The following is a 55340-nucleotide window of genomic DNA, read 5'->3' as shown; positions in this document are numbered from 1 at the left end:
GACCACTTGGAGCAACACTCAAGAACAAGATAATGAACAGGTGGCGTGAATTCTATGTGGTCAGGGAGGGCTTCTATGAAATAGAGTCCCCCACCATAATGCCAGAGGAGGCCCTCAAGGCATCAGGACACGTTGACCACTTCAATGACCCCATGACCCAGTGCAAGGAGTGCATGGATGTCTACAGGGCCGACCACATAATTGAGGATGCAACAGGACGGGATGTTGAGGGCCTCGAGAACCAGGAACTTACAGAGATAATATCAGATGAGGGCATAAGGTGCCCGAGGTGTGGTGGACACCTGACCCATGTATGGAGCTACAACCTCATGTTCCAGACCCTGATAGGGGCTAAAGGCAAAAAAACAGGGTACCTCAGACCTGAAACTGCCCAGGGGATATTCATACCCTTCAAGAGGCTTCTGAGGTTCTTCAGAAACCGCCTGCCATTTGGTGTTGTTCAGCTCGGCAAATCATACCGCAATGAGATATCACCCAGGCAGGGTGTTATAAGGCTCCGTGAGTTCACACAGGCAGAGGCAGAGATATTCGTTAACCCTGAAGACAAGTCACACCCTGATTTTGATACTGTTAAAGGTGATAAACTCAGATTATATTCTGCAGAGGACCAGCTTGATGGTTCAGAACCCACTGAGATGACTGCAGCCGAAGCGGTTGCAGAGGGCGTCGTATCAAGTGAAATACTGACATACCACCTCTGCCTTGCAAAGAGGTTCCTCACAGATATAGGTATACCTGAGGATGCCCTGAGGTTCAGGCAGCACCTTCCATCTGAAATGGCCCACTATGCAATTGACTGCTGGGACGTTGAGGCGTTCACAGATTCCTATGGCTGGATAGAGATTATAGGGATAGCCGACAGGACAGACTATGACCTCAAATCCCACAGTCAGTACAGCGGCGAGGACCTCAGGGTTTTCATAGAGTACGAGAAGCCAAGGAAGATTAAAAGGCGCGCTGTTAAACCTGACATGGGTAGGCTCGGGCCAAGGTTCCGTAAGGACGCTGCAAGGATAGCCCAGTCCCTCAGTGAAATTGAAGCTGATGAAGTGGAAAAAGCGCTCAGAGATGAGGGTAAATTCATCCTCGACGGCGAATTCGAAATACTGCCAGATGATGTGACCTTTGAGGATGTGGAGGAGGTTGTAACGGGTGAAAAGGTCTATCCACACGTCATAGAGCCATCATTTGGTATCGACAGGATAATCTACACCCTTCTCTTACATTCCCTTGTGGATGAAGATGAAAGGACCTACTTCCGCCTTCCAGCGCATGTTGCACCTGTTGAGGTTAGCGTGTTCCCCCTTGTAAACAAGAAAGAAATGGTTGAGGTTGCCCTTGAAATTAAAAGAAAGCTCAGAAAATCAGGGTTCATAGCCGAATTTGACTCTTCAGGAACCATAGGGAGAAGGTATGCCCGTTCAGATGAAATAGGGGTTCCATTTGCGGTCACGGTGGACCACGAAACCCTTGAGGATGGAACAGTGACCCTAAGGAGCAGGGATGACTGCAGTCAGATAAGGTTGAAGATTGAGGAACTGGATTCGAAATTAAAGGAACTTACAGGACCCTGAAACTACTCCTCCAGGGGGAGCGGGGTCTCCCTTACACTGCCCAGAGACTCGCTGTCCAGCACCGATGATAGACTCCAGTGGTAATCAAATAGCCTGTTCCCCCACTGGAGGATCTCCTCCCCATGACCCATCAGAATTTCTGTCTTTGATGAATCAGACCCATCCCTTTTAAACAGGCTCATGGAGAAAAATGTGTCAGATATCATGTACGAGACCTCCTGGTTATCAGGGAGAACCCCAATTCTCAGTAAATCTGAATCCATGAGTTCATGGAGGTTCATTAAACCAGACTCCCCAAGAAAAACATGATATGTGTCAGGTGTCAGTATGAGCTCCACTGTTCCGCCAGCCTCAATGAACCTTGCTATCGATTCTGTGTGCCTGGGAAGGCAGGATGAAAGCATTGCCCTGAGGTGGGTGGCGTTATCCAGCATCTCAAGGTAGGTGGTGTATGGTCTCTGGAGGTCATCCGGTGTTGCCTCAACAATGTAGGCGTCCCTGAAGACGTTTATATCCATGAGAAACCGTGCAGGAATTGAGCCAATTGAATGTTTGTTCCAGAATTCCCTGTGAAGCCTTACAGCATCCATTGAGTTCATGAATTTTGATAGGGTGATTCCCATAAGCTTTCCCTTTGAAGTTAATCTGCATGTGTCTGATGACCTCTCCACCAGCCCCCTTTCCTCCAGCTCCATCAGCGCATGTGTTGTGGCAGAATTCGAGGTCATTATGATGTCCCTGATCTCAGAAACCCTTCTTTCTCCCTCCATAAGATTGAGTATTACTCCTGATCGCACCCTTGATCCCGCTATAAATCTGATCTCAGCAAGCAGATCATGAATATCATCCGGAACCCCTGGAAGTAGGTTAAAATCACTGCCAAGCTTCATCTTCAGACCTCCTATGGTGATAACATGATTCCTGTCAGGTTTCTGATGCCAAGCTTTTCAGATCGCTCCCTGTAATGGTCATAGAGCCGGAAACCCCATTCAATGGCTCTCCTGTCAGTACTCATGATATCCCTGTTCTGGTCATAAAATCCTCTGCTATCAAAAAGACCCAGTGAGAGGAACCTGTCAGTCACTGTGAACGCAACCTTCAATGGACCTGGAAATCGGAGAATCTTAAGGTTTCTGTTCTTAATTGCCGTCCTGAGGAGTCCAAAACTTGCATTCAAAACCATCTCCCGTATCACGCCGTCTGTGAGTACAAGTTCAACAGGAACCCCTCTCCCCAGGAGCCCCTCATAGATGTCAACCAGGTCCCTGTGAGATATGGGGGATACACCATAAACCTCCTCAGAATCAGCTATAAGTTCCCTGTAGGTGTTATGGGGCCTGTATATATCCTCAGGAGCTGACCTGATGAGTTCAGAATTTATGAGCCAGTCAATATCCTCAATGAGGTATTCAGGAATCCCGCTGATATCATGATTCAGCCACATTTCATCAAATCCATTTATAACCCTCACAGAGTTCATTAATTTCAGTGCTGAGAGAGTTTTGAGGGTTGCCTCTGATGTGAGGCTGTAACAGTCCCCCAACCTGCTTATGGACCCCTCCTCAAGAAGTAATCTTATATTACTGTAAAGTGCTGGAAGGCTCACCTTAACCTCCCCTTTAATCTCATCAAAGGTTTTTGGTGACCTGAGAAGCGAAACCATTATCCTGAACCTTATGCTGGATTTGAGGATGAACTGAAGATCCTCATAGAGATATTCATATACGTCAGTGAGCCTCTCTTGGTACATCAAACAGCCTCCTTACACTTTTATATTCATCAGATTTTAAATATTTTATTGAGCAAGCTACAGATTTAATGATTTAAAGGAGGATTTGAACTGATAGATAGCCATATACATGCGGATACGAGACCCTTTGAGGATTTTGAGCTAATGGCTGTGAGTGGTATGGATGGAGCCCTTACCTGTGCCCATGACCCTCTGGAGATGACATCATCAGATGTTGTCATGGCACATTTCAGGAGGCTGCTGACAGTGGACCCTGAGAGGGCGGCCCGCAACGGGTTAAAACTCTATATCGCCCTTGGAATACATCCCCGTGCAATACCCCATGACCCTGAAAGGGTGATTGAAAAACTCCCAGATCTCCTCAGAAATCCATATGTGGTTGCTGTTGGTGAAGTGGGCCTTGACTCTGGTTCAGAAATTGAAAAGGATGTCTTTAAAGTCCAGCTAAGGGTGGCTGATGAACTTGGTTACCCCGTGATTGTCCACACTCCACGAAGAGGGAAGGCCGATGTTACCCCCCAGATAATTGATGTGATAGATGGTACAATCGATGAGTCCCTCGTGGTGATTGAACATGTTAACATGGAGGTTCTCCCGGAGCTTGTGGAAACCGAGTGCATGCTGGGACTCACTGTGCAGCCTGAAAAGCTCACACCGGAGGAAGCCGTTGAAATTCTGAGGGAATATGGAACAGAAAGGTTTGTACTTAACAGTGACATGAGCTCAGCACCATCTGATCCCCTCTCAGTTCCAAGAACTGTTCAGAGAATGAAAATGGAAGGTTTCAGCCACAGTGACATAAAGCGGGTTTCTGATGAAAACATAAGGAATCTTCTTAGAATCAGCCGAGTCTAAAATGCACCCATCCTTGAAATCACCCTGCGTGCCACCCTGTGACCGTTCCTCAGGCACTCCGCTGGTTCTGAACCTCTGAGCCACATTGACATGAACCCCGCTGCAAAGGCGTCCCCTGCCCCGGTGGTATCCAGTGCATCTTCAGCATCAATTTCCATGGTCTCAGAGTGGTCCTCTGAAAAGAAGGATGCTCCCCTGGGTCCATGGGTTACAACAACGTTCCCCACCCCTGCCTCAAGAAGTCTTTCAATCCCTGATCTCCTGGAGCCGGTTAGCATCTCAAGCTCATCATCATTCAGGAATATTATGCTGGTTCTCTCAAGGACACCTGAAAGCCCTTCAATGCCATATGATGCCAGTAGTGTGCCGGGGCTGAAGGAGACGTCCCTGATACCTGAAACCGCACTGGCAACCTCAATGTAGCAGCCGCTGAGATGAACTGCATCTGCCGCCATGATATATTCTGATTCTGTCTCACCAATCCCAAGACTGGCGTTTGCACCCATGTAAGAATAAATGGATCTTCTACCAGCCCCATCCACTGATATGAAGGCCATGCCAGTTGTTTCATCCTGTTTTGATATGCAGGATGTATCAACGCCCCTCGATTCCAGAAGGGATGTGATCATATCCCCGTAAACATCCCTGCCCACCGATGATACAACCCCCACCTTAAATCCAAGTTGGGAGATCCACACGGCAAAGTTGAACACGGAACCGCCTGGAATAACACGTAAATCTTCTATGTTCATCTCAGAGTCCGGTTCAACGAATCTGGGAACCCGAAAAATAAAATCCATGTTACAGGTCCCGACACTGACGACTCTCATCAAAATAAATCACCAGGGGTGATCACCTTCGCCCCATCAAACCGCTTATGAGTTTGGCGATAACACCCTGCTTGTCTGGTTCTATTGGCTGATATTCCTCACCGATGAGGTCCGCTGCAAGTTTCATGAGGGAATTGCTTGCAGGTGATTTTGGATTCTTAATGACTATGGGTTCACCAAAGGCTGCTGCCCTGCTCACCTCAGGATCATCAGGTATCACCGCAATAACAGGAACCTCAAGTATTGTCTCAACCTCCTCAACACTCAGGAAGGTTTTATCGTACTGCTCACGGTTTATGACAACGCCTATTATGTTGATGCCAAGTTTACTTGCGACGATCTTTGTTTTGAGGGCGTCACTTATCGATGGCACCTCTGGTGTTGTGACAAGCAGAAGTTCATCTGCAGCCGCAAGTGCGGCAACAGCGTCCTTCTCAAGACCTGCAGGAGCATCTATAAGGAGTATATCAGTATCCTCTATGAGGTAAGCGAGGGCATCCTCAAGGCGGTCAAGTTTAACGTTTCTGAGCCCCTCAAGGGATATGCCAGCAGGTACCACCCTCACGCCATTGGGACCCTCATAAACCGCGTCCTCAATTGAAGCGTTACCTGCAAGAACATCATGAAGTGTGACGGATTTTCCCTCCATCCCCAGGATGAGTTCAAGGTTCGCCATTGCTATATCAGCGTCAAGCACAACAACCCTTTCACCGTAGGTTGAGAGGGCAACACCCAGGTTAGCAGTGATGGTTGTCTTCCCCACACCTCCCTTACCTGATGCGACTGTAATCACTCTTGTCATTCCAATACCTCCACATAGATAATAACAGTCAACCTAATATAAATATTGATGTCAGGTACAGCAAAGGCCAGATCACCGTACCTCAATACTCACCTCAAAGTTATCCACTATCTCAGGGAAATCCCTGAAGGTTTTTCTGAGTTCCATCTCAACAATATCCATTATATGAAACTTGAGGTTCTCCTCCTCCTTTGAGTCCCCTATAATCCTTGAGAAGATACCCTTACCCTCATGTTCAACCATTATCTTGATCCTTCCACTGAGGTCATATGTGTTATCAAGGAAAACGATCACCTCAGCACCCTTTATACGGGGTATTCCAAGTATGGACATCTTTATTTTATTCATAAGGGTCAGTTCAACCCTTTCAGGATCGATATCAGTGATTGCGCCACCCTTATATGTTTCAAGGACCTTTTCGACCTCCTCTTCACCTATATCCCTGAGGCCATATTTTTTCATGAGCTCGTCTCTGCTGAGGGGTTTGGAGTCAGACACATCCATGGATTCCGAAGCCTCATCCTCCATTCCCTCTTCCTTTCTGATGTCAGCACCAGCCGATTCATCAGTGGCCTGAATTTCAGGGGGCTCCTCAGTCTCTAAAGTTTCGGGTTCTTGAGTAACTTCTCTTGTAACCTCAACCTGAGGCTTTGATTGTGTTTCAGTTGATTTTAAATCTTCAGCTTCCAGATCACCTGTGAATTCAGTATCCTCCATTTCCGGGGAAGTATCAACAGCTATTTCAGACGTTTCGAGCCTCTCTTCATCTGCTATGGGCTGCCTGTAGCTTGCTTCCTTTGGATTGAAGTATGTTTCCTCTTCCTCTACCTGATGTTCAACTGACCTCTCATCTATCCGCTCTATTGCGTAGATTCTGTTTATATCCATGAGGTAATCAAGCTGTGATCTTTTAAGGTCAAAGAGTTCTATGAGGGTATCTGTTTTATCGGCCACTTCCATTATCCTTTCAAGAGCTTCCTCCTTCATGAATCTGTCGTATGATGCTGCAACGTGTACTCCATCCCTGAATAGAATGTAACCCTCATCGGATGCATGGGTAATCCTTATGAATCCATTGTATTCATCTGAAGCAAGTTTTTCAAGAAGTTCACTGAAATCTATCTCATCGCCATAGGAAATCTTGGATGGCTTGGTTATAGGAAGCTCCATATGTTCACTACCCCTTTCTGATGAGTTTAATCTCCCTTGGAGTTATTATCACCACATTCTTCTCCTTATTGCAGAGCAGTATCGCCTCTGCACCATGATTCTCCCTGAGATCCTTTATACGCTCCCCAACTGTCTTGAAATCCGATGGATTATCTCTCTGGATCTCTGTGAGATCAAGTATAACCGGATTCTTCTCATCAGTCACCTGGGAGAGGGCGTCGTCCACATCGCCAATGGATTTTGCCTTCAGGAGAATGATCTCATAGAAGGAATGCTCCGGCACTATTATTGTTTCTGTCTCCTCAGGTTCCTTAACTTCCTCATCAAGTCCCACACTTTTCTTCAGCATTTCGAGAATGTCCCTCAACTAAATCTCCCCTATATGCTCCATGATCACATCCATTAATCTTGAAGCCCCCCCATTCTTAACATCAACAACAGGAAGCCCAAAACGTGCTTCATACCTTTCCATTATTGATCTGTCATTCATGTTTCTTAAATTTAAGGAAATCCCTATAACCCTCGTTGGCTCGATTGCCTCTATGGCCCTTATCTCCTCCTTTATCCCCCTTGGTTTTCTGTAGGGATGGTTTGGCCTGTGACAGAGCACCGTAACGTCTGGCATCGCCCCTATAAGTATTGATGCCGATAAACCCCTTGGGTGGGGGTTTTTTCTTTCTGTGAGACTTGACTGACCCTCTATGAATATTATATCAGGGTCCTTTTCCTCCTCAAGGTACTTCACCGAACCCATAACCGCCGCAGCAACATCCATGACAGAGAGACTCCCTGCCCGGAAATTTATGTCAACCGGCTGTTCAAGACCCATCTCATCGGTTGAGATAACCCCCGCTTCCAGGCCCCTCTCCTTTGCCTCCTTCCCCAGAAGCCTTGTGGTTGTGCGCTTGCCGCACTCCTGTGAGGTGCCCCCAACAAATACCACTGGTGATCTGTGCCTGTATTTTATCTTTGGGAGTACCTCTGTGCAGCGTGGGGGTGCAACCCCAAATATTTTCCTTACGTTGTCAAGGCGAGGGCTTATCTCCTTGATTGTTACATTCATCTGTTCTGCAAATTTGATGAGGGAACTGTTATCTGCCAGTGGGAGTGATCTGAATGAGGTCACGACATTTTTACCCTCATTTATCGCCTGCACAGCATACTTGAGGGCGGTGCCCTCTGCACCTATTGGGAGCATTATTGCAACACTTCTTGCATCGGTCTCATGTATAAGCTTAAGGAGGCTTGATGACACCTTAAATCCGCAGAAGTCCGTTCCATGCTTTTTGGGGTCATCGTCAACAAATCCGACAGGTTCGACTCCCTCAAAATTTGCAAATTTTTCTCCTCCACCGCCACATCCAATGATTATAAACGGATTCAGCTCCCTCAGTTCCTCGACAGAAGATAATATGTGCAAATAATCACTCCTTTAATACTTGCTGGAATCAAATAGAAACTGTTAATTAGTTAGTCATACTCATTTAATTAATAAATGCTTAAAGCATATATATTTTGGGTAGAATACTCTGTTTATGGAGGCATAGTATGATAGCAAGAATACTTAAAGATTTAGGTAGGATCAATGGGGTAAATGGTTCCCTTGTTGTTGGTAAGGATGGTCTTGTAATCGAAAGTGAGGTTCCATCCGACATAGACGGGGAACTGGTCGCTGCAATGGCTTCAGCAGTTTTCGGTACTGCAGAAAGGTCCGCCGAGGAAATAAAGCATGAGCCCCTTGAACAGGTTATGATTGAGGGTACCAGGGGTAAAACCCTCATGATAGACGCCGGGGAGGGAATACTTGTACTGATAACCGATGTTGATATAAATCTCGGTCTTATTCGTATTGAGATGAGGAGAAGTGCTGAACGCGTTAAGGATCTCCTTACATAACCTCTATTTTAAATATGGGGCGTGAAAATTGAGAAAACCCTATGTGATACTTATAGGAAGTGCTTCAGGAATTGGAAAGTCCACCGTTGCATCGGAACTTGCAAGGGAGTTAAACATAAAGCACCTTATAGAAACAGATTTCATAAGGGAGATCGTAAGGGGTATAATCGGGCCAGATTATGCCCTAGCGCTCTATAAGTCCTCATTTGATGCCTACACAACACTGAGGGATAAAGAGCGCTTCCGTGACAACAACATTGAGTCACTGATATGTGCGGGTTTTGAGGAGCACGCCTCATTCGTTATTCCTGCAGTTGAGAAGGTTATTGAAAGGGCTGTTGCTGACTCGGATGATGTGGCCATAGAGGGCGTCCACCTTCTGCCCGGCCTCCTGGACATTGAGAAATTTGAGGAAAATGCATCAATTCATTTTTTTGTCCTGTCTGCCGAGGAGAATGTCCATAAGGAGCGCTTCGTTAAGAGAGCAATGGAGGTAAAGAGGGGTGGAAAACACCTTGAATACTTCCGTGAGAACCGTGTAATCCATGACTACCTTGTAAGAAAGGCAAGGGAACATGAAGTGCCGGTGATTAACAACGACGACATAAGGTGCACCATTAAAAGGATGCTGTCATTCATAAGGGAAAACTGCGCCGAGGTGACGCTTCAGCACCCTGTTGAACGCCTCGGTGAGGTCATAGACATCATCATTAAGAGACATGGCGGAAGAATCGTTGACGTGTCCTACCCAATACCTGGATTTTCACAGCCACTTAAACGTGATGTCAATGTATACGATCCAGTTGAGGCTGAAAGGTTTCTTAAGCGGTTAAATGAGAGCCCAAAAAGAAAAAGAGATCTTGAAAGACTTTACACGCTTTCAGATAACATCCACAGTCACAGGATATGCGCACCGGACCCTGAGAGTCTTCAGGCCATCCTGAATGAGCTTGAGGAAAGGGGACTCATCTACCGGGAAGAGAACTGAATATCACAGCGTAAATTTGATGATCCATTCACCTAATTCAAGTTCTGTAATCAGGAGTACAGGGGTGACAGATTGAACCAGCAGAATATGAAGATCGACTGCCCGGTCTGCAGTGGAAAGAAGTGTATGACCGCCATCAGTAGGGTTGAGGAGATTCCCTACTTCGGGGAGATAATGGAATCAGTACTCATCTGCAGCAGGTGTGGCTACAGAAGCACAGATATAATCTGCCTCGAGCAGAAGGAACCATCAAGGTACACAATCGAGGTGGGTGATAAAACACTCAACGCAAGGGTCGTTAAGTCCCAGTCAGCAACCATAAGGATACCTGAACTGGGACTCAAGGTTGAACCGGGCCCCAGGTCAACAGGTTACATCTCCAACATTGAGGGTGTTGTTGAGAGATTTGAAACCGCCGTCAAAACAGCCATCAACCTCTTTGAGGAGGATGAATCAAAAGAAAAGGCCTCAGAGATCCTTGAAATGCTACGTGAAGTTCGGGGGGGAAAAAGGAATGTCACAGTTATAATTGAGGACCCATTCGGGCAGAGTTTTGTTGGCCACCCACGTGCTGTGAGGGAAAAGCTCTCAGATGAGGAAATAAAATCCCTCAAAACTGGATTCCTGGTTTTTGAGTCAGATGAGATTGATGAGGATGATTAGTCCTCATCAACATCCCTTAGTTTGAGTGTGCGTTTGATATCCATACCCATTGCATCACAGTCGGCCTTTATTGCCTCAAGATGTGCCAGAAGGCGTTCCTTTTCCTGATTTATCCTTTCAATGTTCTTGTAGGGATATATGCACTCCTTGAGCATTTCATATTCCACTGTGGCATAGGGGTACTGGTTAAGCTGTTCGCATACCTTTTCGAGGATTTCTCCAAGGAACTTGTTCATCTCAACCTTGACCCTTTCACGTATCATCTTGTCACTGTCAAGGTGCTGTTTCATGAGCCTGACAACCTCTGCCTTGGCAAAGGGTAATTCCTCGGTTTCCTCTTCAGCTTCCATATCAGCATTGTTATTCTGAATCTCTTCATTCTCCATAGGTTTCTACCTCCATGTGACTATATCCGGCTCAAGGTATATAAATGTATTCCATATAATCAAAGAAACCCCGAATATAACAATAGAAAATGGGGGTCCTCATTAATTAAATTAAGTGTTCTGATTACCAGAATTAAAGGTCATTTCAGTTCCCTTATCTCAAGGCTGAGGTCAATTGGATGGGCTGATGTAGTTATAAACCCCATTGATATCACATCAACTCCTGTGGAAGCATACTTATCTATATTTTCAGGTTTTATACCCCCTGATGCCTCAACAATCACCCTGTCCCTCAGCCCGGCATTTTTGAGTTTTTCCAGTGCTTTTCTGACGTTCCGAGGGTTCATATTATCAAGGAGTATGATGTCAGCCCCTGCCTCCGCTGCCAGTACAGCGTCACCTGGCCTTTCAACCTCAACCTCAACCTTCTTTGTGAAGCTTACATGTTCCTTAACGCGCCTCACTGCGTCCCCCACACTTCCAGCGATTGCTATGTGGTTGTCCTTGATCATTGCACAGTCATCAAGCCTGAAGCGATGGGTGTCACCACCACCAATTTTAACTGCCTGCTTTTCAAACCACTGCAGTCCAGGAGTCGTCTTCCTGGTGGCAGCTATCCTCACATCAGGGTTAACTGACCTCACCCGCTCCAGCATGCTTCGTGTGAGGGTGGCTATGCCACTCATTCTCATCATGAGGTTAAGCATTGTCCTCTCTATTTTCAAGATATCTGAAGCTTCCCCCTCAAGGACTATGACCTTCTCAGCGGCTTTAACCGGATCACCATCCGCTTTCAGCCTTTCTATTTCGATTCCGAATTCCGCGGCTATGATCCCCGCCACATCCACACCTGCAATTATGCCATCCTCCCCGGCTATGACATCCGCCACTGCCACTGTACCCCTTTCAACAAGTGCCTCGGTTGTTATATCTTCAAATCCCACGTCTGCCCTGATCATTTCCCTGAGAATGTCAATCATGAAGATCCCCTAAATTAATATAAAGGGAAGAATTATAAATCTTATGTCCATGAAGCAGAATCCCAAGCAGATATCCTCCAAGAACCTGTGAAAGAGTGATATGATGGAAGTTACATTTCTGGGTACATCATCAGCTGTCCCCTCAAAGAACAGAAACCACACATCAATAGCACTTCGAATCCCCGGTGAGGTATTCCTGTTTGACTGTGGTGAGGGAACTCAGAGACAGATGGCCCTTGCAGGCATCAGCCCCATGAAGGTTACAAGGATGTTCATAACACATCTACACGGGGACCATATCCTTGGGATACCTGGGATGATACAGTCAATGGGCTTCAGAGGGCGCCAGGAGCCCCTTGAGATATATGGGCCCCCAGGAATCCATGAACTCCACGAATCCATCATGAAGATGGGCTACTTCACGCTCGACTTTGATATCCATGTGCATGAGGTAAGGGGAGGCACCGTCCTTGAGGAGGAAGACTACCGTATTACCTCGGCACCCGCCTCCCATTCGGTATTCAACCTCGCCTACTGTTTTGAGGAGAAGAAGAGGCCGAGGTTCCTCAGGGAGAAGGCCATTGAACTCGGACTCAAACCGGGACCAGCCTTCGGAAAGCTGCACAGGGGGATACCTGTGAGGGTTGGTGACAGGCTCATAAAACCAGAGGAGGTCCTTGGAAGCCCACGGCGGGGTGTGAAGATATGCTACTCGGGTGATACCCGTCCCTGTGAGTCGGTTATAGATCTTGCCCGTGAAGCGGACCTTCTGATACATGAGTCAACCTTTGAGGCTGGAAGTGAGGACAAGGCGGCTGAAAGTGGGCATTCCACTGCAAGGGAAGCTGCGGAGGTTGCTGCATCTGCCTGCGTCAGGAGGCTGATACTCACACATCTTAGCACCAGATACAAACGGACCGAGGTTATTCTGAAAGCCGCAAGGGATGTTTTCCCTGAAACAGATGTGGCAGATGACCTCATGACCATGGAGGTGAAGGCTGATGATTCCGGTTCCAGCACCTGAAACCATCCTCGTCATAATAGTCACTGTGATGGCCGCTGTTCTCCTTGTTAAATGGGCATCCTATTTCCTAAAGAGGTCCACCAGAAAATGGGACCTGGACCTTACACTCATACAGGTCCTCAATGACATAATAAAATACAGCATATACATCATAGCCCTTAGCATAGTTCTGAGGGAACTTGGAATAGACGTAACTGCAATAACAGTTAGTCTGGGTATAGCCGGTGTCTCGGTGGGTTTTGCATCGAGGGACATAATATCCAACTTCATATCCGGAATGTTCATACTTGCTGATAAGAGTTTCAGGGTGGGTGACACCATTGAGGTTGCCGGGCAGAAGGGTAAGGTTAAAAGGGTGGGTTTCAGGACAACAACAATAAAAACCCCTGACGCCAAAATAGTAACAGTGCCCAACTCAACATTCTCAAAAACAGCCTACGTCAACTACAGTGCCGGGGAAAGGAGACGGGTTGAACTCAGGGTCAACCTTAACTATGATGTTGATATTGAAAAATTTGAATCTGATGTTAAGGATGTTCTCATGGGGGTGCCAGGTATACTTCAGGACCCTGAGCCCGGGGTCATTGTCCTTGAATTTACAGATACCGGTATAAAGGCAAAGGTGACAGCCTGGATCCCCGATCCGCGAAAGGTGACAGAATACCGTTACGTGATTGCGTCTCATGTGAAAAAGGTCCTTGAAGATTCTAAACAGGATCAAATGCAGGGTTTTTAATGAGAAGAAACAGCATCTACGCCACCATCATATGCCTTTTCTTCGTATCAGTTAGCTCAGGCATTATTATAAAGACCTTTGAGGATTACCAGACCCTGGAAAGGTCAAGGATTCACCTTGAAAACTACAGGAATGCCCCCAGAGAACTTTTTGACCCTGTCCCCTCAGGTCCAAACACAGTTGCAGGCTCAAGCGGACCAGTCATTGGTAAGCTCATAATACCCGCGATAGGCGTCAGATGCTGGATAAGGGAGGACACCGTGAATGCCTATGAATCGGTCTACCACTACCCTGAAAGTGTCATGCCAGGGTCTGCAGGTGACTGTGGGATCCTGGGGCATAGAACCACCTATTCAGGACCATTCAAAAGGATAGGTGCCCTCAGGAGGGGGGATACTGTTATAATAGAGGACCATCTCTCCTCAATGCGCTACGTATATGTGGTTACATCCAATGGTGATGATATAAGATGGGACTATAAGGTCAATCCTGTGCGCTTCGCCCAGGGCGGGGAGGCCAGGCTCATGCTCATAACCTGTTATCCTCCAGGCAAAAAGAAGGCTGCCTGGATAACACACTGCAGACTTGTGCGTAGAGAGAACATCTGATGGGGGTTTTAGAATACTTGAAGAGATAGTTGGTGAAATCCTGGAAGGTGAAGGTGTTGAGGGGGTAATCGTAACTGACAGTTCAGGCAGCATCCTCTACCGCAGGGGAGCCTTCGGCAGAAACCTTGGATCCATGGCCAGTGTAATGGCAGATGCCTCAGGTAAACTCCTCAAAAGGGCGGGGCAGGGCGAATATCAGTCTGCTGTTATGGAGTTCCCTGGCGGAAAGATGGTCCTGCTCAACGATGACCTCCACCTTCTTGTGCTTGCAGATAAAAGGTCAAACCTTGGAAAGGTGATCCTCCTTGCAAGAAGGGTTATGAAGAGACTTTCAGGTCCTGAAATACTCCGTGAACTGGAATATATCAGGGACTCATCAGCTGAGGGGATTAAATCAACCATGGAGTCTGAGACGGGTTTATATCCTGAATCTGGAGGTTCTGAGACAAGTCCCACCACCCAACCTGGAGGTTCCAGCGTCAGTGGGATCCATGCAGGTGATGAGATCAATGTTAAGGTTGAAGAACAGAAAGATGAAGCCCCAGGGCAGGAGCAGGTAACTGTGCCTGAGACCAGCACCGATGTGGTGCGTGAACAGAGGGAAATACTCAAAAAACCTGACATTGAAAAACCAGAGCCGCCGGAAGAGAAAATAGAAAAACCAATAATGGAAGACAAAGTTAAAGTGTCAATGGAGTCAGCAGCCATTCCTGAGGTGAAGCCGCCACTATCCCTTCCAGAACTCAGATCCGTTGATGTCCCAGCTGACCCCGAAGCCCGGAAGGAGACAGCACTTCTTATATATGAGCACATCCTCCTTGCGATGTCAATCGGCGCCAGTAAAATAATGGGTGTGGCCCCTGCCGGGGGTATGCTCCGCAAATCCCTTCCACGCGAGGAATGTTCCATCACCCTTGATGGTGTTGGTGTCCTCAGCAATGCATCAGTTGACTTCAAAAAATTGAGGGAAAACATCTCAGCTGCAGGTTACAGCCTTGAGGAGATAAAGAGGGATATGGAAATAATAATCACATCAATAACAGAGAATTACGGGCGTGTTATGGGATATGGTGCATTCAGGGGCATGATAAGGCCGGAGTTTACAGCCATCTACAGGGCCTACAGGGATGCTATGGATGAACTTGGGATAACAGAGACCATCCATCAGGAGTTAAGGCAGATATGGGATTAACGGACCCCAGAGTTCCAGAATAAAGGATGATTCCACTCAGGGTGCCTGTTTTATGGAAATATTTATAAAACATTAACACCTATAGATAGATTGCCTTAATTCTTGATTCTATCATATAATTTTTCAGTAGGGACGCTTATGTTAAATCAGCTGCAAAGGGATATTCTGAAGTTGAAAAAGGAGAAAAACGCTATCATACTTGCCCATAACTATCAGAAAAAGGAGATACAGGAAATCGCAGATTTTAAAGGTGACTCACTTGAACTCTGCATTAAGGCAAGTGAAATACATGATAGGGACATGGTTGTCTTCTGTGGAGTGGACTTCATGGCTGAAACCGCCTACATCCTCAACCCTGATAAGAAGATCCTGATACCCGACAGGGGTGCGGAGTGTCCCATGGCACACATGCTCACTGCAGAGGACGTCAGGAAGGCCAGGGAAAGGTACCCTGACGCCGCAGTTGTCCTATATGTTAACACCCTTGCAGAGGCAAAGGCAGAGGCGGATATACTCTGCACATCTGCAAATGCCGTCAAGGTCGTTGAAAGTCTGGATGAGGACCTCATACTCTTTGGACCCGACAGAAACCTTGCATGGTATGTTCAGCAGAATACCGACAAGAGGATAATCCCCATCCCAGAAAACGGCTACTGCTACGTCCATAAGATGTTCACTGTCGCCGATGTGGCTGCAAAGAGGGAGGAGTACCCCGACGCTGAGCTCCTCGTCCACCCGGAATGTGACCCTGAAGTTCAGGAACTGGCGGATCACATCCTGAGCACCGGGGGAATGCTACGCAGGGTTCTGGAGTCAGACAGTAAGCGTTTCATAATCGGGACAGAGGTTGACATGACAACACGTATAGGCCTTGAATCAGATAAGGAAACAATCCCCCTCCTGGCAGAGGCCATATGTGAAAACATGAAACTGCACACACTTGAGAAGGTTAAAAATTCACTGGTCAATGAGGAATTCGTTGTAACGGTTCCTGATGATGTGGCTGAAAGGGCCAGGAGGGCTGTTGAGAGGATGATAGAGGTATCCCGTCAAGGGTAATCCTACTGATTCACTCCTTCAATGCCTAGTGCATTTCATTATTGTATCTCAATCAGACTGTAATCACACACGCCTATACCCAGTTCCTCTGCATATGTAAGCTGATGTGTTCCATCAACGTTACCCCATACTCCCCTGAATTTATCCTCACCACTCCCCAGATTTTTCTCAAGCATTGAATCCCTGATTCCCTCCTGCTGGTTCACAAGGTGGTAACTGGCAGCATCTACTGCAACAGGATCCTCTGATGCCAGAACCCCTATGTCAGGAACTATTTTCCTGTCACTCCAGGGTACACAGTCACAGTCAGGTGTTATATCCATGAGGAAGTTCAGGTAGAATATCCTGTCAATGGTAGAAGTTACCCCTAGGGCGTATTCCATCATCCGTTCAATGAACTCAGGTATGTCCCTCTCCCAGTCAAGGTCAAATACACCCTGGGGGCAGGTGTCAAGGCAGTTCATGCAGGCAATGCACCTATCGTATTCTATCATGACGCCATCATGGAGGGTCATGGCATCCAGAGGACATTCAGATATGCACTCCCCGCATTCAGTGCATTCACCCATCACCATGGGTTTTGCGCATTCGTGCTGTTCAATCTTTCCCTGGATGGTGGCGCATCCCATCGCAAGGTTTTTGAGGGCCCCTCCAAAGCCGCTCATCCCGTGACCCTTGAAGTGTGATATGACAACCATTGCTGACGCCTCGGCAATGTCCCCTGCTATTTTAACCTCACTGAAGTGCCTTCCCTTCACAGGCACCGTTACCTCATTGTTTCCATGAATTCCATCTGCAATTATAAGCGGTGCGCCGGCAACAGAATAGTCAAAACCATTGAGTATGGCTGTTTCAATGTGATCAACCGAATTATGCCTTGAACCATAGTAGAGGGTGTTGGTATCTGTGAGGAAAGGCGATGCCCCGCTCTCCCTTATCCTTTCAATTACGTGGCGCACCAGAACAGGGCTCACATATGAGTCGTTGCCCCGCTCACCAAAGTGCACCTTAACAGCCACTATGTCATCCCCAGAGAAGGGTTCGCCAAAGGCCGCATCAAATATCCTCTGTATCTTCATGCCTCTGTTCTCGTTCCTGGACCTTGCCCTGAAATCTGAAAAATAAACCTCCGCTGGCATCCAATCACCATTACTCTATTTATTTCAGAGGGTATATGGGCTTTTTCTAACGGTGAGAACCACTTATATATCCAGATGGACAGATATTACGTTGAGGTGAATTTTTATGGATACTGAAAGGATAATAGAACTCCTGAATATTGACTTCCGTCATGAGCTTGAGGCGACCATGATGTACACCTACAACGCATTTGTTATAGAGGACTGTGACCTAAGCAGACTCACAGAGGGCATCGCAGCAGATGAGATGAGACACATGTGGTGGCTTGCAGACCTCATAACAAAAAGAGGCGGCAGACCCTCCATGGAGATCGGCGAAGTGGATTACCTTGGTGAAGATATAATAGAGGCCATTGAAAGGCAGATTCAGAAGGAAACAGAGGGTATTGAGGAGTACGAGAGGCAGATAGAGATAATTGATGATGATGAGGTTACAGGGGTTTTAAGGCACATAGTGGATGAGGAAAAGAGGCACCGTAAGGAGTTCAGGGAGCGGCTGGAGCGTCTTCGATAGTCGGTATGCTTACTGCCCGCAGATCAAAAAATAAATTTCTTTAATCTTAAACATTTATCCAAAGCATTCAGGTCATGATCCATCTTCCCTACCCAAGGGATCTGTATCCATTCCCACAATGATTCTACCTTTTTATCCAGGCCAGCATTTTATTCCGTATTTCCTGGAAAGTTTCCCCTGAGATATTCCTTGGGGGTCTCGGCCTCATGTAACCAAAGAAAGGATCATCAAAGACCTCTCCATTTACTATTACCTCACTTCTGTAGCGGGGTATGAAGTGCCAGTGCAGTTGTGGTGGAGGGGTGTTTTCACGGTAGAAGGAGTTAAGAAGGACGCCCCAGTTGAACATGGCGGCCCCAAATGCATTTCTCACTGCATTTTCAAGTTCAGATATTATAAGAAGCATTTCATCCCATTCATCCTTTTTTAGGTTTCCGAGAAACTCCTCCCTCCTTTTGAGGGCTACTACACACGTTCCAAGGTTGCTCTGGTTTGGTGCAAGGAACACAGCCCACCTCTTTCTCTCATAGAGGTATTCACCAAACTCGTAGCCATCAAATTTCACCCCGAGGTCCCCCAGCGGTTATAAAAGAGAGAAGTTCCAGTGCCATGGACTCAGCCACATCCTCCACCGGTTCATCCTCCCATGGTTCGAGGATCCTGAATGATGCCTCAACGGTTATGTTCCTCCCATCTGCACGAAATGAGTAGTCTCTGAATCTTTTTTCAAGTTCATCCAGAATCTCTAATAGTTCACATCCTGGAATACGTAGTTCCAGGACCACCCTCCATTTATCACCGGATTTTTCGGTTTTTTTAACTTCCACAGAAGGTTCCGAATGCATCTCCCCCTATCTCCACCTGAACCAGCAGCTCAGGATTATCTGGATGACTTCAGTCCTCGAGGACACTGGAGAGGAATACGGTCATCTCAATTTCCTCCCTTGCAATGAAGTCGTCCATACGCACCTTTGCCTCCTCTGAGCCAAAGGGGAAATACTCCGGTGCATAGAAAACTGTTATCAGAAGGTCTCCGTTATCCTCCTCTGTGTCCTCTTCAAGTCTCTCCATGAGTTTCTTTCTGACATCATCATCGATGTCTGACACCCTGTAGAGTACATAGTTCATGCATTTATCCTCACTGAAGCCAAAATCCTCAACCTTCACCTGCAAATAAACACCTTCCTTATTATTCACTGTCACCTTTAATGAATGAAGCTATGAGTTCACCATATTTACCTATCTCATTCACTCCAAGATGTCCGCATTCAGAATCAAATAGAATCACCTCAGAACCAGGTATGAGTTCAGACATTGGGATCGTGTCAAGTTCCGGTGGGAAGTACTGGTCCTGGTTCACCCCGAATATGAGGGTCCTTGCCCTTATCCTGCCGAGCTTACCCTCAAGGTCATGGTTCATGGCGGCCCTGTTCCTCCACAGAACATCATATGGGTCCATGAGTTTTCCCTCTGACCCCATATCCACCATTGCCGACTCCAGTTCACTGTTTTCAAGGCCGTTGTAGTATTCCCTTGAGAGTCCATAGAGGTACATGAGCATGGATGAGAGTGACAGTGCCCTTCTGGGTTTTCTGCCCCCGGCAAAGTCAGGATCTGACTCAATGAGGTGGTTCATGTAACTGAAGAGTGCATAGTTAACTCCCCTTGTTCTCCAGGAGGTTACAAGGGGCATGAGGAACTCCATCTCATCAGGGTACTCTGCAGCCCACTGAAGCGCCTGAAATCCGCCCATTGACGTCCCTATGACGCCCCTGACCTTTGTTATGCCAAATCTCTCATTGAGAAACTGTCTCTGGAAGTTCACCATGTCAAGTATGGTGTAGGGGGGAAATTCATCTCCAAGTGATGTTGTGGATGGTGAAGCCGAACCCGGGGAGCCCAGGGAGCTCATTGATATTATAAAGAACCCTTCAAGGGCGCCTCCGGGTGCTGTGAGGTCATCAATCCTTTTAACTGAAGAAAAGTCCCCACTCCACCCATGTATATAGACGACAGCATTATCTATCTCACCCTCATCATTTCGGGAGGGTTCTCCGATTGTTTTGTATTCAACCTTCACGTTCCTGAGTTTTTCTCCTGATTCAAATCTGAATTCACCAAGATGAAAGTATGATGGTCGGCCTTCCTCCATTTTACTGCTCCTTAAATCTCAATCAAGAAATTATGTGATCTCTTCACCATCCCTGTAAAGTTTTATGCACATGACAGGGCAGTTGGATGCCGCCTTTTCGCTGCATGATGGGTCATCAAATTCCTTAACCTGAAGGTCAGATACTTCAACCCCCAACAGGGATGAAATACCATCATCCGCAAATTCAAAGAGTTCCGGGCAGCTTTCAATACAGTTTCCACATGATATGCACATGGTCCTATCGAGTTCAAGCCTGTACATGTTGTCACCCTGAGAATCAGAACTGTTTTATTGTATGGTGGAATTGATAAAAATAGTTAGTGATCAACTGGAGGGTTTCAGATTCCAAGAAAGAGTGACGCGCGTGAAATGCTGGATAAACTCATAATCATCTACAAGGGCATTCAGCAGAGGAGGTCATTTAAAAAATTCTTCGGCCATGACCTTAAAAAAAATGATTTCCTTGACGACCTGGCCAGTAAAAGGGGGATAGATGACCTCTTAAGGGATGCCATAATTGAACTTGCGGATGTCACAGGTGAGGACCATGATTACAGTGAAGATGAGTACAGGGACCTCTTTGATTACATTGTAAACCGTGAACCCGTTGAATCCATATGCATGAGGTATGGTATTCTGGGCCCCGAGGCGATAAAACTTGATGACGTTGCAGACATCCTCTCAAGGTTTGAATGACGTATGTTTGGAACTGCCTTAAAGAATCCCTGAACCCATCCACATCCTAAAAGAACTGCCTTAGAGAGTCCCTGAATCCCCGTACCACATCAACCGCTGATCTGATGAGGGGACTTTTCACGTTCTCATAATCCCTCAGATTTTCAAGCCGCTTTATCCTGAAGTATATGGGTGGGTGTGGGTCCCAGGCTGTCCACCCTGATATCCTCTGGGAGCCAGACTTCTCAAGTGCGAGTTTCTGGTAACCTATTTTTCTGAGGGCCCTCGCAAGGACCTCCGGTTTTCCTATAACCATTGCAGAGAGTAGGTCCGCCCTTGCCTCAAAGAACTTGGCCACGAAGAATATTATGCCCATCGCAATGATTATGTAGAGGAGGGGGGAGACCAGCACAACCGGCAGTAATACCGTGAGTCTCATTACGAACTCGGCAGACACTATGCTGAAGAGTATTATGGGGTCCCGCCCGACAAGGTGCCCCATTTCATGCCCTATAACCGCAAGCACCTCCTCGTCGGTTAACTGGACCAGGAGGCCAGTTGTTACAAGCACCAGCCCTCTTCGGGGGCTTGGACCTGTTGCAGCGGCGTTTGCTATCATGGTGTTTGAGAGAACAATCCTTGGTACCGGTATCCCGAATGCCCCGGCAGCGTCCTCAATTATGGAGTAAAGGTTAACGGTCCTTGACCTCTCATAGAGTGGATTGCACCTGAATCCGTACCTTTCAAGGACCCCCCTTGCATCCTCACATGTGGGGGGCCTCTTCTCTGCAAGGGAAAGCCTGTAAATTTCACGTTTGATTTTCAGGATCGCTTCATTACCCATCTTATCTATGAAGAATTTGAATTCGTCTTCAGGGAGCTGGAACTGGATTATGTGGACGCTGGGGTTTTCAGGGGTTATAACCCATTCACCCATCCTGGCGTATATGCGGTCTGAGAGGAGTATTATGCCGAGCTGCATGAGGAGGATCGCTATAACTGCATAGAATCCCAGGATGATGAACAGGATTATGTTGACACCAAAGAAGAGGACGTAGACAAGGAGCATGCTGCTTCCGAATATGCCCTTTGATGCCATTCCCCTCCCTGTCGGGGGCCTTTCAGGGATTATGTCCTCTCCCTCCACCCAGGCGAAGTATACTGTGTGCTGCCTCATCAGATCCTCAAATGCCTGTATGGATGTGAATATATCCTCATATATGGCCTCTGCCCATTCCCCGAGTTCCGCAGGGTATTCAAGGATCAGTTTGAGGTTTTCGCCGGCGATTATCTCACCGTATATTATCCCCTCATCCATCCATGCCCTGAAAACAAGCCTCAGGCCGTCCCTTCTTATTTCGGTGAAGTCACCGGGCATGAGGTAGTAGCGCCGGATGAATTCAAGGAGATCCCCGTAATATGCCGGTGCAAGCTCGGTTCCTATAACAAATTCCTTTATCATGTACAACCAACTTTCATTTCTCTTGTGACACTGCCTCGCAGAGTATATATAACGTCAGCATTGATATTAAATCTTACATCCAATGAACAGAAATTTACACCTCTGGAAGGTTAGAATTGTGAAAAATTGGGCTGCTGATAAACATGAAATGCAGGGTATCTGAAAATCCATCCAGAAGTGAGGCGTACCGGCTGCTAGAGGAGGGTATAAAGAAAAGGGCGCTGATAGTGATACTTGCCTGTTGCAGTGCATCCTATGAGGGGCGTGCCAGGAGCAGTCTTGGTGCCGGTGAGAGGCTCATAGTCATAAAACCGGATGGAACATTCATGGTCCACCAGGACAGAAAGGTGGACCCTGTTAACTGGCAGCCCCCCAGATCAAGGTGCAGGGTCTACATGAAGGGTGGAAGCCTCTTTCTTGAAAGTATCAGGAGGTCCCCTGAGGAGCGCCTTGAGGTTGAGCTCCATGAGACACACCTCATCTCCTTCTACCTTCCAAGGGATATGCATGAGCTCACTGTATCGGGTCATGAAAGCGACATGGGGGACATGATAATAATGCACCCCCACCTCATCGAGCCTGGCTTCAGACCCGTTGCCAGGGAATATGCCACCAGCACAGGTTTCATTGACATTCTGGGTAAGGACGAGAATGGTTCACTCATGATAATTGAACTTAAAAGCAGAAGGGCCGGGGTGAGCGCTGTTAAGCAGCTCAGGAGATATGTGGAGGAATTCAGTGATGACCGGGTGGGTGTGAGGGGCATTCTTGTGGCCCCATCAATAACCCCTGATGCCCTGGAGATGCTGGAGGATGAGGGACTGGAGTTCAGGGAGATCGAGCCCCCCAGGGAACTTAAATCAAACAGGGGTGTTACACTGGACAACTTCCTCTGAGAATTTCTGCATACATTAAAACATCATGAACTCATCAGGTTATTAAAGTTCCATCTTTCATCATCCTACTTAAAATACCCATATTGCTTAAATACAAACTAATGCAAGCAATAATACACCAATCATGTCCATTAAAGTCTGCTTTTAAACTGGATGTGAATACCGCATTCTCAAAGGTCCAGCAATATTAAATACTCTGAATTCCATATTAATACCATGACTCCAGGGGGGTTGAAATGATCGAAGTGGAAGGAATGATGAGCGAAGATTGTCCAGTACTGATAACATTCGATGGCAAATTCCTTGAACTCTTTTTCAGGTCTGGAATGAAATTCAAATACGAAAAATATCCCATAAAATGGATAAAAAACTCGAAATAAAAGATGAAGGAAAATCCCGGACTTTAAATTATACCATGAATTCTTTGGCTCCTGCTGGCTTTTTCCCCTTTGAAAGTGGCGGTGAAAATCTCCAGGAACTTGTGGATGCAGTTAACAGAGCAACTGGCGCATTTTAAAAACTGGGCAGTTGATACGTAAACAGCGGGTCACCGTTGTCTTGAAACAGGTGAAAGGATAAAGGTTTAAGAGTATTTTTATATCCTCTTAAAAACAGTTATGCCCATCAAAGGCCTTCTATAACCTCTGCAAGCTGCCTTAAGGTCCTGACCTCCCTCACAGCTGCACCGGCATCCCTGTAAATTGAAACACAGCTGTCAACAACGTCCCACTTCTTTTTTGGTTCGGGGTTCAGTATGAGGACCTTCCTTGCCCTCTCAGACATTTCAGCCACCAGTTCAGCGCTTTCAGGGACCCCATCCTTTCTTGGACCTGCCCAGTCCCTGCAGTCTGACAGGATCACTATACATGATTTTCCAGTGAAATTAACATTTTCAAGAAAGTCGCTGAAGGCAGTGTACATGTTTGATGTCCCATGGAGCATGAGGTTCCTTATCCTGGACTCCCTGAGGTTCCTGAAGGCATCATAGAGGTCATCCTCATCAAGGAGGTGGGTCGTTTCAATGACCCTGCTGTCGAAGTCAAAGAACCGTGACCTGTAGAACGTCTTCTGGGCCGCGTAGACTATGCAGAAGAACCAGTTGCTTATCCAGTCGCAGGACCCGCTCACATCACTGAGGAATATGTGCTGGCTCTTTCTTTCCCTGGGCTCTGACCTCATGAGCTCAATTATTGTGCCACCATGCTTCATGTTCTTCCTTATGCTCCGCCTTATATCGGGTCGCATCTTCTTTGAACGGCGGAGCCTCCTGGATCTTCTATTGGCAATCTTCATTCCCAGTCTGCGGCAGAGCTCAAATATCTCCGGGTCGAATGAGTTAAGGGTGGACATATCCCTGTCAAGGACCTGGGTCTCATCGGTTCCGGGGTCAAACACGTCCAAGATTTCAGGTTGAATTTCAGCCAATTCCTCAATATTTATGCCCTCTGTGACCTCACCGGGGGTCTGTTCCTCTGAAGACCTAATTCTCTCACCCTTCCCTGAACCGGATGATTCATCACTTTCTTCATCCAGAAACCCAAAAACTTCATTATATGCGTCCATAAAAGCTTTGAAGTGCCTCATGTCCTTAACATAAACTGAAAAGAGTGCATCCCTGAGCTCAGGTCTGTTTTTGAATATTTTATAGGCTGAAAATGCGTCTTTGGTGCTCCTTATACTGACGGGAATTCCCTTATTCCTTAAAATGTTTGAAAGAAGGATGATCTTCTCCATAAACCATGTGCTCCAGTGTCACTGGCGGTTAACTCTCATCAAGGGATTCCACAAGTCCCCGGACCTTGCCCTCGTCTGCCCTGTTTTTTATAACGACACCCAGGGTCTCCTCAGCTGTTTCCCTGTCAATGTGTTCCTTTCCAAGGGCCATGAGGGTCCGGAGCCAGTCCACCGTTGCCCTTATTGAGGGTTTCTTTATAACGCCCAGTTCCCTTATCCTGTTTATGAACATGACGGTCTCCTGAACCAGAGCAGCGGGTGCTGAGGGGACGTGCGTCCTCACAATCTCCATTTCACGTTCAGGGTCAGGGTAGTCGATGTGGATATAGAGGCACCTGTCCCTTGTCTCATCCAGGAGGTTTCGCTGGGAGTTGGATGTGAGGAAGACCATTATATCATTTCTGAGGTCAAAGGTTCCAAGGTCATTGACTGTTATCTGTTTTTCTCCAAGTGCCTGAAGCAAGAAACTCTCAACCTCCTCGTCGGCCTTATCTATTTCATCTATGAGGAGAACTGATGGTTTCTCATTGATGAATGCTGATAGAAGGGGTCTCTTTATGAAGTACTCCTCGCTGAAGACGTCCTCTTGGGATCCGCTGATCCTGGACCTTTCAAGGCTCAGAAGCTGCTTCTGGTAGTTCCATTCCCCAACTATCTGTTCAAATGTTATGCCCTCGTAGCACTGTATCCTGAAGAATTCCCTTCCAAGGGCCTCGGCTGCCTTTCTGGCCAGCATTGTCTTTCCTGTGCCTGGGGGACCCTCCACAAGGATGGGCTTTCCAAGTTCCAGTGCCAGAAAGAGTGTTATCAGGATCTCCCTGCCTGGTACGTAGCCCACACCCCTCAGTGATGAGTCAATCTCATCCAGTTTTTCTGATGGTTTCATCATACCACGGATAACCTATGGTTCTGTGCACCCATAAAAATTTTGGTGGACACTCAGTGGAGCTCTGAGGGCTTTACATTGATCCTGCAGGCATCTGATCCCCTTATTATATCCACATGACATTCCACGTCGATTTTTTCCTCACTGAGTATCCTGTGGATGTCGTCAACTGTCTCAACAGGCTCATCATCGATTGCCACTATCACATCGCCCCTCATCATTCCAGCGTCCCCTGCCGGACCATCCTGGAGTGATGCTATCATCACACCCCTCTCTGAGTTTAAGCCGAGTTTTTCCCGTAGTTCATCCCTGATGAGTATGTTCTGGCATGAAACCCCCAGGTGGGCCCTCCTTATTTTACCGTCCTTTATGAGTTTATCTGCAACCTCCCGGACTGTATTTGATGGTATGGCAAAGCAGAGCCCCTGGGCCGGCCTTATGAGTGCTGTGTTTATTCCAAGTACCCTTCCGCGGAAGTCCACCAGTGGGCCGCCAGAGTTTCCAGGGTTGAGTGCCGCGTCTGTCTGTATGACCCCATCAACGAGTCTGCCTGTCATTGTCCTGAGGGATCTCCCTGTGGCACTCACCACCCCTGCTGTGACAGTGAACTGGAAGCCAAAGGGGTTGCCTATTGCAAGGGCGAGCTGACCAACCCTCACCCTGCTGGAGTCTGCAAATTCAGGGACCTGGAGTTCTGTTTCAGGTTCAATTTTTATGACTGCAATGTCAGTGTGTGGGTCATCACCCACAACCTCTGCTGTGTGGTGCTCCCCTGTGTGGAGGTTCACGTCTATCCTCTCTGCCCCGTGGATGACGTGGCTGTTGGTTATTATATGGCCGTTCTCTGTATAGATGACCCCTGAGCCTCCGCCTGCTGCTCCACTTCCTGATTTTGACTGTGTTGTTACCCTGACAACCGAGGGGCTAACCGCCGCGGATGCATCCATGACGGCTCTTGAATATGCATCCATTATTTCTGATTCTTCTAACTCATTTTCCTCAAATTCATGATTTATGCTTTTATTTTTGGCTTTAAACATTTTTAGATTTCCTGAAATTTTTTAAACCCATATTAAAATCTTTTTAGGTGTTTTTCAGAACCCAAGAAATTTAGTTAACTTAAGTTATTAAAATGGTAGTATATAAACTTTTTGCATCTGCAGATGATTTTATAAGTAACTTATGAGAGAATTATATGGTTACTCAATGGTGATACCCATGGATCTTCTATCGATGGTTTTCATTGGAATTGGCCTCGGGATGGACACATTCAGCATATCAGTGAGCCGGGGCCTTGTGAGCCATGAATCAGGAATCAACTACGCCCTCATAACTGCATTCTCATTCGGTGCATTCCAGGCGTTCATGCCCATCCTAGGATGGATATCCGGTATTGAGATCCAGAGCATCGTATCAACCTTTGCGCCCTGGGTTGCATTTACACTCCTCCTTCTCATCGGGCTGAAAATGATATACGAGAGCACCATGCTTGAGGAGGAGGAATTCAAATTCAGTTACCGTGAACTCCTTCTGCTCTCGGTTGCAACCAGCATAGACGCCTTTGCTGTGGGTGTCAGCTTTGCACTCCTTAACATATCCATATGGCTGCCCATAATAATCATAGGAATCATCACATTCTTCCTCTCCCTTGGGGGGAGCTACCTTGGAGAGAAGATAGGTCACATATTTGAAAACCGTATAGAGGCGCTGGGTGGTGTCATCCTCATCCTCATTGGTTTAAGGATACTCCTGGAGAATAACGTCCTCTGAGGACCATGCTCACTGATATTATTGGGGGGTGCCCGGTCTGAGGGTTGGAATCTGTCAGATGCAGGTAAATGAGAGAAAGGAAGAAAACATCAAAAAGGCCTCTGAGATGATAAGGGAAGCGTGCAGAAGGGGTGCTGAACTTGTGGTTCTTCCTGAGATGTTCACATGCCCCTACGACTCTGAACTCTTCCCTGAATATGCAGAGGATGAGAATGGAAAGACCATAACCACAATGAAATCCCTTGCAGCGGAGCTGGGTGTCCATCTGGTTGCAGGTTCAATTCCCGAGCGGACCCCCGAGGGGATATACAACACCTCCTTCATCATTGATGATGGTGGTGAAGTCGTGGCGAGGCACAGGAAGGTTCACCTCTTTGATATAGACGTGGAGGGCGGGATAACCTTCAGGGAATCCGACAGTCTCATTGCAGGTAGCTCTGTGACCGTTACTGAAACGGGTGCTGCTGTGATCGGGGTTGGTATATGCTATGACATGCGCTTTCCTGAACTCTCAAGGATGATGGCCCTGGGGGGTGCGGAGGTTCTCATATTTCCCGGTGCATTCAACATGACAACCGGACCAGCCCACTGGAGGCTCCTTGTGCGATCGAGGGCCCTTGACAATCAGTGCTACTGTGTTGCAGTATCCCCTGCAAGAAATCCCGGGGCATCCTATGTTGCATACGGCCACTCACTTGTCGCCGACCCATGGGGTTCTGTTATGGTTGATGCAGGCAGCTCAGAACGTGTTCTAACAGTCGACCTGGATATGGAAATGGTGGAGAAAGTGAGAGGGGAGCTTCCACTTCTAAGGAATCGGAGACCAGATGTTTACAGGTGGATGGAGGGGGATGATCATGAATAGACCCTCTGGGAAATCCATCATCATACTCCTCGTGGGTATCATCCTTGCATTCTCATCATATTTTGTAGCCAACGTGGATATAGGGGGTTATTCTGCTGTATCTGCTGTTTTCATCATATCCATGGCCCTCCCATCATTTATTTCAGTGATAAGGGACCTCAGGGGTCGTGGTGTTATTCTGATACTTGTTCTGGGGGCCTATGCAATTCTGATAGAAACAGTGGCCATAGTAACAGGTTTCCCTTACTCGGAGTTCCACTACAGTGAACTCATTGGACTGAAGATCCTTGGACACACACCCTTCACGGTCCCATTCGCATGGCTGCCCCTCTTCCTTGGGTCGGCCTATCTTGCAAAGGAATCTGCTGGTGGGAGACTGAAATTTCTGGGCCTCTCAACTCTCCTTGTGGTTCTCACAGATGTGGTGATTGACCCTGCAGCCGTGACCCTCAACTTCTGGATCTGGAGTAATCCAGGAATATTCTATGGTGTGCCCCTCCAGAACTTTGCCGGATGGGTGCTCTCAGGTTTCATAGCATCCCTCATTCTGCTTGTGGTTCTGGGTGATTCTATTAAGGAAATGAAAGCAGGGACCATCTCCAGCCTCTACCTGATAATGTGCTTCTGGACAGCGGCCTGCCTCTTCCTTGGACTTGAGATTCCCTTCATAACCGGTTTAATCCTCCTGGCACTCATACTCATTAAAACAGGGGCAAACCTGTGGTAGGATCCTGAATAGTTAAATCCAGAAAACTACAGCAAAAAACCTTCAAGATCAAATCCAGTGAAAAATCTTGTGGTTTATGAGCGCAAGGAATAGCAGACCCCCAAGGGCTGTGTTGACGTAGGGCAGGTACCAGTAAACCCTCTCTATCCTTATTCTTTCGAAAAGAAGTACCGAAATGGGAAATGCAGGATACGCAAATACCAGGAAGCTGAGGGGATGTAGATCTGTAAGATAGATTGTGATGAAGGATAATATCAGCCAGAAGGCTGCTGAAAGTGCAAGTGCCGCCCTTTCACCCATGAATACTGGTGTTGTGTTGATTCCTGCCCTCCTGTCGTACTCTGTGTCAGGTACGGCAGAGAATATGTGCATGGCAGCGATGTGGCAGTAGCCTGCAAGGAGGATTATGGGTTCAGGGAGGCTTCCTGATGCAAGGCTGTAGGCAAATACACCGGGCATGATGTAGAGGTAATTGGATGAAAAATCCAGGAAGGGTCTCTCCTTGAATCTGAGTGGGGGTGCACTGTAGAAATAGGATAAAAATAAAAATCCGAGGAAAAGAATGGTATCCTGTGGTTTCTGTGAAAACATGAGGGCGGCGCTGATACCTGTAACTGCAAGCAGTGAATTTCTGAGTTTCCTCCTCTCACTCTGCATCAACATGTGCTCCCTTGAGCCCTTTTTGGGGTTGAATCTGTCTGTATCCTCATCCCAGTAGTCATTGACGCCGTAGATGAACACATTCGCCGGGAAAAAGAAGTATAGGAGGTAGATGTAATAGGCCGGTGCAAGAAAATCTGTGAAACCCTCCGCTGCAAGGGTGTATCCAATTACATACGTCCCCCCGGTGTATATCCAGAACCTGAATCTGGATATGCCAACCAGAAAGCCCGTATAATCCCTGATTGAATTAAAAAGGGATCTGGAGGTCATCTGAGGCATTTGAAGGTCCCCTAAATACCCTGATTAATGGGTGCCCTGGGCCTGATGAGCCTCAGCATGTTCAGGAGGGCCCCTGAGACCACCCTGCCCCTTGATGGCTTCACCTTCCTCCGGTAGACTATGAGGGGGTCCCTTTCGATTATCCTGGACGTCCAGAGGTACATGTCGGCGGCGGTCTTTATGGGTACCAGGTAGCGGTAGGGGATGTACCTGTAACCCTCCTCTGCCCTCCTCTGCCAGTCCCTGTAAATATCAATCTGAGCCCTGAGGAAGGATCTGAAATCATCCTCCCTTCCCCTTATTTCACTTAAATCCAGTGACTCCAGATCAAATCTTTCAAGTTCAGTCAGCGGAAAGTAGAGCCTCCCGAGTTCAATGTCCTCTGCTATGTCCCTTATGAAGTTGACGTACTGCATGGCCCTCCCGAGGTAGCGGGCATGTGGGTATGAATCTGTGTCAAGGCCCATGATGGATGCCATGAATAGGCCCACAACCTCAGATGAACCCAGGAGGTACTCCTCAAGGTCAGCCATTGTCCTGTAGGATGAGACAGTTATATCCATCTCCATTGATCTTAGAAAGGCCTCTGTCCACTCTTTATTGAAAGATTTTCTGGCTGAAAGTTCAGCGAATGAATCAACAACCACATCCCCTGTTTTTTCGCCTGATGATGCCGCCCGGTAGCGTTCAACAAAGTCGTAGAACCCCTCGGTATCCTGGGGTATTCTGTCAACATAGTCATCTGCCTTTCTCAGGAAACTGTAGAGTATGAAAACGTCCCTCCTCACCTTTGGTGGGAAGAAGAGGGTGCTGTAGAAGTATGTTTTGCTTCCCCTTTTGAATATTGAATAGATTTTTTCATCAATCAAGAGCCTATCACCCATGTAACCTTTTAAAGTTGCCTTTCATGGAATTCTGGACTATTCGCCCATTTCTTCCAGTATCTCTTTGCAGACAATCTGGGAGGATATTAGTGTCATTGGCACCCCTATACCTGGATGGGTGTACTGTCCAGTGTAGTAAAGGTTTTTAACCTTCTTACTTTTATGTGCCGGTCTCCAGAGGGCGGTCTGCCTGAGAGTATGGGATAGGCCAAGTGCTGTCCCCCTGTATGCATTGTAGCGTTCCCTGAAGTCATTTATGGCGAATATACGCTTCACCACCACATGGTCCCTTATCTTCATACCGGTCTTCCCCTCAAGGTCATCCATGACCCTGCTGTAGAGGCCCTCCCTCAGCTCCTGGTTATCCTCCATACCCGGTGCCAGTGGAACCAGTATGAAGAGGGTGTCTGATCCCTCAGGAGCAGCTGTTGTATCCGTCCTTGAGGGAACATTCACATAGTATGATGGCCTATCAGGCCATGAGGCCTTCTCAGGGTCAAAGACCTGCTGGAATTTGTCTGCCCAGTCCCTCTCAAGGAAGAGGTTATGGTGGTCAAGGGCGTCTATGGTGCGGTCAACACCCACGTAGGCCACAAAGGCTGATGGTGCCAGTACCCTTGAATTCCAGTAATTCTCATCATAGGTCCTGTGGTCGGCATCAAGGAGTTCAAGTTCACTGTGGGGGTAATCTGCATTCACAAGCACTGCATCGGCATCGTGGATGTTCCTGTCGGTCACAACAGATTTGGCCATATTATCTGTAACCTCTATCCTCTTAGCCTCCTCATTGAAACGGAATTCGGCCCCGTTCTCAAGTGCAAGTTCATATATGGACTCTGCAACCCTCCTTATACCCCCCTCAGGGTAGAAAACCCCCAGTGTCATGTCAATGTGGGACATGATATGGTACATGGATGGTGTATCCTGCGGTGCGCTTCCAAGGAATCCTATGGAGTACTGAAGTATCTTTCTTGCCTCATCACTCTCAAAGCGTTTGTTAACAAAGTGCTCAAGGGATTCAAGTATGTTGAGTCTTATCCCCTGGAGCAGGAGCTTCCCATTCAGGAAGTCAAGGATTGAACGGTAGTCCCTGTAGAGCATCTCCTTTACAACGGAATCATAAAGTTCGCCTGCTGAATGGAGGTACTCCCTGAGCTTCTCGCCCCCGTTTTCCTCGAAGCTGTCAAAGAGTTCATAGTTCCTTTCAATATCTGGTGAGACACTTACAACCTTATCATCATCAAAGAATACCCTGTATGCAGGGTCAAGTTGTTTCAGGGAGTAGAAATCCTCAGGTTTCCTTTTGAACTCTGCAAAGAAGTTCTCAAATATGTCCGGCATGAGGTACCATGATGGGCCCATATCAAATGTGAACCCCCCCTCACTGTAGACGCTTGCACGACCACCTGGACCCTCATTTTTCTCAATAACAGTTACATCCATCCCATCCCCTGCAAGAAGCGCTGCTGCAGATAGACCTCCAAATCCAGCCCCCACGATCACTATCCTCATGAAACCACCGGCTAAAAATTATATATAGATATATAATGACACTCAAAAAATATAAAAGTTTCATGAGGACTGTAATAAACAATATTACTGAATTAAGTGATTGATGAACACTTCACCCAACGAAAACCCAAGGCTAGGACTGGATCTTTTTGAGTGACTTATTGGCAGCCTTCTTGAAGTCCTTATCCCCCTTTCTTCTGGCCTTCTTGATTGGCTCTATGGCCCTTGGATCCCTTAGGTCGCCAAGTGACCTTACAGCTGCCAGTTTAACTCCCCAGTCCTCATCCTCAAGTGCCCCTATGAGTGGTTCCACGGCCCTCTTATCCCCCAGTTCCCCAAGGGACCTTGCAGCGAATTTCCTCACTCCCCAGTCCTCATCCCCAAGTGCCTCAATGAAGTGATCCACAACGCAGGGATCCCCTATCTTCTTGAGGGCGAATGTGGCGTATCTCCTGACATCCCCCTCTGCAGTGTCCATTATTTCAATGAGCCCCTCAAGAGATACTTTCCCGAATTCTGCAAGTTTCTCTGCAGCTTTAAATCTGACAGGATGACTTTCATCCTCCAGAAGTCTTAAAAGTATTTCAACGGATTCCTCTGATGGTTCAAGTTCATCCACGGCCTTCATCTTTTCCTCTGAATCCATGAGGCCAATATTATCCTTCAAGGTCCTATCAGCCATGAGAATCACCTGATAAATTCACCTGATTGATTCTGCAATGATAAATCAGTGCTGATAATCTTTTATTCCACAGACGATATAAATGTTAATGGACCCAATTCCTGACTGGTAGGAGGATGTGGATGCATAAACTGGATGTCAAGAAAAAAAAGTCCCGGTGGTATTTACTGTCTGAGGTTATCAAACTGGGTAGACTTCCATTTCTCGGGGCTGGCCTGATCCTCTATGCCACAGGGGCCGTTCTTGCAGGTATAGGGAGGGGTTACCTTCCCCCTGACCAGTTCATCATGGGATATGCGATCGTGATGCCGGCCCATCTTTCTGTATCCTACAGCAATGACTACTATGACTTTGAACTGGACAACCCTGATGCTGCGACAGCATATACCGGGGGAAGCGGGGTTCTCCAGAGACACCCGGAACTCAGAGGATTTGCCTGGAAGTTCGCTGTCCTTCTCATATCAGTATCCCTGGCACTTGCCGTTATCTACACTTTCATCTACCGTAATCCTGCAGTTCTTCTACTTGCAGTTGCCGGTAATCTGCTTGGATGGTTTTACAGTGCCCCACCAGCCAGACTCTCATACAGGGGGCTGGGTGAGGTTGCAACAGCCCTTACAGGTTTCATATTCCCTGCAATGGGTTACTCTGTAATCAGGGGCGTGATTGATACCCCTCTAATCCTCTTCTCCATCCCAATAATGCTTCTGCAGCTTGTTTTCATCATAAACGTTGAGATACCTGACCTCAGGGAGGACCTGCTGGGGGGCAAGATGACGTTTCCTGTCAGGAGGGGTGTGCCTGCATCCAGGGCAGTTATGGCCTTAAGTGCGACTGCTGCAACGGTTGCACTGGGACTTCTCGAATTCTCCCCACATTTTGATCCCAGGATCAGTTTTCCCATAATAGCTCTACTTTCACTTACAGTCACAGTTCCCTGCATCTATTATTACCTCCATGGCTCAGATGAAGTTAATGTGAAGGGATCTGAGGTTGTGATGAACTCACTCATAGCCTTCGGGGCCCTTGACCTCCTCTACCTCATCAGTGTTCTGGTGATGCAATGAACACGGTTAAACTGATGGATGGACTGGAAATATGTGACCTGTCACTTCTCATTGAGGATTCAATGATAGTAGCCGACCTCCACCTGGGGTACGAACAGTACCTCACCAGTGAGGGAGTGATGGTCCCGGGATTCCAGTTCAGAAGGATAGTTGAGCGGATAGAATCCATAAGGGACGCATCAGGTGCCTCAGGCATCATCATAAATGGTGACCTCAAGCATGAATTCGGTAGGGTGAGCCGTCAGGAGAACCGCGAAATCATTAGGATGATGGACTACCTCCAGGAAAACTTCAGGGAGATAACACTGATCAAGGGTAATCATGACCCAATCATACCCCACATGTCCAGTATCTCAGGTATTGCAATCCATGAAACCATGAAGGTGGATGATTTCCTCCTGACACATGGCCATGTGATACCAGAAGGACTTGACGCTGAAAATATCATCATAGGTCATGAACACCCCTGTGTGGGTCTCAGAAGCGGTGAAAGAGTTGAAAAGATCAAATGCTTCCTCCTGGGGCCCTTCAGGGATATGAACCTCGTTGTCATGCCATCCTTCAATTTCATAACCGAGGGCTCTGACATCCTCCATGAGGCTGTACTATCCCCCTTCCTCAGGGAGGCTGAGATTGAGGAATTCCATGTCTATGGTGTTGAGGACTTTGAGGTTTTCGATTTCGGGACGGTGGGTGCCCTCATGGAGTTCACCTCATCCACGGGATTCAGTGATGGGTGGTGAGGCCCATGATAGTCAGGCAGAAGAGGAAATACTCAAGCAGAAGGATACACTCGGTCCTCCACCCATGGGTCAGCGAATGGTTCAGGAGGACCTTTGATGATTTCACAGAGGCCCAGAAGTATGCGATAATGGATATACACATGGGGAGGAACGTCCTTGTATCGTCACCAACAGGTTCAGGAAAGACACTCACCGCATTTCTTTCAATAATCAGTGAACTCACCACACTTGCAGATAGGGGTGAACTGGAGGACAGCGTCTACTGCATATACATTTCACCCCTTAAGGCCCTTGATAATGACATAGAAAGGAACCTTGAGGAACCCCTCCAGGGTATAAGGGAGATTGCAGAGGAGGAGGGCAGGGACCTTGAGATAAGGAAGGCTGTGCGGACCGGTGACACCAGCAGCTATGAGCGCTCCAGGATGCTCAAGAATCCCCCGCACATCCTTATAACAACACCTGAGACGCTCTCAATACTCCTGGTGGCCCCGAAGTTCCGTGAAAAGCTTTCAACTGTGCGCTATGTTATCGTGGATGAAATACACTCCCTTGCAGATAATAAGAGGGGTGTTCACCTTTCACTGAGCCTTGAGAGACTGCAGCACCTTGTCGGTGACTTCACAAGGATTGGTTTATCTGCAACGGTGCATCCACTTGAGCGTGTTGCAGGATTCCTGGTGGGTTACAGCTACGGTGAGGAGAGGGACTGCATCATAGTGGACGTCAGCTACCTGAAGGAACTTGACATTGAACTCATCTGCCCGGTTGATGATATCGTGGCCGCTGACCCTGAGGAAATTGGTAATGCTCTCTACGACATCCTCCATGACCTGATAATGGAACACCGGACAACCCTCATCTTCACCAACACGCGGAGCGGGACCGAGAGTGTGGTTTACAACCTGAAAAGTCGCTTTCCTGAGAGCTACACCGATGAAAACATCATGGCACACCACTCATCACTTTCAAGGGAGATAAGGCTTGAAACAGAGGAGAAACTCAAGAGGGGTGAGCTGAAGGCGGTTGTATCGTCAACGTCCCTTGAACTCGGGATAGACATCGGGTACATTGACCTCGTGGTTCTTCTGAGTTCACCCAAATCTGTTTCAAGGGCCCTTCAGCGGATAGGGAGAAGCGGGCATCAGCTTCATGAGAAATCGAAAGGACGGATAGTTGTCGTGGACAGGGATGACCTTGTTGAGTGTTCACTCATACTCAAGAACGCCGTTGAGGGCAAAATAGATTCCATAAGGATACCCGAGAACTGCCTGGATGTCCTGGCCCAGCACATATACGGGATGGCCATTGAGAACCCATGGGACATTGACCATGCCCTGGAGGTTATAAGGAACAGTTACTGCTACAGGGACCTCAGGAGGGATGATTACCTCTCTGTACTCAGCTACCTTGCAGGGGAGTATGCCGAGCTCGAGGAGAGGTACGTCTATGCCAAGATCTGGGTTGACCACGACAAGAACATGTTCGGGAGGAGGGGTAAACTTGCAAGGATACTCTACTCCACCAACATAGGGACCATACCCGATAGGAGCGCGGCGGTTGTTAAGTGCAACGGGAAGGTTGTGGGGAGGATAGAGGAGGACTTCATGGAGAAACTCAGAAAGGGGGATACCTTCGTTCTTGGCGGGAAGATCTACAGATTCAACTATGCAAGGGGTATGACCGTCAATGTCAGCCCCGCCTCAGGGCCCCCCAACATTCCCTCATGGTTCTCAGAGCAGCTACCCCTCTCATTTGACCTTGCAGTTGACATACAGCGCTTCAGGGACATTATGGATGGTAAGTTCCAGTACGGGCGTTCAAGGACAGAGATAATGGAGTTCATAATGGGCTACCTCCACGTGGATGAGAGGGCCGCAGGTTCAATCTATGAGTATTTCCGTGAACAGTACCTCTACGCGGCAATACCCAGCATCAGGAGGATGCTTGTTGAGTACTACACTGGATTTGGGGGCAGAAAATTCATCGTCTTCCACAGCCTCTTTGGAAGGAGGGTTAACGACGCCCTATCAAGGGCTGTTGCCTATGTCATTGCACAGCGTTACCGGCGGGACGTTATGATATCTGTCTCCGATAATGGATTCTATCTGAGTTCAGAGGGAAAGATGGGTGGGCTCGAGTCATTCATGGAACTTGAACCTGATAACCTCAGGGAAATACTTAAGAAGGCCCTTGACCGGACAGAAACCCTTGCAAGCAGGTTCAGACACTGCGCTGGCCGTGCCCTCATGATACTCCGCAGGTACAGGGGGGAGGAGAAATCTGTTGGCAGGCAGCAGGTACGGGGTAAGATACTCCTTAAATTTGTGAGTGAACTGGATGACAGGTTCCCCATACTCGAGGAGGCCCGCAGGGAGGTTATGGAGGACTACATGGACATCGAGAATGCCATCAGGGTCCTTGAATGGATCCGTGATGGTGAGATGGAGATACAGCAGATTGACACGAGGATACCCTCACCATTTGCCTTTAACCTGGTTGCCCAGGGTTACCTGGATGTGCTCAAGTATGAGGACCGGATAGAATTCATCAGGAGGATGCATCAGGCTATACTGGATGAGATCAGGTGACTTTAAGTTATGAGGAAGATCAGAAGGTGATTCTCAGATTTGGGGCGAAGCATCATATTACCTTAAAATCGACCTTATTAATCATCAGCACACCTTTTTTTCAGAACAAGCATCATGTTACCTCCCCTCCTGAACTCATAGTCCACTGTAACTGCGAATGCTTCAAATTCATCTCTTCTGTGTTCCAGTATGCTCTCTGCATACTCTGAGAGTTTTCCGTTCTCCTTGACGATTGGATATATCCTCACCTCTGAGCTGACGCGTATCATCTCGGAAATGGCCATTTCATGAAATTCCCTGTCAAGCCTGTGGTCATATATGAAGAGGAGATGGGATGAGAGAAGGAGATCAAATTCATCATCATCAAATGGTAAATCCCTGAGGTCCCCCCTCACGTAAAGTTCAGGGTGCTCTCTGTAGCTTTCCTCAAAACACCTGCAGGCATCCAGACGTTTTTCGAGCATCTCCTCAGGTGAAGAGTAGAACCTCCACACGAAATGATTTCTGATTCTCTTAAGGGCATCTGTGAGGGCCATGAGGTGCTCCCTGCACATATTTCCAAGAGTATCTGCCTCCTCACCGTACATGATGTCACAGGCCCTCACATCAAGGCCCTGCTCCGCCATGAGTGGTGTGAATGAGCTGGCACCAGCGGGACAGTCAAGTATTCGCAGTCCCCTAAGTTCATTTATTCTGAGATCAAACATCTTCATGTATTCCTGGCATGTGCGGGCGGTGAAGAGGGGCCCCTCTATAACTGGCATAATGTCACCTGTCTATAAGTGTGTTGTATGTGATACTTTAGCATGCACCCACGTAAAGAGGACCTGTGTGTGGACCTCCATCACTACTTTGTATGTGACACCTTAGCTTGCAACCCACCCAACACGACCGAAATCTTTATATACTAGAATTCTAACATATAGGTTTGTGTGTCTCATACACACATCACCCCCTAAATTATTGCTTTCAACTTCCGGGATATTTTGTTCTGTTGAAAGCACCAAAAAAATCAGCTTCCAGAGATAAAAAACGAAAAAGCACCTCCCCGTTTTTTCACTCCTAACAACCCCCCTTTAAATCTCTGGAAGCTACCCCCCATACTTCAGGTGCATGATTCTTACTACAGATTTCTGATTTTTAAGTTCCTCCAAGCTGTTCATGAATAGATCATTAAGCTTACTTAACCTCATTAAAGAGAGGGAACACTATTTATGCGCCCATTCACATACCAGTAACCATGAAGGCACTTGTGGTATATTATTCAAGAACCGGGCGTACCAGGGAGGTTGCATCTCAGATCGCCAGGGAACTCAAATGTGACATCGAGGAGATAAGGGACACCCAGAAGCGGACGGGTCTCATAGGGTTTTTAAAATCAGGTTATCAGGCTGCAAGGGGCAGGGACACTGTACTTGAACCCTATGAAAGGGACCCATCAGACTATGACCTTGTGATAGTGGGTACACCGGTCTGGGCAGGTAATCCCTCAGTGCCCATGGGCACCTACCTCCGGGAGAATGCATCAAAGATAAAAAATGCTGCCTTCTTCTGTACATATGGTGGAAGCGGTGCAGAGGGAACATTCAGGCGTATGAGTGATATCATCGGGAAGGAGCCCCTCCAGACAGTTGCCATAACCGAGAGGGAAATAAAGGAGAATGTCTGTGACTGCAAGATAGAACCCTTTGTAAGGGATGTTGAAGCAGCATTCAGAACTGAGGAATAGCCAAGATGCCCAGACATCCTTCTTCAATACTTTCCAGCTTGCAGAGAAAAAGCTTTCTGGCCTTTCAGTTCCCAGGCGAATCTATATCCTCATAATAGGGTTTTATATCAATAACAGGTGAGCCATCCAGTGCATCAAGGCCCCTCACCCTGAGGAAATCACCTGACTCCAGCAGCTCCACCAGACACAACCCTATCGGGTTGGGTCTTGCAGGGGCCCTTGTTGAAAAAACACCCCTCTTCTTCTTTTTACCCCGCGGAACAACCTTAAGAACATCCCTCTCAGCCAGGTGCTGCCAGTAGAGAACAAAGAGGTACCTGAAAAGTTCAATTCCATCCACAGCGTCACGGTACTCCGGGAAGATGTGGATCTCGCTCTCCTCCATTGAGAGTCTCCCCTGGTGAGGTGCCTCCCCCCTCCTCATGAATGGGGATCTCACAAATCCAACAGGCCTTAGTCTTATCTCCACAGATACCCCCCCCTAAATTACTGAGAATTAAACCTTAAATTCAGCCATAACAGTGCATGGTGCACTGTCAACTCCCCCAATAATCCATGGGACCACAAAGACCCTCTCAATAACCTCCGGAGCATTCATAAGTTTCATATCCTCCAGGATGAGAACTGGCTCGCCGTAGTCAGGGTCCTCAGTGAAGGCCGTTATGTGGGCCATCTCGCCCTCAGATGGGTGGTCTGGATTTGATATTGATATACAGTCCACTCCGATGGCCCTGATGCACCTGAAGTTCCTCCTTATGTTATCAATAAGTTCCGGTGTGATCCAGGGGTTATCCCTTAGGTAGGCGTCCTCGCCCCTCACTGACTCGAAGCCCGTCCTTATGAGGAGGAGGTCGCAGTCTGGAATCTCAATATCACCACTTCCTATGGGGTCCCCTGGCCCCACATCAACGTCCACAGTGCAGACATCATTGAATACAAGTTCATCAATGCTGTATTCACATATCCTCCTTCCGCCCTCAATGAAATGGGCCGGGGCATCAATATGGGTCCCGGCATGGTTGGATGTGATGATGGTGTGGGTCTCATACCCATCCACAGGTATCCTGTTCCTGATTGATATCCTCACCTCATCAAGTGCCGTGTGAACCGGTGAACCATCTTCCAGTGAATGTGAAAGAAGCTCATACATGATATAACTCCCTTACTGGAGACATTTACTCCTGCAGTTTTCTATAAAATCTGCCACACCCCTGTCGGTGAGGTGGTAGCGTGCCATCTTACCATCCCTTTCATAGTCAACGATCCCCGCACTTCTCAGGATTCTGAGCTGGTGGGAAACCGCTGACTGGGTCATCTCAAGGAGGGATGCAAGTTCACAGACACAAAGGGAATCCACAGTGAGTGCCTCGATTATCCTTAGCCTTGTGGGCTCGGATAATATTTTGAAGAGGTCACAGAGCCTTTTTATTTCATCATCTTCAGGCATCAACTCCCTCACCCTGAGCACCAGGGCCTCATTGGCATCATCGATTTCACAGACATCCCTCTTCATGGAATAATTTATAGATGAAACTGTAGATAATAATAACGTCACCATGATGGTGAAGCAAGATTAAAGAGCGGGTAAAGAGCCATGGCAGTGGACTGGATAAGAATAAGGGACATCCTGGGGGCCGAACACACCTACAAAACGGGTCCCCGTGGAAATGCAATTGACATACGGGTAAGTGAGCGGAGGATAACCGTCACCTACCTCAGGAATGGCACCCCGGCCCAGAGGGTTTTTCTGAAGTCAAACATAGTTTACTATGAGTACAGCTCTGAGCATCTCAGGAAAAAGTATGAGAGGCAGGTCTAAGATGAACACGATCATATTTGATATTGATAAAACGCTGCTTGTTGGATCCCACTGTCACTTTTACTCCTTCAGACAGGCGTTCATGGAACTTTTCAATGTTGATGTTGAGATAGACATAGGGAGCATCCAGGGAATGACTGATAAGGAGATAATATTCCAGACAGCATGGAAGTACGGCCTTGAAATCAGCGATGGGGACTTCGTGAGGATAGTGGATAGAATCTCATACAATTACCGCCTGAACCTTGAGAGGGATAACATAAGAGCCCTGGATGGTGCAGAAATTATTCTTAAACGTCTCAGTGAAGCCGGAACACCACTGGGGGTTGTTACCGGAAACATTGAGCCTGTCGCATGGTTGAAGCTCAGTGAGGCCTCATTTGATGGATACTTCAGGTTTGGGGGCTTTGGCAACGAGGGATGCAGCAGGGCCTCGATACTTAGGCTCGCCCTTGAAAGGGCATCCTCCATTTACGGACAGATACGGCGGGAAAATGTCATCACCGTAGGTGACACCCCGCGGGATATTGAAGCTGGAAAAGAACTTGGCCTGAGGACAGTGGGGGTTGCCACAGGGGACTTCACAGTTGATGAACTGGAGGCCGCGGGCGCCGATCACGTCCTTGAGGGTCTCGGTGACGTTGATACGTTCCTTGAAATAACAGGTTATGGGACTGCAGTGAGTATTATGGGTGATTGAATGAAGGTTCTTGTAACCGGAGCCTCGGGTATGCTTGGAAGTGACCTCATTGAGGTCCTGAAAGAGAACCATGAGGTTTTAACTTCAGGAGACCTTGACATCCGGGACCTTGAGGGGGTCATGGAACTTGCAGCCGAAACACAACCAGATACCATCATACATGCAGCTGCATTCACAGATGTTGACTGTGCCGAGTCAGAGCGTGAAACCGCCTATCAGGTGAACGTACTTGGGACCAGGAACGTTGCGGCTGCTGCATCACATACAGGCACCAGGATGGTTTACATATCCACCGATTATGTTTTCAATGGCGAGAAGGGTGATGAATACTTTGAATTTGATGAACCGGATCCCCTGAACTTCTATGGTAAAACCAAGTACCTGGGTGAGCTTGCTGTGCGGGATCTGACGGATAAATTCTACATAGTGAGGACATCCTGGCTCTTTGGGAGGAACGGGAGGAACTTTGTAAGGACCATGGTGGAACTGGCAGAGAGGGGCCATGAGATAAGTGTTGTTGATGACCAGTACGGATCTCCAACATACACCCGTGACCTTGCAGGTGCAATCGGGAGGCTCATTGAAAGGCCCGCCTATGGTGTGTACCACATAACAAATTCTGGCCACTGCTCATGGTATGAATTTGCCAGGGAGATATTCCGTGCACTGCAGATGGATGTTAAACTGAAACCTGTAAGGAGCCATGAATTCCCGAGGCCCGCCCGCAGGCCATCATTCTCTGTACTTAAAAATTATAACTGGGCCATGGAGGGCTTCAAACTCCTCAGAAGCTACAGGGAAGCCCTTAAGGATTACCTTGAAGAGATGAGACAAGGAGGTGGACGATGAAGGGTATAGTGCTGGCAGGGGGTTCAGGAACCCGTCTCTACCCCATAACAAGGGCTGTTTCAAAGCAGCTCCTACCCATATATGATAAGCCCATGATATACTACCCGCTATCTGTGCTGATGCTCGCAGGTATAAGGGATATACTTGTGATATCAACCCCAAGGGACCTACCACTCTACAGGGACCTGCTGGGGGACGGGTCACAGTTCGGTGTCAGGTTCTCCTATGAGGTGCAGGAGGAACCCCGCGGGATTGCCGATGCATTCCTCGTGGGAAAGGATTTCATTGGAGACTCAAGGGTTGCCCTGGTCCTGGGTGATAACGTGTTCTACGGGCACAGGTTCAGTGAAATACTCCAGAGGGCTGCATCTATCAGGGAGGGCGCTGTTATATTCGGTTACTATGTAAAGGACCCCAGACCCTTTGGGGTTGTTGAATTCGACAGTGAAGGCCGGGTTATATCCATAGAGGAAAAACCTGAAAGACCCAAATCCAACTACGTTGTTCCTGGCCTCTACTTCTATGACAACCAGGTGGTTGAAATTGCCGGGAGAATAGAGCCATCAGAGAGGGGTGAACTTGAGATAACATCCGTCAATGAGGAGTACCTGAAGATGAAGAAGCTCCGGGTGGAGCTCATGGGTCGTGGTATGGCCTGGCTTGACACCGGTACCCATGACGGCCTCCTGGAGGCAAGCAGTTTCATAGAGACCATACAGAAGAGGCAGGGATTCTACATCGCATGCCTTGAGGAGATAGCCTATAACAATGGGTGGATCACAAGGGATGATCTCCTTGAAATGGCAGGAAAACTCGAGAAGACAGAATACGGAAAGTACCTTAGGGACCTCGCGGAGGGAAATTTCTATGGGTGACTTCAAATTCAAGGAAACCAGACTCGATGGTGCAATCATCATAGAACCTGAGGTCTACGAAGATGAACGGGGATACTTCATGGAGACCTTCAACCAGGCATTATTCAGGGACCATGGCCTTGATATCAGTTTTGTCCAGGACAACGAGTCAATGTCCCGGATGGGCGTCCTCAGGGGCCTTCACTTCCAGATGGAGAAACCCCAGGGAAAACTCATAAGGGTTGTAAAGGGTGAGATCTTTGATGTTGCGGTGGACCTCCGGAGGGACTCAGGAACCTACGGTGAATGGGTGGGTGTCTTCCTTTCAGAGGAGAACCTGAGGGAATTCTTCATTCCAGAGGGATTTGCGCATGGATTTCTGGCCCTCTCAGATGAGTGCATAGTCAACTACAAGTGCACGGAACTCTACCTCCCTGAATATGACTCCGGCATACCCTGGGACGACCCTGACATCGGGATAGAGTGGCCCCTGGAAATGGTGGATGAACTCATAATTTCAGATAAGGACAGAAACTGGAAGCCCCTGAAGGAGAGGCCAGTTTACCTCTGAGGAGATTTGAATGGAAAGGATTCTTGTAACCGGTGGAGCCGGCTTCATAGGTAGCAACTTCATAAGGTACATGCTTGAGAACCACAGCTATGAGATAATCAACCTTGACGCCCTTACCTACTGCGGGAACCTTGAAAACCTCGCCGGCGTGGAGGATGACCCGTGTTACACATTTGTTAAGGGTAGCATAACCGACAAGGAACTTGTTAACCGCCTCATAGCGGACTCTGACGCTGTTGTGAACTTCGCGGCGGAATCCCACGTTGATCGGAGTATCGAGGACCCCGGCATATTCATAAGGACAAATGTCATGGGTACTCAGACACTTCTGGAGGCCTCAAGGAGGCATGGCGTTGAGAGGTTCATACAGATCTCAACAGATGAGGTCTACGGCTCCGCAGAGGAGGGCTACTTCACAGAGGATACTCTCCTTGCACCCAACAGCCCCTACTCTGCCAGCAAGGCCTCTGCAGACCTCATTGTCAGGGCATACAACCGTACCTATGGTTTGCCGGTCAACATAACCCGCTGCTCCAACAACTACGGCCCCTACCAGTTCCCTGAGAAACTCATACCCCTCATGATAACCAACGCCCTCGAGGATAAACCCCTCCCTGTATACGGTGACGGCATGAACGTGAGGGACTGGATACACGTGCATGACCACTGCAGGGCCATAGACCTCGTACTCCATCATGGCCGTATCGGTGAGGTCTACAATATAGGTGGTAACAATGAGAGGAGGAACCTTGAGATCGTTGAACTCATCATCAGGGAACTTGGAAAGGATGAGTCCCTCATAAAATTCGTTGATGACAGGCCGGGACATGACAGGAGATATGCCATAGACGCAGGCAAGATAATGGATGAACTTGGCTGGAGGCCAATCTACTCCTTCGAGGAGGGTATAAGGGAGACCATCCAGTGGTACATTGAAAACAGAGAGTGGTGGGAGAACATAAAGAGTGGGGAGTACCTCAGGTACTATGAGCGCATGTATGGTGAAAGGCTGCGGTCCTGATCACATAAAGAGGAGGAAGAGCAGCGCCATGACTGGGGTCTAATGCCAGGAGTCCTTTAACGAGGCAAGGAGGGTGCGCCCTCAGTGGATCCCATCAAGTATTCCCCTGACCTCACGGAGGTTCACCTCTATGAATCTTCTGCTTGAGGGATCTGCAAGTATCTTAAGCTGTTTCTTACCTGTTCTGATGTAGGCCCTCTCAAGTATCCCCTGAATCTCTGATACGTCCATTTCAAGTATTCTTTTAACCCGCTCCCTGTCCATCATGGATAACTCAGAGTACTGGCTCATTATCTGGGACCTGAATTTTGCCGCGAGGTTGGTGCCCCTTGAGGCCCATCGCTTAAGCATGAACACAGGGACAGCTGTGAAGAGATCCATGGACTGGATAACATCGTCCTCGGTTATTTCCATGGTTTAATCTGTGCTGATGGTTTTATATAATATTAACCCGCTTATCTGGAGGATAGGTTTATATAAGATGTGTTAGTAAGTACTTACATAAGTGGTATCATGGTCTCCACAGAGGATAGGATACTGGAAGCTGCAAGAAGGCTATTCATAAGAAAGGGTTACAGGGGAACCACAACAAGGGAGATAGCGGCTGAAGCCGGTGTCAGCGAAGTAACACTCTTCAGAAAGTTTGGATCCAAGAAAAATCTACTGAAAAGGATAATGGATACGAGCAGAAGAAGGGCGTCTGCAATACTCGATGATGTCCTTAATGCTGACAGGGAGCCCCAGGAGGTCATCTATGATGTTATCGCAGGGCTCACAGAGGTCATTGTTAACGAGAAGATAGACCTCCTCTTTCTGATACTGGCTGAGAGAGAACTTGAGGAACACGGATTTGAGGAATGGGAACTTCCAGATTCAACAGGAGAGATGATATACACCGCACTTGAGAATTATCTCAGCAAAATGACAGAAAAAGGAAAGATAAGGGATGTGGATCCTGGAGTCGCCGCTGAACTTATAATAGGTTACATCTCACATGCAAGCCTCAGTTCACACTTCAGATGCCATGAAACCAAACCCCCCAAAGAATTCACTGACATCCTGTGGAACGGTTTAAACCCTGAGGGGTGAATAGATTGAAAGGTATCCCCAAAGAAGCCATCCCAGGAGGCCTTAATTAAATGGTGGTGTTCTATTGGACGTTGTTCTCATAAACCCGGAGGATCGGACCGCTGTTAAGAATAAGCTTGGATTTGTTTTACCACCCCTCAACCTGATGTACCTTGGAGCAGCCCTTGAGAGGGCCTCCTTCAGTGTGGAGATAATAGACGACGACCTCAGAAGGATTGGGGCGGAGGGTGTTGCACTTCTCGTTGAAAAGCTCAACCCCCTCCTTGTTGGGGTAACCGCAACCACAGCCACCATAAAGACCTCACTTGAGTACATAAGGGCCATAAAGAGGATCCTCCCCGATGTCCTAACGGTTATAGGCGGCCCCCACCCCACATTCCTCCCCATGGAAACACTGAGGGATTGCAGGGAACTCGATGTTGTTGTTATGGGTGAGGGTGAGGAAACCATCGTCGACCTCGCAGAGGGCTATGAACGCGGGGACATGGGTGTCCTCGAGGGGGTTAAGGGTATCAGCTACCGCACCGATGAGCGGCTCAGAACCACGCCTCCCCGACCACTCATAGAGAACCTCGACGATATCCCGTTTCCTGCAAGGCACCTTGTACCCTTCAGTGACTATGAAACCTCAAATCAGGAGGCTGGGGGGATGATAACAAGCCGTGGATGCGTTTACCCCTGCCGCTACTGCTCTTCATCCCTTATAATGGGTAAAAAGTTTCGTTTCAGGAGTCCCGGGAACGTTGTGGATGAGGTTGAGGAACTCACCGAGACTTACGGCCTCCATGAAATTGCCTTCCTTGACGACACCTTCATGCTGCATCGGCCAAGGGCGCGTGAAATAGCAGAGGAGATCAGAAGAAGGGGTCTTGATGTGAGCTTTGTTACATCCTCAAGGGTGGATATGGTTCAGGAGCCACTGCTGAGGACTCTGAGGGAGGCCGGGATGAGCACGGTATACTATGGTGTTGAATCAGGGTGTCAGCGCATCCTTGATATGATGAAAAAGGGCATAACTGTTAAGCAGTCAGAGGATGCGGTGAAGGCCGCTAAAAGGGCCGGTTTGGATGTTATAACATCATTCATTCTGGGCTACCCCGGTGAGAGGCCCTCTGAGATGGACAGGACAATCGACTTTTCAATAAAACTTGACCCGGACTACAGCCAGTACTCCATACTGACACCCTTCCCCGGGACCCCCATCTACACTGAACTCAAAAGTAAGGGGCTCCTGGAGGAGGACTGGGATCGGTACACCGTTATACAGCCTGTTATAAGGTACGAGAAACTTGGCCTCAGCCGTGAACTCATCCAGAGGAAACTCGTTAAGGCCTACCTCAAATTCTATTCAAGGCCCTCATATCTCCTGAAGCACACATACATGATACGTGTATTTTTTGAAACACTGTACAGGACATACATTGAGCCTAAGATACCCCTGAGAAAAAAATTAAAGGCTTAAAAAAGTTTCAGGGCGTGACAGGCATCCTGAACACACCCACGTTGATGCCTCCAAGCCCGACCCTGTTTATTATCTGAAGTCCTGTTGAGCTTCCATAGGATGGTGTTTCCATTTCAAGGTAACTGGTTGAATTTCTTAAAACCCGGAATCCCTGGGGTTCGAAACCGATGCCCCCGTAATCCACTGATCCTGTGACCCTGATGGCGTATGCCGGGAACAGGGCTATTGATGTTCCCCCCACCGTGACCTGGGTGCTCATATTACCTGTGGGCCTCACACCCTGAGCGAGGTCTGCTATGTAGAATCCGCCGGTATTCACATAGAGTGATGCGTTCCTGAAGCTCGTATTTCCAAGGAGGACCGTGCCGCCCCCAGCGTACTGGATGGTTGAATTGATGGTGTCCACCCTTGAGTTATTTGCAAGAACCAGTGTAACACCTCCAACCTTGCTCCTGAGGGTTATATTGTAGGTGTACCTGTTTGATAGGAGTATCCTTGCATCGCCTTCATCCATCTTAATGTTGAGGTTCAGTGTCTCGCCATCAACGGTATAGTTAACCGTGGGCTTCGCATCGCCCGGGTCGGTTTCCGTCGAAATCATGTAAACACTATCTGCGTTATCAGCAAATCCAATGTAGGCCCCGCTTGTATTTGATTCCATGTTCACATTCACGTACTTAACACCAGAGACCTCTGCAGAGTTCAGGGTGAAGTTTTCAGATACAGTGGACTCCTCCTGGGTTTTGGGTAGAAGAGAGGCTGTTGATGCCATAATGAACCCTGCGACCAGCACTATGAGGATTATGGCCCCTGCAATGTCAGTTCTATCCATCACAATACCCCCACAAGCATCATAAGAAGTGTTATTATAATGGCTGGAAGTGCGAATACTGATAGGAATGCCCTTCCATACCCCATTTCATGTTCAACAGCCACTGCAGCTGCAGCAATCATTACCGTCCAGATGTACATCACCACAAACAGCATTGATGATGTGAAGAATGTCCCGAGAAGTGTCAGGGTTATGATGGCGAATATTCCCACAACAAAGGGCGCCGCTGCGAATCCCATCATCTTCAGGGTGCCTGCAAATGTCCCCTTACCCTCAAATACCACAGCAGCGATTATATGTGATATGAGAGCCCATACTATCAGTTTTATGAAGGATACAATGAGCCCAACCAGGGCAAATAGGACGGGTACCATTATACCGGCGCCCGTTGCAGCCGAAATCAAACCACCAATCATGTACCCGAGAAAGGCTGAGAGGAACACGTAGAGGTAAAGGCCCTGGTTTTCAACCCCAAGCTCCTTGACCCTGCTTAAAGCCTCCTCAGGTGATGCCAGAACCCCCACAAGGTCCCGGGAAAAGTTCATTATCCTGTTCAAAGCATTAACCTCCCCTTACTTTATTCAATATGACTAAAATAATCAGATGCCCAATTTCATGTTTTATATAACCATTACCCCAACGACCAAAGAACTAAATCCTCCCATCACCCCCTGAGATAATAACATTACTATATTTCCTGTCATTTCTATAAAAACTATGGGTTTAAGTAAAGAACGCCAATCGCTTCTAGCAAAATTAGATTTTAGGTGGATTCGCTTAATTATGATTGTGCAACTTGTGTTCCAGCAGCTTTCGTGATTATCTATGCTTGGCTGTATGTTATTAGGGATGATGCCACAAAACTTTGGTTGAATATTTAAATGATTTGTTATTATAGATAAGTAAACATATGTCATATAACTTTTTAGAGGTATTCTATGAAGTCTATACAAACAAAATATTTGGGTTTTCTAACATTGGGTTTAATTTGTATGGTAGTTATGGTTTCTGGTTGTACTTCTGAAGAACCTACCGAAACCATTAATGAAACAGAGGAAACACACCCTGAAGCAAAAAATGTTGTAATAGTAAATTCAACTGGTAGCTTTCAATATGGATACTATTATATTAACGGTACGGTAAAAAACAAAAATGATTTTGGTGTGGCCTATGTCAAAATTCTTGTAAGAGGATACGATAAAAATGGAGAACTCGTAGCAGAAGATTATACCTATGCTAACGATACCAATCTTGCTCCTGGAGCTAAATCAACATTTGAACTCTATCTTGATGATCCTGACCACAAAATAGTAAAATATGAAGCTAAAGTTATAGATGCAGATAAATCACTATATGAATATGAATCTGCCGATAAATCAACTAAGGATAGAAAGTTTCCCCTTGTTTTACCTGAAGGAGAGAAAGTAAGTTGCCCCTATTGTGGTTCCTTTAATAATATTGTCACTGATGAGATATACTTAGAAAGGGAGGGTAAATATCTCGATTACTTCGAATGCAGAAACTGTGGATACATGTGGGAAGAGAAGTTTAGCTACCCTGCATATGGAACGCCTGCTTAATTAAGCAGAATCCCTTTATTTTTTTAAAATTAATAGCACCGTTAGGATGCACCATCTAAGTGAATTATTTTATTATCAATCTTTTTATGTAGTAAAAAATTGAAAAATTAAATGCAGTCTGAAAAACTTGATACCTCTATTTATATAATGAATAATTATCTATTAATATGTTTTATTAATTAGTTATTTGAGATTAAATAGAAAAAATTTAATCAGATGAGTTTATAGTTTATCTGTTTAAGTTAAAGGTGATTTAATGGGGGATAAAGTAGGTATAATTGGAAGAATCAGTGAATGGTGGAATAAACGTGGGCGAATCACAAAAATTTCTATCTTCCTTTTATGGTCCATATTTATTTTTATGGTTGGAAGTTTCGAAGGAAGCGAAGTTATGACATCATATGAAAAAGGACTTGTCCAGTTTGATATCATCAATTTCACTATTGAAGAGGCTAATGGAGCTTATTTTATCACGGGAGAAGTTCAAAACAGGTACAATCAGCCTCTAGATTTTGGAGTTGTCTATATAAAATTAATTGACGATTATGGAAATGTAGTTAAGGTTGATGGAATCGATATAGATAGGCTTGAACCCGGAGAAAAAAGGAAGTTCAGGGGAAGACTAAACGTCACTGAAGATGTGTCAATTATCGGATTCAGAACAGAGGGCAGACTGATTTCTCCTATAGGGATTCCCTCAGGAGGCTAAATATAAAATAAATAATATAAATTCTTTTTCAGATCAAAATATTTTATTTTTTGATTCTCATCCACATCAAGTCCACTGATTACTGAAAAATTTTCTATAATAGAACTACAGTATTTTATTCACTCAGTGTATTCGTAATAGTATCCTATAACGAAGTTATCTGGGTGCCTGTGTGGATTAACATGCCCTGCGAACAGCTATTTCCAGCCATATGGTGGAGCCAAGCGCACTGCAAAGTATTTATGATGCCAGAAAACCAACTCTATAATGTGGTCCCCATGGAGTACGGAGAACTCATCAGGATCAAGGAACTCACTCTCCTGATACTCATAATCCTCGACATAGTGCTTTTAAGCTACATATCATTCTACCCATCAAATCCAGGAACAGTGAATGCCATCAACCAGTTTGACCTTTTCCTCTGCATCATACTCTTCGTGGAATTCTCCATCAACCTCAAAAGGGCCGATAACAGGAGGAAGTTTCTAAGGGAGAACTGGATGGACATCATAGCCTTCATGCCCGTGGATTTCTTCAGGGCCTTCAGATTCATAAGGATCCTCAGGGTTGTGAAGGTCCTCGCCCTCTTCAGAAAGTACCTCAAGAAATTCTTCACATTCCTCGTGGACACTCACCTTGACCAGGCAGTGGGGATACTCCTCTTTGCAATAGTGGGGGGCACACTCTTCTTCTATATGATAGAATCCGGGGTCAACAGGTCCCTCCACGGGCCGCTGGACTCCCTCTGGTACAGCATCACAACCACAATCGTGGGGGAGGTTGTGATCCCCCCAACAACACTCTACGGTAAGGCCATCACCAGCATACTCATGCTTGTGGGTGTCACCTTTGTGGGTTTCCTCACAGCATCCCTTGCCTCATGGTTCGTTAAAAACCCTGAAGAAGAAAAGGAGATCCATGACAGGATCGAAAAAATCGAAAAAAGTATAGAGGACCTTAAAAGGGATATCAGGGAAATTAAGGACCTCCTGCGGGAAAGATGATGCATCTTCTGCCGGTTGAAGATAACCACTACACCGTTACTTTTATACAGAATGGACCCTTAGCATAAATAAATAGTAAAGCTTGAACGAGGATAACATGGCAAGATCATCCTATATCATCATTGCAGCCATTCTCATATTTGGAGCCTACCTCTACGGTGTAACAGCCCTGAGCCCTGTGGAGCCCGTTGGGCGTCTGGGCTTTGTCAAACTGGCAAACCCTGACATGTACCCTGGACATCCCCAGTCAAAGGTACTTGCAGAGTACGCGGCCCAGAGGGGATCAAAGTGTGCCCTTGTGGTCCACTACGCAGGTAGCTCAAACTACAGGCACTACAGGGAGGGCAACGTCACCATAATAGAACTAGCATATATCAGTTCAGAGTACAGGACAGACATAGACTGGACCGAAGTTCTTGAATCCTTCATATTCGGTGTGCCCGATGGTAAATACCGTTACAGGGCCGATGGATACGAATTCGACACCCTAGATGAGGCCATGGACTACGTTGAGACTCTGGCTGCCGAGAAGGGCCAGGAGGGTCCCATGCCCATGGTCTTCCATGGAACCGTCCGCGAGGGGAATGTATTCGTGAACCCTGGCTGTGGCTTCCCCCTCTATGTGCAGATAGCCTGGAGGCAGTACGGGAGACTGGGAGCCTACTATTACATCATAAAGGGTCTGATCCACCCATACCTCAACAACCCCTACACCGCATATGAGCTCACCCATGCCTCTGACCTTCAGAGGCTCTACAACTCAGGGGCCCTGGACTATACCGGCTATGATTAAAAAATCAGGGGGGGGCTCTGAGTCCCTCTACCCTGGACTATACAGGCTATGATTAACAAATCAGGGCCCTCTAAGTCCCTCTAAAAATCTTCTTTTAACCGTCTGGAATTCCTCAAGTTTCTCATCTGTCAGGTACCTGTAGAGGAGCCTCATGCGGGGATTATCACCTATGTAAGTCCTCTTATCACTTAAGAATGTCCAGAAGAGGGAGTCCCAGACCCTGCACCAGTCGCCCCTAGCATGATCACTCATCCTCAGGATGTAGTTTGATGATGATATGTAGGGCTTGGTTGCCATGAGGCCACCATCCGCGTACTGACTCATGCCATAGACGTTGGGAACCATCACCCAGTCATAGGAGTCTATGAACATCTCCATGAACCAGCGATAAACCTCATCAGGGTCTGTGCCAAGGAGGAGCATGAGGTTACCTATGACCATGAGGCGCTCGATGTGGTGGGTGTACCCCCAGGTTAAAACCCTCCTCACGGCGTTATCATAGGGCTCAAGACCTGTTCTGCCATGGTAAAGTTCATCTGTCAGTTTGCCCCTGTGGTTAAAGAAGTTCCTTGTCCTCTGATATGATCCCCTCAGGATGTAAACTGCCCTTATGAACTCTCTCCAGCCCATAACCTGCCTCACAAATCCCTCAATAGAATTAAGGGGGGCATCTGCAGATAGCGCTGCTCTCAGAACCTCCATGGGTGTTAGGAGGCAGATGTTGAGCGAGGATGAGAGTACAGAGTGGAAGAGGAACGTCTCACCACGGGATATGAAGTCCTGGTAGCTTCCAAAGTTCCTGAGCCTCCTCCCTGTGAAATCCCTCAAAAATATCCGGGCCTCACTGTGGGTTGTGGGGTAGTTGAAGTGTTCCATGGAGCCCGGGTTATCAGGGAAGCGTTCAGCCACGTAACTTCTTGCCTCAAGCACATAACTGTTTTCAGGCAGTTCTATGGGCTTCGGAATATCCATTCCCCTCGGCAGCCTCCTCCTGTTTTCCCGATCGAATGTCCATTTACCGCCCTTAGGCTTCGAGTTTTCCATGAGAATGGAGAGCCTCTTCCTCTCCCTTATGTAGAATGATGTGAGAAAAAACCTGCCATCCCTGAAGTAACTGTCCATGAGCCTCCTTCTGAAGATGAATGGCCCCTCAATCTCAACGAGTTCTGTGCCGGTTTCACTGCATAGCCGCCTCAACCTCCTCTCAAGTTCATGATCAAGGATTTCCAGTGTGTAGACCCTCTCATATCCCTCAAGGTGGTCCCTGAGGTACCCCATTTCAGGGTCTGGAGTGTAATCTATGTAGCTGACATTCAGGCCCCTTGATTTCAGGTGGTCATAATAGTAGCGCATGGAGGCCCTGTGCAGCAGGAGTTTGTTCTTGTGGAACCTCAACCTGAACACTGGGTCCCCGAAGAAGAGCTGGTCCTCCACCACAATGAAGTCTGATGTCTTCTCTGCAGCGGGGTGATTCTCCATGAGGTGATGCGGGAAGACAACCGCCATAGATTCCCCTGCCATGTATAACAATTATGTCAGTGGCGGTCTATAAATCTAAAAGTTTTTTAGGACAGCACAACATAAGGTGTAATGGTGTTTATAATGGTTAAGTGGGGAGCTGTCATTGCCGGATTCATACTTGCAGTTGTTTTTCCGATCATCCTTAGCCCGTTTATTGACCAGGCCTCTGTCCTTGGCTTATTCCTTGCTGGTTTTGTTGTTGGCCTCATGGCAGGGGAGGGTGCCCTTGGTGGGTTCTGGAATGCCACAGTTGCCGGTGCCTTTGGCGGTATAGTCCTCGCGGTTCTCTTAACAATATTTGGTGCCGTCCTTGGAGGATTTGGAGGCCTATTCATCGGGGCATTCGCCGGCATACTGCTTGTGGTGGTACTCCTCTTTGTTTCAATGATATTCATGGGTATCGGTGGCGCCATAGGGGGTTTCCTTGCCGGCGACTGATTATTATTTTTTTTATCCCACTAAGTAATAATAAAAGTTTAAATATTATGATTTTCATCTTATTAAAAGGTGATGAACATGTATGATGTTGGAGACCTTGTGGCTGAAAGACCATCCCTTGGTACCATGACGGATATAAAACTTTTCAGGATACTGAGGTTTATGCCCTACTCCATCATAGGGAACGGGGCCAACGGTATCCTCTACAAGAGCGGTAAGGACCTTGGGCGAAGTATGGGTTTGAAGAACGCCGAGGAAGCCGTGAAATTCCTCCATGATAACCGGGTCGGTGAACTTGAGATTCTTGGAGAGAACCCCTACCGGCTTAAGGTTGATGAGTGCCTCAGCTGTGCCGGGCTTCCTGCTTCAGGTAAGGCCCTCTGTCACTTTGAGGGTGGCCTCCTTGCAGGAATACTCGAATCAATGAGTGGGAGACCAGTTGACCTCCGTGAGGTTAGGTGCTGGGGCCTCGGTGATCGTACCTGTGAATTTGAGGAATTTGTGAGATAACCACCAGCCCATTTATTTTTTTCTGGCATCGTCTCCGTGTCCTGATCCAAACTTAGATACAGATACCACAAATGTACTCAGTAA

At 47.4% G+C, this 55340-nt stretch carries 67 protein-coding genes (1 of these 67 running past the window's edge); 36 read left to right on the top strand and 31 right to left on the bottom strand.

Annotated elements, in window-relative coordinates; all coding sequences use genetic code 11:
- Positions 1–1595: the 3' portion of a glycine--tRNA ligase gene (gene glyS / locus L5462_RS08835; RefSeq protein ID WP_237780450.1), read on the top strand. It extends 97 nt beyond the left edge of the window; only the last 1595 of its 1692 coding nucleotides appear in the window; its start codon lies beyond the left edge, outside the window; the stop codon is at positions 1593–1595.
- Positions 1596–1597: 2 nt separating this feature from the next.
- On the opposite strand, the gene L5462_RS08830 is transcribed toward glyS, so the two are convergent.
- Together L5462_RS08830 and L5462_RS08825 are read right to left on the bottom strand one after the other, a co-directional pair.
- On the bottom strand, positions 1598–2485 hold the full coding sequence (locus tag L5462_RS08830) for a winged helix-turn-helix domain-containing protein (protein WP_237780412.1): 888 nt from the start codon (positions 2483–2485) through the stop codon (positions 1598–1600).
- An 11-nt stretch (positions 2486–2496) separates the two neighbouring features.
- Complete coding sequence (locus L5462_RS08825; RefSeq protein WP_237780449.1) at positions 2497–3345, bottom strand: winged helix-turn-helix domain-containing protein; 849 nt, start codon at positions 3343–3345, stop codon at positions 2497–2499.
- Positions 3346–3435: 90 nt separating this feature from the next.
- Here L5462_RS08825 and L5462_RS08820 point away from each other — a divergent pair, with 90 nt between their 5' ends.
- Positions 3436–4200 carry a TatD family hydrolase gene (locus L5462_RS08820; RefSeq protein ID WP_255772591.1) on the top strand — a complete coding sequence of 255 codons (765 nt, stop codon included), beginning with the start codon at positions 3436–3438 and terminating at the stop codon, positions 4198–4200.
- Here L5462_RS08820 and L5462_RS08815 read toward each other — a convergent pair.
- From L5462_RS08815 to L5462_RS08795, 5 genes are all read right to left on the bottom strand, one after another.
- Positions 4197–5030: a carbohydrate kinase family protein gene (locus L5462_RS08815; protein WP_237780410.1), complete on the bottom strand. Its 834-nt coding sequence runs from the start codon at positions 5028–5030 to the stop codon at positions 4197–4199. The two genes, L5462_RS08820 and L5462_RS08815, sit on opposite strands and share 4 nt — an antisense overlap.
- Before the next feature lie 22 nt (positions 5031–5052).
- Positions 5053–5832, bottom strand: coding sequence for a septum site-determining protein MinD (locus tag L5462_RS08810; protein ID WP_048176372.1), 780 nt, complete (start codon positions 5830–5832; stop codon positions 5053–5055).
- 72 nt (positions 5833–5904) lie between these two features.
- On the bottom strand, positions 5905–7002 hold the full coding sequence (locus tag L5462_RS08805) for a DUF2226 domain-containing protein (protein ID WP_237780409.1): 1098 nt from the start codon (positions 7000–7002) through the stop codon (positions 5905–5907).
- A gap of 7 nt (positions 7003–7009) precedes the next feature.
- Positions 7010–7369 (bottom strand): cell division protein SepF, encoded by a 360-nt coding sequence (locus L5462_RS08800; protein WP_013295235.1) that lies wholly within the window; start codon positions 7367–7369, stop codon positions 7010–7012.
- A complete protein-coding gene (locus tag L5462_RS08795; protein WP_237780408.1) occupies positions 7370–8422 on the bottom strand; it encodes a DUF1611 domain-containing protein in 1053 nt (350 codons plus the stop codon). It abuts the gene before it with no gap.
- Between the two features lie 128 nt (positions 8423–8550).
- On the opposite strand from L5462_RS08795, the gene L5462_RS08790 reads away from it, so the two are divergent.
- The 3 genes from L5462_RS08790 to L5462_RS08780 all read left to right on the top strand — a co-directional run bounded on the left by L5462_RS08790 (position 8551) and on the right by L5462_RS08780 (position 10549).
- Positions 8551–8898, top strand: coding sequence for a roadblock/LC7 domain-containing protein (locus L5462_RS08790; RefSeq protein ID WP_010877438.1), 348 nt, complete (start codon positions 8551–8553; stop codon positions 8896–8898).
- A 28-nt stretch (positions 8899–8926) separates the two neighbouring features.
- Positions 8927–9886 (top strand): 3H domain-containing protein, encoded by a 960-nt coding sequence (locus L5462_RS08785; RefSeq protein WP_237780407.1) that lies wholly within the window; start codon positions 8927–8929, stop codon positions 9884–9886.
- Positions 9887–9958: 72 nt separating this feature from the next.
- Positions 9959–10549 (top strand): ZPR1 zinc finger domain-containing protein, encoded by a 591-nt coding sequence (locus L5462_RS08780; protein ID WP_237780406.1) that lies wholly within the window; start codon positions 9959–9961, stop codon positions 10547–10549.
- Here the strand turns inward: L5462_RS08780 and L5462_RS08775 are convergent.
- The gene (locus L5462_RS08775) at positions 10546–10935 is read right to left on the bottom strand and encodes a hypothetical protein (RefSeq protein ID WP_237780405.1); all 390 of its coding nucleotides are present in this window, start codon (positions 10933–10935) and stop codon (positions 10546–10548) included. The genes L5462_RS08780 and L5462_RS08775 overlap by 4 nt on opposite strands.
- 140 nt (positions 10936–11075) lie before the next feature.
- The gene (gene nadC, locus L5462_RS08770) at positions 11076–11915 is read right to left on the bottom strand and encodes a carboxylating nicotinate-nucleotide diphosphorylase (RefSeq protein ID WP_237780404.1); all 840 of its coding nucleotides are present in this window, start codon (positions 11913–11915) and stop codon (positions 11076–11078) included.
- A gap of 103 nt (positions 11916–12018) precedes the next feature.
- Here nadC and rnz point away from each other — a divergent pair, with 103 nt between their 5' ends.
- The 5 genes from rnz (at position 12019) to nadA (ending at position 16534) form a co-directional block, all read left to right on the top strand.
- The gene (gene rnz, locus L5462_RS08765; protein WP_237780403.1) at positions 12019–12939 is read left to right on the top strand and encodes a ribonuclease Z; all 921 of its coding nucleotides are present in this window, start codon (positions 12019–12021) and stop codon (positions 12937–12939) included.
- On the top strand, positions 12917–13675 hold the full coding sequence (locus L5462_RS08760) for a mechanosensitive ion channel family protein (RefSeq protein WP_237780402.1): 759 nt from the start codon (positions 12917–12919) through the stop codon (positions 13673–13675). Before rnz ends, L5462_RS08760 begins: the two co-directional genes overlap by 23 nt.
- On the top strand, positions 13675–14283 hold the full coding sequence (locus L5462_RS08755) for a class E sortase (RefSeq protein WP_237780401.1): 609 nt from the start codon (positions 13675–13677) through the stop codon (positions 14281–14283). The genes L5462_RS08760 and L5462_RS08755 overlap by 1 nt, the downstream gene beginning before the upstream one ends.
- Positions 14261–15475: a roadblock/LC7 domain-containing protein gene (locus tag L5462_RS08750; RefSeq protein ID WP_237780400.1), complete on the top strand. Its 1215-nt coding sequence runs from the start codon at positions 14261–14263 to the stop codon at positions 15473–15475. Before L5462_RS08755 ends, L5462_RS08750 begins: the two co-directional genes overlap by 23 nt.
- Before the next feature lie 138 nt (positions 15476–15613).
- Entirely contained in the window at positions 15614–16534 is a 921-nt protein-coding gene (nadA, locus tag L5462_RS08745; RefSeq protein ID WP_237780399.1) for a quinolinate synthase, read from the top strand.
- A 38-nt stretch (positions 16535–16572) separates the two neighbouring features.
- On the opposite strand, the gene L5462_RS08740 is transcribed toward nadA, so the two are convergent.
- Complete coding sequence (locus tag L5462_RS08740) at positions 16573–17673, bottom strand: DUF362 domain-containing protein (RefSeq protein WP_237780398.1); 1101 nt, start codon at positions 17671–17673, stop codon at positions 16573–16575.
- A gap of 106 nt (positions 17674–17779) precedes the next feature.
- On the opposite strand from L5462_RS08740, the gene L5462_RS08735 reads away from it, so the two are divergent.
- A complete protein-coding gene (locus L5462_RS08735; protein ID WP_237780397.1) occupies positions 17780–18187 on the top strand; it encodes a ferritin-like domain-containing protein in 408 nt (135 codons plus the stop codon).
- Between the two features lie 124 nt (positions 18188–18311).
- Here the strand turns inward: L5462_RS08735 and L5462_RS08730 are convergent, their stop codons facing one another.
- Genes L5462_RS08730 through L5462_RS08710 form a run of 5 tightly spaced genes read right to left on the bottom strand, consistent with a single transcriptional unit; the run spans position 18312 to position 20600 of the window.
- Complete coding sequence (locus L5462_RS08730; protein WP_237780396.1) at positions 18312–18752, bottom strand: HIT family protein; 441 nt, start codon at positions 18750–18752, stop codon at positions 18312–18314.
- A complete protein-coding gene (locus L5462_RS08725; RefSeq protein ID WP_237780395.1) occupies positions 18742–19032 on the bottom strand; it encodes a hypothetical protein in 291 nt (96 codons plus the stop codon). The genes L5462_RS08730 and L5462_RS08725 overlap by 11 nt, the downstream gene beginning before the upstream one ends.
- 49 nt (positions 19033–19081) lie before the next feature.
- Positions 19082–19354 carry a DUF5750 family protein gene (locus L5462_RS08720; protein ID WP_237780448.1) on the bottom strand — a complete coding sequence of 91 codons (273 nt, stop codon included), beginning with the start codon at positions 19352–19354 and terminating at the stop codon, positions 19082–19084.
- A 22-nt stretch (positions 19355–19376) separates the two neighbouring features.
- Positions 19377–20339 (bottom strand): alpha/beta fold hydrolase, encoded by a 963-nt coding sequence (locus tag L5462_RS08715; protein WP_237780394.1) that lies wholly within the window; start codon positions 20337–20339, stop codon positions 19377–19379.
- A gap of 30 nt (positions 20340–20369) precedes the next feature.
- On the bottom strand, positions 20370–20600 hold the full coding sequence (locus tag L5462_RS08710; protein ID WP_237780393.1) for a ferredoxin: 231 nt from the start codon (positions 20598–20600) through the stop codon (positions 20370–20372).
- A 108-nt stretch (positions 20601–20708) separates the two neighbouring features.
- Here L5462_RS08710 and L5462_RS08705 point away from each other — a divergent pair, with 108 nt between their 5' ends.
- On the top strand, positions 20709–21035 hold the full coding sequence (locus L5462_RS08705) for a hypothetical protein (protein WP_237780392.1): 327 nt from the start codon (positions 20709–20711) through the stop codon (positions 21033–21035).
- Positions 21036–21081: 46 nt separating this feature from the next.
- On the opposite strand, the gene L5462_RS08700 is transcribed toward L5462_RS08705, so the two are convergent.
- Positions 21082–22476, bottom strand: coding sequence for a M48 family metallopeptidase (locus L5462_RS08700; protein WP_237780391.1), 1395 nt, complete (start codon positions 22474–22476; stop codon positions 21082–21084).
- A 143-nt stretch (positions 22477–22619) separates the two neighbouring features.
- Here L5462_RS08700 and nucS point away from each other — a divergent pair, with 143 nt between their 5' ends.
- From nucS to L5462_RS08685, 3 genes are all read left to right on the top strand, one after another.
- Positions 22620–23372: an endonuclease NucS gene (nucS, locus tag L5462_RS08695; protein WP_237780390.1), complete on the top strand. Its 753-nt coding sequence runs from the start codon at positions 22620–22622 to the stop codon at positions 23370–23372.
- A 236-nt stretch (positions 23373–23608) separates the two neighbouring features.
- Positions 23609–23752, top strand: coding sequence for a hypothetical protein (locus L5462_RS08690; RefSeq protein ID WP_237780389.1), 144 nt, complete (start codon positions 23609–23611; stop codon positions 23750–23752).
- Positions 23731–23889: a hypothetical protein gene (locus tag L5462_RS08685; protein WP_237780388.1), complete on the top strand. Its 159-nt coding sequence runs from the start codon at positions 23731–23733 to the stop codon at positions 23887–23889. The genes L5462_RS08690 and L5462_RS08685 overlap by 22 nt, the downstream gene beginning before the upstream one ends.
- Before the next feature lie 107 nt (positions 23890–23996).
- Here the strand turns inward: L5462_RS08685 and L5462_RS08680 are convergent, their stop codons facing one another.
- The 3 genes from L5462_RS08680 to L5462_RS08670 are packed head-to-tail and all read right to left on the bottom strand — an operon-like array spanning position 23997 to position 26963.
- Positions 23997–25106 (bottom strand): VWA domain-containing protein, encoded by a 1110-nt coding sequence (locus L5462_RS08680; protein WP_237780387.1) that lies wholly within the window; start codon positions 25104–25106, stop codon positions 23997–23999.
- Between the two features lie 28 nt (positions 25107–25134).
- Positions 25135–25992, bottom strand: coding sequence for a MoxR family ATPase (locus L5462_RS08675; RefSeq protein WP_237780386.1), 858 nt, complete (start codon positions 25990–25992; stop codon positions 25135–25137).
- Between the two features lie 53 nt (positions 25993–26045).
- Positions 26046–26963 carry a S1C family serine protease gene (locus L5462_RS08670; RefSeq protein ID WP_237780385.1) on the bottom strand — a complete coding sequence of 306 codons (918 nt, stop codon included), beginning with the start codon at positions 26961–26963 and terminating at the stop codon, positions 26046–26048.
- Between the two features lie 247 nt (positions 26964–27210).
- On the opposite strand from L5462_RS08670, the gene L5462_RS08665 reads away from it, so the two are divergent.
- Genes L5462_RS08665 through cruF form a run of 3 tightly spaced genes read left to right on the top strand, consistent with a single transcriptional unit; the run spans position 27211 to position 29354 of the window.
- Entirely contained in the window at positions 27211–27762 is a 552-nt protein-coding gene (locus L5462_RS08665) for a manganese efflux pump MntP family protein (RefSeq protein WP_237780384.1), read from the top strand.
- Positions 27763–27799: 37 nt separating this feature from the next.
- Positions 27800–28627: a carbon-nitrogen hydrolase family protein gene (locus L5462_RS08660; protein ID WP_255772589.1), complete on the top strand. Its 828-nt coding sequence runs from the start codon at positions 27800–27802 to the stop codon at positions 28625–28627.
- Positions 28620–29354 carry a bisanhydrobacterioruberin hydratase CruF gene (gene cruF, locus L5462_RS08655; protein ID WP_237780382.1) on the top strand — a complete coding sequence of 245 codons (735 nt, stop codon included), beginning with the start codon at positions 28620–28622 and terminating at the stop codon, positions 29352–29354. Before L5462_RS08660 ends, cruF begins: the two co-directional genes overlap by 8 nt.
- Positions 29355–29402: 48 nt before the next feature.
- Here cruF and L5462_RS08650 read toward each other — a convergent pair whose 3' ends face one another.
- The 4 genes from L5462_RS08650 to L5462_RS08635 all read right to left on the bottom strand — a co-directional run bounded on the left by L5462_RS08650 (position 29403) and on the right by L5462_RS08635 (position 33374).
- Positions 29403–30296 (bottom strand): prenyltransferase, encoded by an 894-nt coding sequence (locus tag L5462_RS08650; protein ID WP_237780381.1) that lies wholly within the window; start codon positions 30294–30296, stop codon positions 29403–29405.
- An 11-nt stretch (positions 30297–30307) separates the two neighbouring features.
- Positions 30308–31165: a phytoene/squalene synthase family protein gene (locus L5462_RS08645; protein WP_237780380.1), complete on the bottom strand. Its 858-nt coding sequence runs from the start codon at positions 31163–31165 to the stop codon at positions 30308–30310.
- A 51-nt stretch (positions 31166–31216) separates the two neighbouring features.
- Positions 31217–32692, bottom strand: a complete 1476-nt coding sequence (locus L5462_RS08640; RefSeq protein WP_237780379.1) for an NAD(P)/FAD-dependent oxidoreductase — start codon at positions 32690–32692, stop codon at positions 31217–31219.
- Between the two features lie 133 nt (positions 32693–32825).
- Positions 32826–33374: a HEAT repeat domain-containing protein gene (locus L5462_RS08635; RefSeq protein WP_237780378.1), complete on the bottom strand. Its 549-nt coding sequence runs from the start codon at positions 33372–33374 to the stop codon at positions 32826–32828.
- A gap of 122 nt (positions 33375–33496) precedes the next feature.
- On the opposite strand from L5462_RS08635, the gene L5462_RS08630 reads away from it, so the two are divergent.
- The 3 genes from L5462_RS08630 to L5462_RS08620 are packed head-to-tail and all read left to right on the top strand — an operon-like array spanning position 33497 to position 37775.
- Positions 33497–34441: a prenyltransferase gene (locus L5462_RS08630; protein WP_237780377.1), complete on the top strand. Its 945-nt coding sequence runs from the start codon at positions 33497–33499 to the stop codon at positions 34439–34441.
- On the top strand, positions 34438–35184 hold the full coding sequence (locus L5462_RS08625; RefSeq protein WP_237780376.1) for a metallophosphoesterase: 747 nt from the start codon (positions 34438–34440) through the stop codon (positions 35182–35184). The genes L5462_RS08630 and L5462_RS08625 overlap by 4 nt, the downstream gene beginning before the upstream one ends.
- Positions 35185–35189: 5 nt before the next feature.
- Entirely contained in the window at positions 35190–37775 is a 2586-nt protein-coding gene (locus L5462_RS08620; RefSeq protein ID WP_237780375.1) for an ATP-dependent helicase, read from the top strand.
- Between the two features lie 77 nt (positions 37776–37852).
- Here the strand turns inward: L5462_RS08620 and L5462_RS08615 are convergent, their stop codons facing one another.
- Complete coding sequence (locus L5462_RS08615; protein ID WP_237780374.1) at positions 37853–38539, bottom strand: class I SAM-dependent methyltransferase; 687 nt, start codon at positions 38537–38539, stop codon at positions 37853–37855.
- Positions 38540–39015: 476 nt separating this feature from the next.
- Between L5462_RS08615 and L5462_RS08610 the strand changes: the two genes are divergently transcribed.
- A complete protein-coding gene (locus L5462_RS08610; RefSeq protein ID WP_237780373.1) occupies positions 39016–39504 on the top strand; it encodes a flavodoxin in 489 nt (162 codons plus the stop codon).
- A 64-nt stretch (positions 39505–39568) separates the two neighbouring features.
- On the opposite strand, the gene tsaA is transcribed toward L5462_RS08610, so the two are convergent.
- Genes tsaA through L5462_RS08595 form a run of 3 tightly spaced genes read right to left on the bottom strand, consistent with a single transcriptional unit; the run spans position 39569 to position 41017 of the window.
- Positions 39569–39973, bottom strand: coding sequence for a tRNA (N6-threonylcarbamoyladenosine(37)-N6)-methyltransferase TrmO (gene tsaA / locus L5462_RS08605; protein WP_237780372.1), 405 nt, complete (start codon positions 39971–39973; stop codon positions 39569–39571).
- A 27-nt stretch (positions 39974–40000) separates the two neighbouring features.
- Positions 40001–40654: a cyclase family protein gene (locus tag L5462_RS08600; RefSeq protein ID WP_237780371.1), complete on the bottom strand. Its 654-nt coding sequence runs from the start codon at positions 40652–40654 to the stop codon at positions 40001–40003.
- 12 nt (positions 40655–40666) lie between these two features.
- Positions 40667–41017, bottom strand: a complete 351-nt coding sequence (locus L5462_RS08595) for a metalloregulator ArsR/SmtB family transcription factor (RefSeq protein ID WP_237780370.1) — start codon at positions 41015–41017, stop codon at positions 40667–40669.
- A gap of 81 nt (positions 41018–41098) precedes the next feature.
- Between L5462_RS08595 and L5462_RS08590 the strand changes: the two genes are divergently transcribed.
- The 6 genes from L5462_RS08590 to rfbB are packed head-to-tail and all read left to right on the top strand — an operon-like array spanning position 41099 to position 45318.
- The gene (locus tag L5462_RS08590) at positions 41099–41323 is read left to right on the top strand and encodes a hypothetical protein (RefSeq protein ID WP_237780369.1); all 225 of its coding nucleotides are present in this window, start codon (positions 41099–41101) and stop codon (positions 41321–41323) included.
- A gap of 1 nt (position 41324) precedes the next feature.
- Entirely contained in the window at positions 41325–42023 is a 699-nt protein-coding gene (locus L5462_RS08585; RefSeq protein WP_237780368.1) for an HAD family hydrolase, read from the top strand.
- Positions 42024–42872, top strand: a complete 849-nt coding sequence (rfbD, locus tag L5462_RS08580) for a dTDP-4-dehydrorhamnose reductase (RefSeq protein WP_237780367.1) — start codon at positions 42024–42026, stop codon at positions 42870–42872.
- On the top strand, positions 42869–43747 hold the full coding sequence (gene rfbA / locus L5462_RS08575; protein ID WP_237780366.1) for a glucose-1-phosphate thymidylyltransferase RfbA: 879 nt from the start codon (positions 42869–42871) through the stop codon (positions 43745–43747). Before rfbD ends, rfbA begins: the two co-directional genes overlap by 4 nt.
- Positions 43740–44297 carry a dTDP-4-dehydrorhamnose 3,5-epimerase gene (gene rfbC, locus L5462_RS08570; protein ID WP_237780365.1) on the top strand — a complete coding sequence of 186 codons (558 nt, stop codon included), beginning with the start codon at positions 43740–43742 and terminating at the stop codon, positions 44295–44297. Before rfbA ends, rfbC begins: the two co-directional genes overlap by 8 nt.
- A 10-nt stretch (positions 44298–44307) precedes the next feature.
- Positions 44308–45318 carry a dTDP-glucose 4,6-dehydratase gene (gene rfbB, locus L5462_RS08565; protein ID WP_237780364.1) on the top strand — a complete coding sequence of 337 codons (1011 nt, stop codon included), beginning with the start codon at positions 44308–44310 and terminating at the stop codon, positions 45316–45318.
- A gap of 81 nt (positions 45319–45399) precedes the next feature.
- Here the strand turns inward: rfbB and L5462_RS08560 are convergent, their stop codons facing one another.
- Positions 45400–45732, bottom strand: coding sequence for a hypothetical protein (locus L5462_RS08560; protein ID WP_237780363.1), 333 nt, complete (start codon positions 45730–45732; stop codon positions 45400–45402).
- Positions 45733–45831: 99 nt separating this feature from the next.
- On the opposite strand from L5462_RS08560, the gene L5462_RS08555 reads away from it, so the two are divergent.
- Positions 45832–46407 (top strand): TetR/AcrR family transcriptional regulator, encoded by a 576-nt coding sequence (locus tag L5462_RS08555; RefSeq protein ID WP_237780362.1) that lies wholly within the window; start codon positions 45832–45834, stop codon positions 46405–46407.
- Between the two features lie 64 nt (positions 46408–46471).
- Positions 46472–47869 (top strand): B12-binding domain-containing radical SAM protein, encoded by a 1398-nt coding sequence (locus tag L5462_RS08550; RefSeq protein ID WP_237780361.1) that lies wholly within the window; start codon positions 46472–46474, stop codon positions 47867–47869.
- A gap of 7 nt (positions 47870–47876) precedes the next feature.
- Here L5462_RS08550 and L5462_RS08545 read toward each other — a convergent pair whose 3' ends face one another.
- Both L5462_RS08545 and L5462_RS08540 read right to left on the bottom strand, forming a co-directional pair.
- Positions 47877–48701: a hypothetical protein gene (locus L5462_RS08545; protein WP_237780360.1), complete on the bottom strand. Its 825-nt coding sequence runs from the start codon at positions 48699–48701 to the stop codon at positions 47877–47879.
- Positions 48701–49258: a YIP1 family protein gene (locus L5462_RS08540; RefSeq protein WP_237780359.1), complete on the bottom strand. Its 558-nt coding sequence runs from the start codon at positions 49256–49258 to the stop codon at positions 48701–48703. The genes L5462_RS08545 and L5462_RS08540 overlap by 1 nt, the downstream gene beginning before the upstream one ends.
- Before the next feature lie 381 nt (positions 49259–49639).
- Here L5462_RS08540 and L5462_RS08535 point away from each other — a divergent pair, with 381 nt between their 5' ends.
- The 4 genes from L5462_RS08535 (at position 49640) to L5462_RS08520 (ending at position 52787) form a co-directional block, all read left to right on the top strand.
- Entirely contained in the window at positions 49640–50281 is a 642-nt protein-coding gene (locus L5462_RS08535; RefSeq protein ID WP_237780358.1) for a DUF3426 domain-containing protein, read from the top strand.
- Between the two features lie 256 nt (positions 50282–50537).
- Positions 50538–50990, top strand: a complete 453-nt coding sequence (locus tag L5462_RS08530; protein WP_237780357.1) for an FxLYD domain-containing protein — start codon at positions 50538–50540, stop codon at positions 50988–50990.
- Between the two features lie 245 nt (positions 50991–51235).
- Entirely contained in the window at positions 51236–51994 is a 759-nt protein-coding gene (locus L5462_RS08525; protein ID WP_237780356.1) for an ion transporter, read from the top strand.
- A 97-nt stretch (positions 51995–52091) separates the two neighbouring features.
- Complete coding sequence (locus L5462_RS08520; protein WP_237780447.1) at positions 52092–52787, top strand: hypothetical protein; 696 nt, start codon at positions 52092–52094, stop codon at positions 52785–52787.
- A 60-nt stretch (positions 52788–52847) separates the two neighbouring features.
- Here L5462_RS08520 and L5462_RS08515 read toward each other — a convergent pair whose 3' ends face one another.
- Positions 52848–54308 (bottom strand): cryptochrome/photolyase family protein, encoded by a 1461-nt coding sequence (locus L5462_RS08515; RefSeq protein ID WP_237780355.1) that lies wholly within the window; start codon positions 54306–54308, stop codon positions 52848–52850.
- 81 nt (positions 54309–54389) lie between these two features.
- Here L5462_RS08515 and L5462_RS08510 point away from each other — a divergent pair, with 81 nt between their 5' ends.
- Positions 54390–54746: a DUF5518 domain-containing protein gene (locus L5462_RS08510; protein WP_237780354.1), complete on the top strand. Its 357-nt coding sequence runs from the start codon at positions 54390–54392 to the stop codon at positions 54744–54746.
- Between the two features lie 78 nt (positions 54747–54824).
- The gene (locus L5462_RS08505) at positions 54825–55256 is read left to right on the top strand and encodes a V4R domain-containing protein (protein ID WP_237780353.1); all 432 of its coding nucleotides are present in this window, start codon (positions 54825–54827) and stop codon (positions 55254–55256) included.
- The last annotated feature ends 84 nt before the right edge of the window (positions 55257–55340 follow it).

It is taken from the genome of Methanothermobacter sp. K4, from assembly GCF_022014235.1.
In the GTDB taxonomy this organism is placed as follows: domain Archaea; phylum Methanobacteriota; class Methanobacteria; order Methanobacteriales; family Methanothermobacteraceae; genus Methanothermobacter.
This window is presented reverse-complemented; position numbering and strand designations above follow the sequence as displayed.

Bases quoted from the DNA above. Each gene is read 5' to 3' on its own strand.
- L5462_RS08830 (WP_237780412.1), bottom strand. From the start codon at position 2,485: ATGAAGCTTGGCAGTGATTTTAACCTACTTCCAGGGGTTCCGGATGAT.
- L5462_RS08825 (WP_237780449.1), bottom strand. From the start codon at position 3,345: ATGTACCAAGAGAGGCTCACTGACGTATATGAATATCTCTATGAGGAT.
- L5462_RS08815 (WP_237780410.1), bottom strand. From the start codon at position 5,030: ATGAGAGTCGTCAGTGTCGGGACCTGTAACATGGATTTTATTTTTCGG.
- L5462_RS08810 (WP_048176372.1), bottom strand. From the start codon at position 5,832: ATGACAAGAGTGATTACAGTCGCATCAGGTAAGGGAGGTGTGGGGAAG.
- L5462_RS08805 (WP_237780409.1), bottom strand. From the start codon at position 7,002: ATGGAGCTTCCTATAACCAAGCCATCCAAGATTTCCTATGGCGATGAG.
- L5462_RS08790 (WP_010877438.1), top strand. From the start codon at position 8,551: ATGATAGCAAGAATACTTAAAGATTTAGGTAGGATCAATGGGGTAAAT.
- L5462_RS08775 (WP_237780405.1), bottom strand. From the start codon at position 10,935: ATGGAGAATGAAGAGATTCAGAATAACAATGCTGATATGGAAGCTGAA.
- nadC (WP_237780404.1), bottom strand. From the start codon at position 11,915: ATGATTGACATTCTCAGGGAAATGATCAGGGCAGACGTGGGATTTGAA.
- rnz (WP_237780403.1), top strand. From the start codon at position 12,019: ATGGAAGTTACATTTCTGGGTACATCATCAGCTGTCCCCTCAAAGAAC.
- L5462_RS08760 (WP_237780402.1), top strand. From the start codon at position 12,917: ATGATTCCGGTTCCAGCACCTGAAACCATCCTCGTCATAATAGTCACT.
- L5462_RS08755 (WP_237780401.1), top strand. From the start codon at position 13,675: ATGAGAAGAAACAGCATCTACGCCACCATCATATGCCTTTTCTTCGTA.
- nadA (WP_237780399.1), top strand. From the start codon at position 15,614: ATGTTAAATCAGCTGCAAAGGGATATTCTGAAGTTGAAAAAGGAGAAA.
- L5462_RS08740 (WP_237780398.1), bottom strand. From the start codon at position 17,673: ATGCCAGCGGAGGTTTATTTTTCAGATTTCAGGGCAAGGTCCAGGAAC.
- L5462_RS08735 (WP_237780397.1), top strand. From the start codon at position 17,780: ATGGATACTGAAAGGATAATAGAACTCCTGAATATTGACTTCCGTCAT.
- L5462_RS08725 (WP_237780395.1), bottom strand. From the start codon at position 19,032: ATGCATTCGGAACCTTCTGTGGAAGTTAAAAAAACCGAAAAATCCGGT.
- L5462_RS08715 (WP_237780394.1), bottom strand. From the start codon at position 20,339: ATGGAGGAAGGCCGACCATCATACTTTCATCTTGGTGAATTCAGATTT.
- L5462_RS08710 (WP_237780393.1), bottom strand. From the start codon at position 20,600: ATGTACAGGCTTGAACTCGATAGGACCATGTGCATATCATGTGGAAAC.
- L5462_RS08705 (WP_237780392.1), top strand. From the start codon at position 20,709: ATGCTGGATAAACTCATAATCATCTACAAGGGCATTCAGCAGAGGAGG.
- L5462_RS08700 (WP_237780391.1), bottom strand. From the start codon at position 22,476: ATGATAAAGGAATTTGTTATAGGAACCGAGCTTGCACCGGCATATTAC.
- nucS (WP_237780390.1), top strand. From the start codon at position 22,620: ATGAAATGCAGGGTATCTGAAAATCCATCCAGAAGTGAGGCGTACCGG.
- L5462_RS08690 (WP_237780389.1), top strand. From the start codon at position 23,609: ATGATCGAAGTGGAAGGAATGATGAGCGAAGATTGTCCAGTACTGATA.
- L5462_RS08685 (WP_237780388.1), top strand. From the start codon at position 23,731: ATGGATAAAAAACTCGAAATAAAAGATGAAGGAAAATCCCGGACTTTA.
- L5462_RS08680 (WP_237780387.1), bottom strand. From the start codon at position 25,106: ATGGAGAAGATCATCCTTCTTTCAAACATTTTAAGGAATAAGGGAATT.
- L5462_RS08675 (WP_237780386.1), bottom strand. From the start codon at position 25,992: ATGAAACCATCAGAAAAACTGGATGAGATTGACTCATCACTGAGGGGT.
- L5462_RS08670 (WP_237780385.1), bottom strand. From the start codon at position 26,963: ATGGATGCATATTCAAGAGCCGTCATGGATGCATCCGCGGCGGTTAGC.
- L5462_RS08665 (WP_237780384.1), top strand. From the start codon at position 27,211: ATGGATCTTCTATCGATGGTTTTCATTGGAATTGGCCTCGGGATGGAC.
- cruF (WP_237780382.1), top strand. From the start codon at position 28,620: ATGAATAGACCCTCTGGGAAATCCATCATCATACTCCTCGTGGGTATC.
- L5462_RS08650 (WP_237780381.1), bottom strand. From the start codon at position 30,296: ATGCCTCAGATGACCTCCAGATCCCTTTTTAATTCAATCAGGGATTAT.
- L5462_RS08640 (WP_237780379.1), bottom strand. From the start codon at position 32,692: ATGAGGATAGTGATCGTGGGGGCTGGATTTGGAGGTCTATCTGCAGCA.
- L5462_RS08635 (WP_237780378.1), bottom strand. From the start codon at position 33,374: ATGGCTGATAGGACCTTGAAGGATAATATTGGCCTCATGGATTCAGAG.
- L5462_RS08630 (WP_237780377.1), top strand. From the start codon at position 33,497: ATGCATAAACTGGATGTCAAGAAAAAAAAGTCCCGGTGGTATTTACTG.
- L5462_RS08625 (WP_237780376.1), top strand. From the start codon at position 34,438: ATGAACACGGTTAAACTGATGGATGGACTGGAAATATGTGACCTGTCA.
- L5462_RS08620 (WP_237780375.1), top strand. From the start codon at position 35,190: ATGATAGTCAGGCAGAAGAGGAAATACTCAAGCAGAAGGATACACTCG.
- L5462_RS08615 (WP_237780374.1), bottom strand. From the start codon at position 38,539: ATGCCAGTTATAGAGGGGCCCCTCTTCACCGCCCGCACATGCCAGGAA.
- L5462_RS08610 (WP_237780373.1), top strand. From the start codon at position 39,016: ATGAAGGCACTTGTGGTATATTATTCAAGAACCGGGCGTACCAGGGAG.
- L5462_RS08600 (WP_237780371.1), bottom strand. From the start codon at position 40,654: ATGTATGAGCTTCTTTCACATTCACTGGAAGATGGTTCACCGGTTCAC.
- L5462_RS08595 (WP_237780370.1), bottom strand. From the start codon at position 41,017: ATGAAGAGGGATGTCTGTGAAATCGATGATGCCAATGAGGCCCTGGTG.
- L5462_RS08590 (WP_237780369.1), top strand. From the start codon at position 41,099: ATGGCAGTGGACTGGATAAGAATAAGGGACATCCTGGGGGCCGAACAC.
- L5462_RS08585 (WP_237780368.1), top strand. From the start codon at position 41,325: ATGAACACGATCATATTTGATATTGATAAAACGCTGCTTGTTGGATCC.
- rfbD (WP_237780367.1), top strand. From the start codon at position 42,024: ATGAAGGTTCTTGTAACCGGAGCCTCGGGTATGCTTGGAAGTGACCTC.
- rfbA (WP_237780366.1), top strand. From the start codon at position 42,869: ATGAAGGGTATAGTGCTGGCAGGGGGTTCAGGAACCCGTCTCTACCCC.
- rfbC (WP_237780365.1), top strand. From the start codon at position 43,740: ATGGGTGACTTCAAATTCAAGGAAACCAGACTCGATGGTGCAATCATC.
- rfbB (WP_237780364.1), top strand. From the start codon at position 44,308: ATGGAAAGGATTCTTGTAACCGGTGGAGCCGGCTTCATAGGTAGCAAC.
- L5462_RS08560 (WP_237780363.1), bottom strand. From the start codon at position 45,732: ATGGAAATAACCGAGGACGATGTTATCCAGTCCATGGATCTCTTCACA.
- L5462_RS08555 (WP_237780362.1), top strand. From the start codon at position 45,832: ATGGTCTCCACAGAGGATAGGATACTGGAAGCTGCAAGAAGGCTATTC.
- L5462_RS08545 (WP_237780360.1), bottom strand. From the start codon at position 48,701: ATGGATAGAACTGACATTGCAGGGGCCATAATCCTCATAGTGCTGGTC.
- L5462_RS08535 (WP_237780358.1), top strand. From the start codon at position 49,640: ATGAAGTCTATACAAACAAAATATTTGGGTTTTCTAACATTGGGTTTA.
- L5462_RS08530 (WP_237780357.1), top strand. From the start codon at position 50,538: ATGGGGGATAAAGTAGGTATAATTGGAAGAATCAGTGAATGGTGGAAT.
- L5462_RS08525 (WP_237780356.1), top strand. From the start codon at position 51,236: ATGCCAGAAAACCAACTCTATAATGTGGTCCCCATGGAGTACGGAGAA.
- L5462_RS08520 (WP_237780447.1), top strand. From the start codon at position 52,092: ATGGCAAGATCATCCTATATCATCATTGCAGCCATTCTCATATTTGGA.
- L5462_RS08515 (WP_237780355.1), bottom strand. From the start codon at position 54,308: ATGGCAGGGGAATCTATGGCGGTTGTCTTCCCGCATCACCTCATGGAG.
- L5462_RS08510 (WP_237780354.1), top strand. From the start codon at position 54,390: ATGGTTAAGTGGGGAGCTGTCATTGCCGGATTCATACTTGCAGTTGTT.
- L5462_RS08505 (WP_237780353.1), top strand. From the start codon at position 54,825: ATGTATGATGTTGGAGACCTTGTGGCTGAAAGACCATCCCTTGGTACC.